Consider the following 57,671-nt stretch of genomic DNA (forward strand, 5'->3'; position numbering starts at 1 on the left):
CAGATTTGGATCATAAAAATCCGGGAGAAGTTTCTGCTATTTTATCTGGTACACTCAGCGACTTTGGAATAACAGGACCTGAAAAATTGTGTCTTTATCAAGGAAGTATAATAGGGGAATTTTTTGGTGGAGGTTTAGTTTCAGATGTATTTCGATGGAAAATTATCAAAACTGACGGAAGTGTTCTGATTGAAAGGGAAGGTGGATTTCAATCTTTCAGTCATACCTTTTCAGAACAAGGCGAATTTGAAATCCAACTGACCATAAGAAGAGGGGTAGAACAAGTATATTCCGGAACAAAAAAAATCATCATAAACAAAGAGGCAGATTTAGTCATACAAAATTCATATCTGTTATGTAACGATGGTACAGCCACACTGACATTATTGGATCCAAACACACCTAACCTCAGTTCTTTTCAAATAGAATGGTATGATGGAAACGGCCAACTTATTGGAACAGGTAACAGTATCCAAGTCAATAAAGAGGATAAGTATAATGTTGAATTTTTTACCCTGAATGAAATAGGAGGGCAAGTTTGTCCATTTTCAATTACTACCTACGTTTATAAACCTAAGGAGTACCAATTGACAATTAGTACAGATCAGGTCTGTGAAGGATCTCAATCTACAATTGTTTCTGCAGGAAATTCGGTTTTCGGATCTTGGTTTTTTCAAAAAGAAGGTACTGATGACAAAGTATTTCTTGGAAAAGGCAATAAATGGCAGATTGTTGGGGGTAGGGATTTGCAGGGCCCCGGCTTGTATAAGATAATTTTTGAAGTAGATAACAGTGCTTCCGAATATTGTAAAACTGAAGATTTTGTAAATTTCACTGTAAACCAGCATAGCAATTTCAATATTAGCTTTGAAAAGGGTTCAGAAAATTGTGGTTCCAACGATGGGATTTTGGAAATCGTTGCTTTGACTGACTTGGATATCTTGAGGGTAAGAAGAGATGGGATTGTTTTTGCCACGTTCCGAAACCTTACCGAAGGTGAAGTAATAAAAATCCCAGGATTGTCACCGGGATTATATGCTGCTTCAGGTGCTTTGAATGGATGTTCACGATCAAAAGGAGCTATTTTGCCACTAACCAACCCCCCATCCAACCTTGAATACACCATAAAGGAAGTGGTCGGAGAATCCTGTAATATTTCCGGAAAAATTGATGGTCAAATCCACATCAAAATGCTTGAAGCAAATTTCTCGGGGACCTACAGACTTTTGACAACAACAGGTGGAGTAGTGAAAAAAGGAGATTTAATTGATGTTGAAGAATTTTCGATTTTAGCTCCTGCAGGGAATTATTTTGTCGAAATCAGTGAAACTACAGGCTGCGTCAATCCAAAAACTGAGAGAATTGTAATCGGTAGCAAACCTCAGGTTAGCTATTCAATAACTGATAGATTGAATGTTTGCGGGTATTTTGATTTAACCCCAACTACAAATCAAAATCTGTCATTTACTTTGACTTACCCAAACAATTCTAAGGTGACAAAATCCAAAGACGATGCTTTTAGAATTGACCAATCCGGGGAATACATTTTATTGGGATTTGAAAGCGATTCTCAGGGAGGATTGTGTCCAAAAGAAACAACGCTATTTGTGACTGTTTCCAATCCTATCGATTATCAACCTGAATTGATTTCAAGTGATTGTTTTGGTAATAAGCAGTATGTTGCTAATCTCTTTGGGGCCGATCCAAGCAGGTTTAATATTACTTGGTTCAATGAAAAAAATGAAATAGTCGGAACAGAAGAGTTTTTATTCCCAACTACTTTTGGAGAATTTAAACTTGAAGTGCAGCCTAAAAACTCGGAGGCATGCCCAACACCTCCAAAATCCTTTAAAATCGATCGTGAAGTTCTAGAGGTAGAGTTATCTCTTCAATCTTCAGCACTTTGTCCGGGAGGGATTTCCGAGATTACTCTTTCAACAGATCAAGAGTCAGTTAAAACCATTTCTTGGTTGTACATAGATTTATTGGGGAAAATATCGTTTTTGGAACAATTCGAAAATGAAACCCGGATTTCTGTCAGCAGGCCGGGTAGCTATGAGGCGGTTGTATTCAATGATTTATCCTGTGAGATCGGCAGAGCACTTGTCAGCATAAAAGAAAGTGAGGATTTGGCATTCTTTGAAGTGCCTGAACAGTTGGTTGTCTGCGAAACTTATGAACTTATTCCTACTACGGATTTGGATTTGAAATTCACAGTTATCAATCCGGATGGAACCTCAAATACTTATGGGAAAGGTGAAAGTTTCTTAATATCAGAAAATGGGGAGTATTCCATAACAGGTGAAAGTGCCGACAGCAATATTGCCTTGTGTACTGTTACAAAAAAATTACAGGTAATAAAAAATATTTCAGTGGATTTTGAACCCGAAATTTTTGAACAAAACTGTGAAGGAAAACTTGTTTATTCAGCAAACTTGTTTGGCAAACCTGTTGCAGAAGTTGATTTTTTTTGGTACAATGAAGTCGGGGAGTTGGTCGGAACTGAAGAATTCATGAGCCCACAGAGTTTCGGTATTTTTGAGTTGGAAGTAAGACCAAAAGGAAGTTTTCCATGTCCTGGACCAAACAAAAAGAAGTTTGAAATAAGTAAGCCTGTACTTGAATTGGAAGGTAAACTTGTATCCTCGCCATACTGTCCGGATACAGAAAGCGTTTCTATTATATTAGAGGCCAATCTTTCCCCTTCAATCATTATCAATTGGTTTTTTACAGATTTCAATGGGAATAGAGTCTCAATAGTAAATTTTTCAAATCAGAAAGAAATCGTGGTTTCTCAAGAAGGTACATACGAGGTGGAGATGAGAAACCATCTGGGTTGTCTTTTAGGAAGTGACTTAATCCTCCTCATGAAAAGTATGGATGAAAATAGGCCTCAGGTCGAAGAAAGTTATATCATCTGTAATTCATTGGGAAATGCTGTATCTATCGATCCGGGTTCTTTCTTAAAGTATGAATGGTTTTTGAACGGAGTTTTGGTGAATGACAAACCTACATTTTCACCATCAGAGAAAGGAAGTTACAGATTGACCGTGACGAGTTTTGAAGGCTGTTTATTCACGACTTTCTTTGAAGTAAAGGAAGAATGCGTTTTTCAAGTCAGACATACCACCGGAATGAGCACAAAGGATGTTTCAAGACCATTTAAGGTGTATTCCAATTCTTTGGTTGATCAAATTGAGGTTTATATCTTCAACAATTGGGGTCAGATGGTTTTCCATTGTACCAAGCAAAATTTTGATTCTGGAATGGACTCTTGCGAATGGAATGGAGAATTTAATGGACAGTCAATTCAGCCTGGGAATTATTCCGTCAAGATCATTTATAAAAATAATTTTGAAAATATTTCTAAATCCATAATAAGCTCAGTTACAGTTGTTGATTGACCCATTCAGGATTTTGGGTATTTGATTTTGAAGGTTGGATGGTTTTTTTTGTCATACAAACAATTTTAATTTTAAAAGTGTAGTTGCACCATATTTTCCATTGATAATAAGAACGTTAGACCGATAATTTTGAGTTGTAATTTTTTGCAGAAGGATATTAATGGTATTGTTTTTGTGTTGTACATTGGGATGTTGGTTTTTGGATTTTTGGTCTTGAATCACACTATCTCGCTGATATACCACCTATGTAATGATTGTTTTATGAAAAAATGCTCCTACTTTTTAAGGCTGCGATTTATCTTGGGTCTGCTCTTTTTCTTTTCAGGAATTGAACAAATTTTTGGAAATGAGCCTGATCTTCCTGTAAATATGGCAGGCTTTTTTGTAGACCCTGTATTGTCAGGTCCCGATAATTTGTGTGTCATTTTCGGCAGTGCCATAGCTGATTTTTCAGGAGGTGGTGAACCCACCACAGATGTGTATGATTGGGTGATTACAAATCCCTCAGGAGGAGAACATTTCACAAGAAATGGAGGCGCAACTTTCCAAAATATCAGTGTTCAGTTTTCCCAACTTGGGGTTTATACAGTCTCTTTAAGGGTAAGAAGGGGTAATGATATCATTTACAGCGCATCAAAAACTCTTTCTGTAATCCAAGGCCCCCAAATTGTCCTCCAGCCTGATTATTTATTATGCGGAAGCGCACCAAGATTACTCACAGCCATCAATCCTGCCACTCCGAATATCAATCAATACACTTTTGAGTGGACAAATTCCTCTGGAGATATTATTGGAAATCAAAATGAATTGAGTGTAGAGGATGAAGGGTTTTATTTTATATCACTGTTTTTGACAAATTCATTAGGAGGTACCGATTGTCAAATAAACGGTGGGACATACGTGGGGCAGCCAAGGGATTTTCGTTTGTTGATCAATAGTCCGGAGGTCTGTATGGGCGAAACCGTTGAGCTTGCGTTAGATACTCCTATCTCGGGCCAATGGTTGATTCAGAAAATCGGAGAAACGGATTTGATTGAACTTGGGAATGCATTCTCTCTGAGTTTGGATTCAGAGGAGGATCTTTTTGGGCCGGGAAATTACAGGGCTGTTTTTAGAGCGCTTGATAGCCAATACCCTGATTGTGTATCGGAAAGAGATATCAGTTTTTCTTTAAAAAACCAAGCTGAATTTACATATTCCAATATAGTGGCTGCTTCTGGTTGCAATATGCAGGATGGAGGCTTTTTGTTTACAGCCCAATCGGACTTGGATTTTCTGAGAATCAATGAGCTTTCATTGTTGGAAGCGGATCTTTCTGCTGGAGAAACTCGGTCTTTTTCTAACCTTTACCCGGGAATTTATGTCGTAGAAACCCAATTAGATGGTTGTAACAGATCTGAAGTTATAATTATTCCGAATAATAATCCTGTTCCCGACATGATGTTTGAGGTAGTCGAAATCGGAGAGTCATGTTCAGAAACAGGAAAAATAAATGGAATTATCAGGGTAAATTTACTGAATGGACCCTATACAGGAGAATATAGAGTAGTAGAAGCATCCGGGGCTATATTTTTTTCAGGGGTAATATCCAATGTCAGTTCCTTTGATGTTTCTGTTCCGGGAAATAATTATGCTATAGAAATAATTTCTCCTTCGGGATGCAAATTTCCTGAAAACAGAATTCTGGATATTCCGGTGAAAGAATTCGTGCCATTTACTATTCCTGAACAACTTACAATTTGTGGAGATTTTGATTTTATTCCTTCTACTGATCAGAATTTAGCATTTACCTTGATCAGCCCATCGGGTCAGACAGAGACCAAAAACGCAGGTGAAGTGTTTGTTTTGAACCAATCAGGAAATTATACCTTGACAGGGACTAGCTTAGATCTAAATCCAGAATTTTGCCCCCGGACGATTCCTTTCTCTGTGGTGAATGTAGCTGTTCCTAATTTTGAACCTGTTTTGGAGAGTGAGGATTGCTTCGGTAATAAACTATACAAGGCAGAATTGTTTGGTGCAGATCTTTCCACAGTGTCGATAAGGTGGTATGATGAAAATCTAAAGATCGTTGGAAGGGGAGAAATGTGGTATCCGACAGCTTATGGTAATTTTTCTTTGGATGTACAGCCTAGGGCTTCAAGTCTTTGTGGTTTCAATCCAAAACCTTTTGAAGTGAGACCCCCGGTTTTTGAAGTTGATATGACATTGACTGCGGGATTGATCTGTGGCGAAGGACAATTGGCCACCGTTTTATTAGAATCAGATTTTGAAGAAGTCGATAGGATAGAGTGGATATTCATTGCAGCTGATGGGACGCAAGCTATTTTGACACAGTTTGCAGACGAAAGAGAAATAGAAGTTGCTGAAGAAGGAACATATGAGGCTGTGGTTTACAATCGTATTGGCTGTGAGATAGGACGAGATTTGATCCTCGTGTTGAAAAGTTATGATGAAACAAGACCTGACATAAAACCTTTTTATTCGATTTGCACGGAGTCCAACTATGGTGAGATTGTAAACCCCGGGATTTTTGACTCGTATGAGTGGTTTCTCGATGGTGAGTTTGTTTCGGATGAGCCAAAATTGAATCTCAGAAACGAAGGCAATTATACCTTATTCGTAACCAATGCAGATGGTTGTGTTTTTGAGTCCTCTTTTTCTACTTTCGAAGATTGTACTTTCGAGGCCATCCTTACCACAGGGATGAACCTGAATGATGTCAATAAGCATTTTGAAGTGTATGTAAATGATGCAGTTGAGAAAGCACAAATATGGATTCACAACCGAAATGGAGAACTGATCCATTTCTGTGAAAATAACGAAATACAATCAAGAGTGGCTTTTTGTCAGTGGGATGGTTTGGTAAGAGGTAAAGAAATACCAGTAGGTTCATATACAGTAACCTTGAGAATCATCAGCACGAGGTTTGGATTAGCACAGAAAATCACACAAAATCTTGTTGTGTTTGATTGATAATTTCAGATTTTTTCTAGTATCAAATCCTTGGATCCATAATTTTTTATGAAAGGGCATCGCTATACCTGAAATTTTTTATATTTTCCGTCTTTATTAAAATCAACCCAATTTAAAAGTCAATTCCAACCTTTTAAACCCAATTAATATGAACGAAAATATCAACAAGACAGCATTATTCAATGCAAGTTGCTTTGCACTCATTACGACTGCATTTACTTTCGCAATCCGAGCGGGTATTTTGCCTCAGCTCGGAGATCAGTTTGGCCTGACTGCCGAACAGCTCGGATTTATTAACTCCATGTGGTTTCTTGGATTTCCGATTTCCATGATCTTAGGGGGGCTATTTTACCATACTATTGGTCCCAAAATCATCATGCAAATTGCATTTATCACACATACCTTGGGTATTGTGTTGACGATTTATGCAGGAGGCTATACAGGGCTTTTGATTTCTACGCTTTTTATTGGTTTTGGTAATGGCTGTACCGAAGCTGCCTGTAACCCGATGATTGCGGATATGTATTCCGGGGTCAAAATGAACAAAATGCTCAACAGATTCCATATGTGGTTTCCCGGCGGTATAGTTTTGGGAAGTTTGATATCCAAATTCATGACAGATTTTGGAATGGGATGGCAAATGCAAATGTGGGTATTGATGATTCCTACTTTGATCTATGCATTCCTGTTTTTTGGAAAAGCATTTCCAAAGCCAACAGTGGAGGGAGTTACTTCCATCTCGAGTAACATCAAAGCAATGTTTTCTCCTGTATTCATTTTCTTATTTTTCTGTATGGCACTTACAGCCATTTCGGAGTTTGGACCTCAGCAGTGGGTAAACGTTGTCATGAGCGCAAGTGGCGCAAGTGGAATGCTAATACTCGCTTTGACTACCGGAATTATGGCTGTCGGCAGGTTCTTTGCAGGACCGGTTGTGAAATCTCTAGGTCAGACAGGTGTCCTACTTGGCGGTGCTATTTTTGCTACTTTAGGTATCTATATGTTTAGCACCGTCACAGGTTCTATGTCCTATTTTGCAGCGGTAATTTTCGCCATAGGCGTTTGTTATTTCTGGCCTGTCATGGTAGGTGCTGTTGCCCAAAGAGTACCTCTCAGTGGTGCATTGGGGATGTCAATTATCGGTGGTGTGGGTATGTTCTCCACTGCCATCTTCCAACCTATCATCGGTAGATGGATAGATGACTCAAGGGCTGATCAAACCGCTTTGGGCTTGGCAGGTGATGCACTTGAATTGGCTGCAGGCCAGGCAACTTTGCTCAAAATGGTAACATTCCCGGCAATCCTGGTAGTTTTGTTTGCGATTTTCTTTATTTGGCAGAAAAACTCAAAAGTCGCTGCAGGTGCTGCAGCACACTAAATACCTTAAAGCAGTCCGAAAGGGCTGCTTTTTTTTGTCTTTTGTTTTGTAAATTCCATCATGAAAAAGATGGTATTTATTTTCCTCTTTTTGGGTTATCTGGTTCCCGGTTTTGCTCAGGTAAGTGGCCCAATCAAAATATCAGAAAACAAAAGGTTCTTTGCCCAATCTGACGGCTCTCCTTTTTTTTGGATGGCGGATACTGCCTGGGAATTGTTTCATAGAACTGATAGGGCAGAAGCTGAATTCTATCTTGATACAAGGGTATCTCAGGGATTCAATATTGTTCAGGCCGTGGCCTTGGCAGAATTGGATGGGTTAAATTCACCAAATTCCTATGGGGAAATCCCTTTTAGCTCGATTACACCTTTGGTCTTCAATGAAAAATACTGGGAGCATGTGGATTATATCATTGATTTAGCTGCGCAAAAGGGAATCCATATAGCCCTTCTACCTACTTGGGGTGACAAGCTGTATAAAGACAGTTGGGGAATGGGCCCGGAAATATTCAATGAAGAGAATGCCTACACTTATGGAAAATGGATCGGAGCAAGGTATGCAGGAAAGAAAAACCTGATTTGGGTTTTGGGAGGTGACCGCAATCCTCGAAAAGACGCTGATGATGTGTCAGTCTGGAATCAGATGGCAAAAGGAATCCAAGCTTCAGCCAATACGGATAATCCGATTTTGATGACTTTTCATTCACAGCCACACCGTCCGGCAGGTTCTTCGACATGGTTCCATCAAGAAGATTGGCTGGATTTCAACATGCACCAAACGGGACATTGCCCCAATCAACCCACCTACCGAATCATCAGTCACGATTATGGACTGAATCCTACCAAACCGACTCTTGACGGCGAACCGCTCTACGAAGAACATCCCAACTGCTTCAATGCCAAAGAGCTTGGCTACAGCAACCCGGATGATATCCGAAGAATCATGTATTGGAATGTTTTTGCAGGCGGTGCCGGACAGACTTATGGATGCCATGCTGTATGGCAGATGTTTACTTTGGACCGACAGCCTGTCAATGCACCCTTAAGACCCTGGAAAGTTTCTCTGGATCTCCCAATGGCCAATCAGGTCAAGCATCTCAAAAACCTGATACTCTCCAAGGCCTATTTTAACCGAATTCCTGATGATGACATGGTGGTGAGCAAACAGGAGGATGATGAACATTTTGTCATTGCCACAAGGGATACAGAAGGATCTAATGCGATGATATATTTCCCTACCGGAAAAAGCGTGGAAGTAGATTTCTCCAAAATGAAAAATAAAACTCTGAAAGCCAATTGGTACGACCCGAGAACAGGTGTTAGTTTCCCTTTTTCAGGAACCGAATTGACAAAAGGAAAAAATTCAGTAAAAGCTCCTTCCAGTGGAAAAGGGCAGGATTGGGTCTTGGTGGTGGAGTGAGTAAAACCTAAATAAAAAAACTAATAAATTGTCAAATTCCTTTCAATTTATTAGAATTCCTCGAGGTATGGAAAATTCTGGATATAGTTATTTGGTCTTTTGAAAATCTATAAATGATCTTAAAGCTCCAGACTATTAAAAATCTATATTCAGTTTTTTTATGGGATAATAATTGTTCTAATGTTCCCATTTCAGGAGAAGATTCAAGAAGCGTTATTTTTCCTAAAATTTTATTTTATACTATTTCAGCATAAGAAAGGCCTTGTTCTTTTCGGATATAATTAATGGCTCTTTCTAATTGACCAAATGCTTTATTTGTTCAGATTATTTTAGCAATTCCCGTGATTTATTGATTACCTCTTCATGACTTAATACTTTACCCTTTTCCTCCTCCAATTCGGATTCATCGATGTCCGCAAGTAAAGAAAGTTGGTCATAAACGTCTTCTAGTGTTGATTCAGGCGTCAATCGCTCGGCTATTTGAATCAGATATTTTTTTAAAACAGGATATTTCATACCTAAATTTATCACAAAAAGATGAAATTAACATTAACAAGAAATGATAATAAGAAAGATCATAACAACCCAGTCCCATCTTCCAAGCTCACTTCATAAAACTTTGGAGTCACATTAAATTGGGCTTCAAAAGCAGGTTGGATATTTTCTTTGAGGGTTTTGACTTTTGCTTTTTCGACAATATTGATGGTGCAGCCACCAAATCCGCCTCCCATCATGCGGCTGCCCAATACATAATCAAGTTCCTTGGTGAAATCAACCAGAAAATCAAGTTCCTCACATGACACTTCATACAGCTTAGAAAGACCTTCGTGGGAGCCATACATTTTTTTTCCAAAACCATTCAGGTCATTTTGGTCTAATAATTCAGAACCCGCCACAACCCTGTCGTTTTCTTCAATGATGTATTTACACCTGTCGTAAACTGTTGGGCTGATGTAAGCTTGGACAGTATCCAAGAGTGCCAAATCCATGTCCCGTAAAGATTTTATTTCCGGATTATTTTTTTTGGCCGCTAGGACACCTTCCTGACATTCCTGTCTTCTTTTGTTATAGGCAGAATCTGCCAAGGAATGCTTCACACGTGTATCAATCAGCAAAATGCTGTGATCAGGCAAGTTCAGAGGAAAATATTGGGAATCCATTGACCTGCAATCCAAGCGGATGACATGGCCTTTTTTGCCCATCACTGAGGCAAACTGGTCCATAATGCCGCATTGAACACCTGCAAAAACATGTTCTGCCTTTTGTGCATAATGGATCAATGAGCGGTTTGGAATATGAAAGCCAAACAAAGTATTCAAAGCAAATCCGACAGCGGCTTCCAATGCTGCAGAAGAAGAAAGTCCTGCACCCACTGGAATATCCCCGCCAAAAACCATATCATAACCCTGAACAGCATATCCGGCTTGTTGCAATTGGGCAGTGACTCCCATGATGTAAGTCGCCCAATGACCCTTCTTTGGACCAAAAGAATCAAGATTAAAGGCGAATTCCTCCTCAAAATCGACTGAATAAACCTTCGCTTGTCGGGTACGGTTGGCAGCGATGGCGACAATCATTTTTTTATCTATGGCTGCCGGCATCACAAAACCCTCATTGTAATCTGTATGCTCGCCGATCAGGTTGATCCTTCCTGGAGAATAAACGGTCAAAGGTTCTTTTTGGAACAAATCCTTGAAGGTGGACTCGATTAGTTTCTTCATTTTTAAAATATTCACTCTGCCGTAAATACAAACTGTGTTCTCGATTGGAATATTTCTTCCGGCATCAGGAGTATGGATGGAAACTCGGGATGGTTGCAGGAGTCCGGGAAATGTTGCGTCTCCAGACAGATCGCTGTTCTTTTGCCATAAGTAAGGCCATTTTTCCCTTTGAAATCATTTCCAAGATAATTACCGGTATACACTTGAAGTCCGAGTTCGGTGGTGGAAAGGGTCAATTTTCTCCCTGATTCTGGGTCATAAAGTACGGCGCAATCCTCAGGTTGGTTGAGGACAAAGCAATGGTCGATTCCTCCGGCAATTTCTATTTGGGGGTGTTCCCGGTGAATAGGTTCGCTGATTGGTTTTAGGTTTCTAAAGTCAAAAGGGGTCCCTCCGACGTTTGCGATTTCGCCTGTGGGCAAGCTGTTTTGGTTCATTGGAAGATATTTCTCAGCGTCTACAAAGAATCCGTGACCCTCGATTGTTTTGGAGAAATCACCCGATAAATTAAAATAGGTGTGATTGGTGGGATTGAGGATGGTTTTTTCATCAGAACTTGCTTTATAGCTGATTTCCATCCGCCCTGTTTCATCCAAAGTATAAGTCACCCATACATCAATGGTACCAGGATAATTTTCCTCACCATCTTGGCTTTGGTAATAAAAAGTGACTCCCACCGAATTATGGGTTTCAAATGGTTCTGATTTCCAGACTTTCTTATCCCACCCTTCCATTCCGCCATGGAGGTGAATGTCGTTTAAGTTGGACGGAAGTTCATATATTTTTCCATCTAGATGAAAGCGGTTGTCTGTAATGCGGCCTGCAACCCTTCCAACAGTCGACCCGATATAGCAATAATGATCTTGATAATCTTTTTGAAGGTAGCCTTCCAAAGTATCAAACCCCAACACCACGTCCTCCATTTTCCCATTTCTATCAGGAACCAAAAGATGCGTCCAAGTCGCGCCATAGTTCATTACGGAAACCTCAATTTGATCGGGAATGCTGAGCGTAAATAGATGGATTTCATCTCCTTTGGGAGTAAATCCAAATGTTTTGGAGGTTAAGACAGGTTGCATAGGCTGGTTTGGGTATAAAAAAAGCCTTTTGAGGCTTTAAGTTTTTTTCTTAGATGAATTGCGGGGAACTAAGGTGGTCAACAACACAAATGACTGCGGATCGTCAGGTACGATTTCTTCCAACTGGTCAAGTAAATGATTGGCAGCGAGTTGCCCCATTTCATATCCGGGCTGCGAAACCGTCGTGAGTGAAGGTTCTACCACTGCCGAGGTAGGGTTATTTGTAAACCCGGCAAGTGCGATTTGCTCAGGAATTTTGATGCCCTTTTCTTTTAACACTATCATGACATCGACTGCCACAGGATCAATCATTGCAAATATTGCATCCGGTAGATCTCCGCTTTCCATCATTTCCAAGGTTACTTTGCGGTTCATCTCAGGGGTCAGGTCAGTAAAATAAACCATGCTTTCTTTTTCCGAAATACCGTATTCCGCCAAGGCTTCAAGGTAACCTTCTTTTCTCTTTTTGCTGATATATAAGTCCTCGGGTCCCGAGAAATAAGCTATTTTTCTACATCCTTGATCCAAAAGATGCTTTACTACCAAGTAGGCGCCATGTGCATCGTCCACCGTGATTTTGGAAACAGGAATTTCTTCGGTCACCCTGTCAAACATGATGAAAGGAATTCCTCGGTCATAAATGTCCTGCAGGTGTTCGTACGTTTTGGTTTCGCGGCTAAGGGAAATCAATAGACCGTCAACCTGCGAAGACACCAAAGTCCGGATGTTGGCCTTTTCCTGTTCGAAGGATTCGTTGGACTGGCATATCATAATATTATAGCCACGCTTATAAGCGGTATCCTGTATACCGCTGATATTGCTTGAGAAAAAATGGGAAGTCAATTCAGGAACTATAACACCCAAAACCTTGCTTCGGCTGATCCTGAGACTTTGTGCCAAAAGGTTATACTGGTAATTCATACTTTTGGCCATCTCCACAATACGTTTTTTGGTATCGGGATGGAGCTCTGGCGAGTCTTTCATCGCCCGGGAAACAGTAGAGACCGACACGCCAAGTTTTTTGGCGATCTCTTTCATTGTAACCTGATGGCCTTTTTTCATGATTTGGTGGTGGTTTTTAGGATTCTTATTCTTGGAATACAGTGAATAAAACTGTCTGGCCTACTGCCTTAAGCGTTCTTTTATCGATTATTTCCATATTGTCCATATGGGTATGATGGTAATGTCCAAATCCTGCCCTAGGGGAAAATTCAATAATATCTATCATTGGAATCCCCGCATCTCTATTGACAAAAACATGGTCATCGATGATTTCGGGAGCATTTTCCATGATAAAGAAGTCTGAATATCCCAATTCTGAGGCAAAATTCCATACTTTATTGACAATGTTTTTGGCATAGCGCATGGAGTTTCCCTCTTTATAGAACCTTGCCCCCTTGGCACCGACAAGGTCTACCAGTATGCCGTAGTAGGCTGAATAGCCTGCCTGATGAGGATTTTTAGACCAATGCTGAGAACCGAGACACCACCAAATCTGGGAATTGTTTGGCCTGTTTGTATGCTCAGGCTCTCCGTCATCTTCCCCATCAAAAAGTATAAAATCTATCCCTATTTGAGGTTTTTGCTCCGAAATGCTGATAATCCTAGCTATCTCCAATAGTACACCTACACCCGACCCCCCATCATTGGCACCATCTATTGGTTCGTCAATTCTTTCGGTGTCCTTGTCGGCGATTCTTCTTGTATCCCAATGGGCAGCCAATAAAACCCGTTTCTTTGCTGAGGGATTATATGAAGCGATGACATTGGTCAAATTCCACAATTGGTTATCGTAAGTTTTGGCCTGAAAATCTTGTGTCTGAACGTCCAACCCAAAGCTTTCGAATTTTTGGACAAACCACTCTTTTGTTTTTTTATGCGGTTCCGTATTGGGAACTCTTGGGCCAAAATCCACTTGTTTTTGAATGTAGGCATAAGCAGAGTCGGCCACAAAATCAGGTACAGGTTTGTATACAATAGGCACTTGAACAGTGTCTGTTGTTTTGTCTCCGCTACAAGACCAAAGTAAGATGAATGCAAGAATGTATATTCCCCAACTACTCCTCATATGCCCAATCGATTTTGTCTTTCATGTCTTTAACCACTATTCCCAAATCTTTCAATCCATTCCGGATCTCATCCACTTTATCATAGTTGCGGGCTGTTTTTGATTCGGAGTAAAGCTTCAATAGAACATCCAAAAACCCTTCTTGGTTATTGGCTACCTCTTCTTTTAGACCCAATATTTTTTCAACAAAAATTACATAGGTCTGGATCATTTGGTCAAAAATATCCTTACCAAATACAGCTACATGCAACTGACCGGTATAGATAGAATTGATTTTTTTCAGCAAATTGAAAATATGACCAATGGCCTGAGCTGTATTGAAGTCATCATCCATCGCACGGTAAGCGTTGCTGATGCTGCTTAGGACCTGCTTGATCTGATCTGTATCCAATGCCATGGTATCCGCGGCTACAAATTCGAGTTTCTTCGCAATCCGTAAACCATTGATGATTTTTTTATATCCTTTTTGGGCGGCTTTCAGGGCATCATTGGAGAAATCCAAGGTGGACCGATAATGTGCCGTCAGTATGAAATAACGAATGGTCATCGGGCTGTAGGCCTGCTCCAAAAGTTTGTGGTCTCCTTTGAAAAGCTCCTGAAGGGTAATGAAATTACCCAATGATTTGCCCATCTTCTGCCCGTTGATGGTGATCATATTGTTATGCATCCAATACTTGGCCGGATCCTGATGATTACAGGCATTGCCTTGCGCTATTTCACATTCATGGTGCGGAAACATCAAATCCATCCCGCCTCCGTGGATGTCAAACAGCTTTCCAAGGTACTTCGAACTCATGGCCGTACACTCGAGGTGCCAACCCGGGAAGCCCATGCCCCAAGGAGATTCCCATTTCATCAGATGCTCGGGAGAAGCATTTTTCCACAAAGCAAAATCAACAGAATTTCTTTTCTCACCCTGTCCGTCAAGGTCACGGCTTCCGCTGATCAGCTCATCCAAAACCCGACCTGAAAGCTTTCCATATTCGTACGTTTCATTGTATTTCAATACATCAAAATATACCGAACCATTGACCACATACGCCAAACCTTCTTTCAAAATGTTCTCGACCAAAGTGATCTGCTCAGGAATATGCCCGGTCGCCCGAGGTTCAATGCTCGGTTTCCATGTATTGAGCGCCTCCATATCCCTGTGGTAAGTGTCAGTATATTGCTGTGCCACTTCCATCGGTTCCAATTGCTCCAATTTGGCTTTTTTGGCAATCTTGTCCTCGCCCTCATCTGCATCACCCTGCAAATGTCCTACATCTGTGATGTTGCGGACATAGCGTACACGATAGCCAAGATGTGTAAGGTATCTATTGACAGTATCAAAGGTGATTGCCGGTCTCGCATGGCCAAGGTGCGCATCTCCGTATACGGTAGGACCGCATACATACATACCAACAAAAGGCGGGTTGATCGGTTCAAAATCTTCTTTCTTGCGGGAAAGAGTGTTGTAGATTTTTAGATTATGAGTCATATTATAAGGGTACGGAATACCAAAGAATAAAGGTATTTAAAATGAAGACGCAAAATAGAAAATAGAAATCGGGAATGAAAAGAAATGGGTTGAGATGAAGGATTTAATAGAACTCTGATTCTATGTCAGTAATCCAAAATTCTACTTCAAACGGGTCGGAAGACGGAAGTACCGGATATTTTAGTCTCTTGTCATGAAATTGATTAAATCATCATTTTTACTAGTGTCTCGGGAAATGAAAATAATGGTTTTTTGAGGAATGGATATTCTCTCAAATTATTTATCGGGTTTTGTTGGTTTTACTTTGAGTTTCTAAATTTTTCGAGGTTGTAAAAAGAAAAGACCGTCTGAAATATTTTCAAACGGTCTCCTCTCTCGCTTCTAATCTCTCGCTTCTTAATGCTTGAAATGCCTCACACCCGTCATCACCATACTCATTCCATGTGCATCGCAAAAGGCGATACTGTCTTGGTCCTTGATGGATCCGCCAGGTTGGACGACAGCTGTGATGCCTGCTTCATGTGCGATTTCCACACAATCAGGGAAAGGGAAAAATGCATCTGAAGCCATGACGGCACCTTTCAGCTCAAAGCCAAAAGATTTTGCCTTCTCGATCGCTTGTCTCAGTGCGTCCACCCTTGATGTCTGTCCAACTCCCGAAGCAAACAATTGGTTGCTGTTGCTCAGGATGATGGTGTTGGATTTGGTATGCTTGCAGACTTTGGCAGCAAATACCAATGCGTCCTGTTCTTCGTCAGTTGGCGTGATTTTGGTCATCACTTTGAAGTCGGCTTTGGTTTCGGTCTTAAGATCTTTGTCCTGTTCGATGATGCCATTGAGCAAAGTTTTGATTTGCTTGGTGCCCTCGATCTGTATTTTTTGCCTGAGAAGGATTCTGTTTTTCTTCCCTTTGAGCAATGTCAAAGCCTCTTCGTCAAAAGATGGGGCGATCAAGACTTCAAAGAAAAGACTGTGCATTTCCTCGGCTGCCGCGAGGTCTACATTTTGGTTGGTGATCAAAACACCCCCAAAGGCGGAAGTGGTATCCGCTTCAAATGCTTTTTTGTAAGCTTCCTGAACAGTTTTGGCAGTAGCCACCCCGCAGGCATTGGTATGTTTTAGGATTGCAAATGCCGTTTCTCCTTCAAATTCCGCAATCAAAGCCACTGCAGCATCTACGTCCACCAAGTTGTTGTAGGAAAGTTCTTTTCCATTCAATTGGTCAAACAATGCCTCCATATCTCCATAAAAATGGGCTCCTTGATGCGGGTTTTCTCCGTAGCGCAAAGCCTTGGCTTTTGTTTCGGAGATTTTGAGGGCAGGGATACTTTCAGATTGGTTGAAAAAGTTGAAAATATGGGTGTCATAATTGGAGGAAACCTGAAAAGCCTGCGCCGCAAAATAGCGACGGTCATCCAAAGTCGTTGCGCCATCTTGTTTCGACAGCCTTTCTTCCAATTCGCCATATTGTGCTTTGGAAGCAATGATGACTACATCCTTGAAGTTTTTGGCTGCTGCACGGATGAGGGAAATGCCTCCGATGTCTATTTTTTCGATGATATCAGTTTCGGATGCTCCTGAGGCGACCGTTTCTTCAAATGGATACAAGTCAACAATCACCAGGTCAATGGCAGGAATATCAAACTCAGCAGCTTGGGAAATATCCCCGGAATGGTCTCTTCGGTGGAGGATTCCTCCAAATATTTTTGGGTGAAGTGTTTTTACCCTGCCTCCAAAGATGGAAGGATAACCCGTCAGTTCCTCCACGGGGATGACTTCAGCACCTTGTTGTTCGATAAAAGCCTGGGTGCCGCCGGTGGAGTATATGGTTACTCCTTGTGCTTTCAGTTGGGCAATGATAGGTTCAAGATTGTCTTTGTAATAGACCGAAATGAGGGCGGATTGTATTTTTTTGGTAGCCATGTTTAATTGAATCCCACAAAGGCACTAAGTCACAAAGAAAATAGTGTGCAGAGAGGATGAGTTATATGGAGAATTTTTTGAAGTCGCAAAGGTAGGAAAACCAAGGGATTATAGCAGGCTTTCAATCACATTTGGGAAGTATTTGTGCTCGAGTTGGTGGACTTTGTGAGCGATATCGTCGGGGCTATCTGTAGGACTTACCGATACAGCGGCTTGAAAGATGATTTTTCCTTCGTCATAATGTTCATTGACCAAGTGTATCGTGATTCCTGTTTCAGCATCCCCTGCATCTTTCACAGCTTGGTGGACATGGGCACCATACATTCCTTTTCCTCCGTAGTTTGGCAATAGGGCAGGGTGGATGTTAACGATTTGATTTGGGAAAGTTTGAATGAGATTGTCGGGAATTTTGAGAAGGAAGCCCGCCAATACTACCAAATCGACTCCTAAGGTCTGGAGTTGGTCTGTTAGTATTCCGGATTCAAGTTCTGATTTTGAAAAACTGTGTGTAGGAACTTGGAATTTCTTAGCCCTTTCCAATACAAATGCATCTTTTTTGTTAGAAGCCACAAGGACCACTTGGCCTTTTGAGGAGCTTTGGAAATACTCCATGATCTTTTCGGCATTGGTACCGCTACCGGAAGCTAGGATGGCTATTTTTTTCAAGATTGCTTGGTTTTTTTTGAAGCTGTAAAAATATAGGATTGAAATAGAAAACTTGACCTTATCATTTGAAATTTACAAGGTCCTTATAGATTTAGCCCTGAGCAGGGTGCTCTTTTTCAAGATTATGGTGGAAAAGAGTATTTGGGAAGGAATCAACCATCCCAAATCTCTAAATTTAAATCAATACAAAAACCCAAATAGCCACAAGGGGATTTTTTTACCAAAGCCGATTTCAATTTCGTCTAATGCAAGGTGGCTGTTTTCCAGGTCCTTGATTTGCTCAAAGCCTTTGTTTTTACCACCTACTTCGAAAATGTATTTTCCTTCAACCAAGAAATCCCCGTCCTTACTCAGGCTGATATCGCTCCCCGAGTTAGAGATTTGGTTGATAAAAAACGTTTCCCTGACTGCCCCAACATTGACTTCTGCCTGTAACGCATAAGTGAAATTTGGATTCTCAAAATAGATCTTATCAGGTTTTTGCAGACTCCCCATACTCTTGCCTGTCATATTGATCATCCTGATGATTTTGGCATCTTGGAGATGGTGTAGAAATAGATAAACCGTATTTCTTCCCAAGCCCAATTTCTCAGCAATTTTAGAAATATTGGGTTCGAAAGGTGCAGATGCTGCAATTACCCCCAATAGCCTTTTAATCTTTGCTACATTGCCGGCACTGTAATCTTGTGCAAAAGAAAGATCAGTTTCCAACACGGTATTGAGAATCTGGATAATGCGTGATGGGAAGCTTTCTGGCGATAAATTAGCCGCAAACGGGAAATAGCCATTTTTCAAGTAGGTCTTGAAATAAGGCAAAGGATGGATTTTTTTTGAAATCTCAGCCGCAATCTCTTGGTGATTAATCAAAACATCTTCCAGACTAATCTTCTCAAACCCAAATTTTTGGGTAAAATTTAGGTATTCCCTAAATGACATCCCTTCAAGATCTTGAACTGCTAATCTCCTGCTCAGGTCCGATTCACCACGGTACAGATCTAATGCTGACGAACTGGTGAAGAAAACCTGAAGACTCGGAAACCCATCGTAAATTAACTTCAATTCCCTAGACCAATTTGGGTATTTGTGTACTTCATCTATCAGCAATAGCTTTCCCTCATTCGCATACCAAATACCCGCCAAGTTAAATAAACTGTTGGTATAGAAATAGGGATGATCAGCAGTAACATACAATGCCTTAGGTTTTTCGGGATACTGGTATGCCATGTATTGCAGCAGGATTGTTGTTTTTCCAACGCCTCTCAATCCCTTCAGACCTAACAATCTTTCATTGACCATAAGATCCTTCAATAGATACCTTGACCAATTATCAGATATTTGGTTAAGGATATTTGCTTGAAAATTGAGTAACTCTTCCATTATTGTTTCAGGTTCAAAACAAAATTAATGAATAAATGTATTGAATTCAAAACAAATTAATAAAATTAATGTTTTGAATACAATACAATTTTATACCACAATTGTTTTGAAATCAAAACAATATTCAATGTCTCGTCTCTCGTCTCTCGCTTCTGATATCTCATTCCGATAGCGGAACTCAAGTCTCATTCCGATAGCTATCGGAACTCACATCTCACATCTCTTTCACAAAAAAGCCATACTCAAAATCCCTGTGAACATCAGCATTTTGGAAAGAATACTCAGTTGGGTGAAATGAGCTTTGCGGTCAGCCATGTATATTTTGTACATAAAAATGAAAAAGAGGATGCTCAAGCCCCCAAAGTAAAAATAAAGCTGGGTATTATTGATCTTGAAAGTAACTATCAAAATAGCGCTGATAAAACAAAAGGCGATCGTAAAAATGATCCTTTTGGTATTGCGGAAGCCAAAAACAATCGGAAGCGTGCGGCAACCGTGTTTTCTATCGCCTTGCCGGTCTTCGATGTCTTTGATGATTTCTCGGATCAGGTTGATAAAAAATGCGAAAATGGCGTAAGTGAGTACCAATAATTCTGATTTTTGATAATAATAACCGATAATCCAAATAGCTGTTCCTGTCAGTAAGGCTACGGTGAAATTCCCTATAAAAGGCAGCCGTTTCAGGGAATTGCTGTAAAGCCAAAGTAAAAAAGAGGCAATAAAGTTGATCACTGCAATCCTTGGACTGACAATCAGCCCAATCCCAACCCCACTGATGTTAAGGATAGTATGGAGAAAAATAGCGACTCGCCTTTTCATCCCTTTGCCGATAATGACTTCATCAGGTTTGTTGACATAGTCTATTTTGACATCATAATAGTCATTGATCATGTAGCCGGCGGCCGTCAGGATGACTGTTGAAATAATGATCAGATAAAGGTTGATGTCTTGTAGGACAGGAAGTCCCTTTCGGGTGGTCTCCACCAAAAAATACGCCGTCATCAGCTGTGCAAAAGCCACAATCACCAGATTGAGTGGTCTGCTGATTTTGAGAAGACTCCAAAAAGAAAGTCTTTTGGCTTTGGTTGTGGCGCTCATAGTTCAAAATTAAGAGAAAAAGATCAGGAACTTGGATATGATCCCGTCCTCTTTCAACTTTATTTTAAAGCATTAGGTTTTGAATGTCAGGGTTATTTTTTATCCAAATTTGGTAGTCCTGTTTTTTGGAGAAGACCTTCCTCTTTCATCAGTTTTTCAATGTCTGCTATTTTTCTTGGTACAAATTCACTTAGGTTTTCATTACCATCCTCGGTGATTAGGATATTGTCTTCAATCCGGATGCCTATTTTCCACCACTTGGGATCTACCGGACTGCCTTCAGGAATGTATATTCCCGGTTCTACAGTCAAGATCATTCCGGCTTCCAAAGTGCCATAAGCACCCCTGTCATGTACATCCAAACCAAGATGATGACCTACGCCGTGGGGGAAATACCGGTGACGTTCACCTGCTTTGACCAATCCCAACTTCATAAGTCCTTCGTCAATAACTTCGCGGGCGGCAGCATCGACGTCCCTGAAATCAGCACCTACGGTACAAGCTTTGGTGCCTGCTTCCAAGGCTTTCAGGACAATTTCATAAATGGCTTTTTCTTCAGAAGAAAAAACACCCTTTACCGGCGCTGTTCGTGTAATGTCACCGGAATAGCCCCTGTATTCTGCACCCACATCCATCAGGACAAGGCCCTCTTGCAGATTCACTACACCATTATCCACATAGTGAAGGATTGTGGAGTTGTTGCCCGAACCGACAATCGAACCATATCCGACGTATTCTGCCCCCATGGCCTTATGGACAAATTCATGTGCGCCCTGGATTGCCCTTTCAGTAGTGCCGGGTTGAATGGATCGGAAAGCTTCCATATGTCCGTAACCTGAGATCGCTACTGCTTTCTTGATAATTTCAATCTCTTCTTCAGTTTTGATTACCCTCATCCTTTCCAGGATATTGTTAAGTGCCATGTCAGCAGGTTTCAAAGGTGTGGAATGGGCTGATTTCAAAGCCGCAATCATTGCCTTTAGAGGATTGTTGTAGCTATTTCTTTCAATTTCTCCAAGGTCAAAGGAAAGCACGCTTTTCAAAAGCTTAGGGTCTATGGCTGGGGATTTTAGAAAATCAGAATAAAAAAATACATGCTCAAATCCTAGCTTTTCCCTGACACCTTCCACACCGAGTCTTTCGCCATCCCATTGTTCTTTGGCAGGATCTTTGGGTTGAACATAAATGATTTCACTGACTGATTTGCCATCTATAGCCATTGGTGTTTTGAAGACGATCAAGGCAGAATTTGGCTCCCTAAAACCGGTGAAATAATAAAAATCTGAATTTGGTCTATAGGTGAAATCAGTGTCGTTGGACCTGTTTTTGACCGGATTGTTGAAAAAAACTGCTGCTGAGTTATCCGGCAAAAGATTTCTTAAAGCCTCCCTGCGGCCTTTATGGAATTCAGGACTCAAACCGTCATCGAAAAAGGATTGGGCAAGAAGGTTGTTTTCAGATAAAATGAAAGTAATAAAAGCAAAAAGGAAAATGCCGGTGAATTTGAATTTCATTTTGAATTATAGTTTGATTAAGTGGGAAATATAGTGCCCCTTTTACAAAAATAAGGTAAACCGACCATGAAAAATTGAATTCCCTTCTGGACAATTACCCACCGATTGACAAATGGGTAAAATGCTGCCAAAATTGAAATCCCTATATTTGCCAAAATTTAAACACCTATTAAGAATGAAAAAATTGATGATCGTTTTCATGTTTGTGCTTTTTAACTTCATGGCTTTTGCCCAAAACCAAAAGAACGAACCTACTTCAAAACCCAAGATTGTGGTAGGAATTGTAGTTGATCAGATGCGGCAGGAATATTTTTATAAGTTTCAGGACAGGTATACCGAAGGAGGATTCAAGAGGTTAATGAAAGACGGCTTCATGATGAAGAATGCCCATTACAACTATATCCCAACCTATACTGGTCCCGGTCATGCTTCTGTCTACACCGGAACGACACCGGCTACCCATGGCATTATCGCCAATGATTGGTATGTGCGAAGCCTTGGCAGGACGATGTATTGTGCGGAAGACAGCACGGTCACTGCGGTAGGAGGGGATGCTGATAACGGGAAAATCTCTCCGCGAAATATGTATTCGACCACTATCTCTGATGAAATTAGATTTGCATCAAACAAAAGGTCCAAAGTCGTGGCTATTGCCCTCAAAGATAGAGGAGCTTCACTTCCGGCAGGGCATTTGGGAGATGCCTATTGGTTTGACAACATCACAGGCAATTTCATGACCTCAACCTATTATTATGACTCTTTGCCCACTTGGGTACAAAAGTTCAATGAAAAGAAATTAGCAGAGAAATACAGTTCTCAAAAATGGGTGCCGCTTTTTCCGATAGATACTTACAAGCAAAGCATTGAGGATGACAACTCATTTGAGGGGCCATTTATCGGACAGGAAAAGACAGTTTTCCCCTATGACCTGCCAAGTCTGATGGAAAACAATCGAGGGCTTGGCATAATTGCCGGGACGCCTTTTGGGAATACCCTCACCTTGGACATGGCTTATGCAGCTATTGAAGGAGAGAAGTTGGGCAAAAGAGGAGAGACCGATTTGTTGGCGGTAAGCTTCTCTTCACCCGATTATATCGGACACCGGTTTGGGCCGACGTCCGTAGAATTGGAAGACAACTACCTGAGACTGGACAGGGAGTTGGAGCAATTTTTCAATTTCCTCGACAAGGAATATGGGAAAGATGAGTATTTGGTTTTCCTCACTGCAGACCATGCAGTGGCTGACATTGTGGATTATATGTTGAGCGAAAATGTGCCTGCCGGCAACTTTAATACCCGCTATATCTTAACCCAAATGCGGGGGTTTTCAATTTTGAAATATGGTGAGGGTAACTGGATTTCAAGCTTTACCAACGAGCAGGTTTTTCTGAACTATGATCTCGCTAAAGAAAAAGGGGTCAATATCGAGCAGATGCAAAGGGAACTAGCGGAATTTCTGTTAAAATTTCCCGGGATCAAAGAAGTATATACCGGAACAGATATGAGAAGAATGGATTATCTGACAGGAAAAAAGTCACTTCTCCAAATGGGGTATAACCACAAAGCCTCAGGAGACTTATTGTTGATATTAGAACCGGCTTGGCTAAGCAGTTCTTTCAAAGGAACAACCCACGGGACAGGCTATACTTACGACACCCATGTTCCAATAGTATTTATGGGATGGAATGTTCCACAAGGTGAAAGTTCAAGGTACGCGACGGTTACTGATATTGCGCCGACACTTTCTATGATGCTTGATATCAGACTCCCTAACGGTGCTACGGGACAGCCGATATTGGAAATTGTGGATAAGAAATGATTCGGATCAAACAGATAATGGACATTTGGATAATATCTGTCCATAGACCACAGTCGACAGTCCATAGCCACTTCAATTGAACCTCACTCCGAGTTTTAAATGGTTAAGGAAAGAAAGTGTAAATACATAACTAGGATATTTAGAGTTAATCATTTTCAAAAAAAACAGCTTCCCATTTTTAATGAGAAGCTGTTTTGATTTCAAAACCTGCTCAATTAACCAATAATCAATTAACCAATAACCAATAACCCAATAACCGATCACCTACTCCTTCCAGGACATAGGATAATTAGGGTCAACAAATTCAAGACCTTGCGTAGTGACCTGCAAAGGTTTGAATGTATCAAGCATCACGGCGATCTCTTCGGTGGATTTTGCCCCGATGGATTTCTCGACAGTTCCCGGATGCGGGCCATGCGGAAGTCCGCCCATATGAATGGTGAAGGAACCCCGGTCAATACCTTTTCTGCTCATAAATTCCCCCTCGGCATAATAGAGTACTTCATCAGAATCGATATTGCTGTGGTTGTAGGGGGCAGGAATGGCCAAGGGATGGTAATCAAACAGCCTTGGCACAAAAGAACAGATGACAAATCCCCATGCCTGAAAAGTCTGATGCACCGGAGGCGGCTGGTGGATTCTTCCCGTAATCGGCTCAAAATCATGGATGGAAAGTGCATAAGGATACAAATAACCGTCCCATCCGACAATGTCCAAGGGACTGTGCCCATAATGATAAGGATAAAGCATTCCTCCTTTTTTGATCTGGACAAGGTAATCGCCCTTTTCTGATTCGATGACCAATTCACGTGGCGTGCGGATGTCTCTTTCGCAGTAGGGAGAATGTTCAAGCAATTGCCCGACTTCATTTCTATACCTTTTGACAGTCTCGATCGGACCTTGAGATTCGATCACCAATAGTCGCAGTGGTCCTTCTTCTTTCCATTCAAACCTGTAAATCGTCGTCCTCGGAATCACAATATAATCCCCTTGTCTCACTTCTAATTTCCCAAATTGGGAATACATCACTCCTTCGCCGTCATGCACATAAATCAGTTCATCCCCGTCGGCATTCTTGAAGAAAAAGTCCATTTTACGCTGTTCGGGTGTGCAAATGCCCATCATGACATCATTGTTCATCATGAGCATTTTGCGGGCGGAAAGATAATCCTTGCCGGTAATGCCTACACCTGAAGTTTTGAGATGCGTCTGTTGCAGTCCATGGGCTTTGGCCGGTTCCCATGAATAGGGGGTAGGCTTGCCGATGGATTTGACATCATTGGGATTGTGAATATGGTAGAGGATGGAATAGATGCCGGAGAATCCCTTAGAGGTAACGAGTTCTTCTTTGTAAAGGCTCCCGTCAGGCTGTCTAAACTGGATATGTCTTTTCGGGGGAATATTCCCCAATCTGTGGTAGTAAGCCATTTGTATTTGGGTTTATGTATCCAACAAATTTAGAAAAAATGGAATACCATTCTTTGGGTAATGGAATTAAAGTAAGGCAAAAAAAAGAGCGGCATGTGCCGCTCCATAATTGTGGTTTAGTAATTTCAATCTTTTCCAAAGAGGAATTTGGTAAGTTCATCTTTTGCAGCGCCAGTTTTCTTTTGAAGCCTACCGAGAAGTTGGTCTTCCTGACCTTCTGCATAAACAAGGTCGTCGTCTGTGAGTTCCCCGTATTTTTCCTTTAATTTACCTTTCAACTCGTTCCAGTTTCCTTTGATCTTTAAGTCTAATGCCATGGTAGTTTTGGTTTAGGTTTAACATAAAATATACATTGAATTAAACAAATACTATTCCAAACATAAAATATTAGATATTTATTATGAAAAATATTGTAAAAACAATCCCATTGATTCTCTTATTGGCTTGTGGAGGAAATGATCAGGAACCAAATCTCGTTTGGTCGGATGAATTTGAAGTTGAAGGTCTTCCCGACCCCGGTAAATGGAGCTATGATGTCGGTGATCACGGTTGGGGCAACAATGAATTGCAATACTACACCAAAGAAACCCTTGCCAATGCAAGGGTTGAAAATGGAAACCTGATCATAGAAGCCCATCAGGACAGTACATTTTCTAAGGCATATACCTCGGCCCGGTTGGTCACCAAAGGCAATGCCTCGTGGCAATATGGCTACATAGAAGTTAGGGCAAAGTTACCATCCGGCTTGGGAACCTGGCCTGCTATATGGATGCTTCCCGAAGAAAACAAATATGGAGGATGGCCCAAAAGCGGCGAAATCGACATCATGGAGCATGTAGGCTATGACCAGGGGACTGTCCACGGGACAGTGCATACCGAAGCATTCAACCATACGATCGGAACCCAAATGGGAGCGACCAAATCAGTGCATACCTGTTCCGAGGAATTTCATACCTATGCCATCGATTGGCAGGAAAAGAAAATAGATTTCTATATCGACGGAGAGCTTTACCACACTTTTTTGAATACAGAAAAGAATACCGCCGAATGGCCTTTTGATATGCCATTTCACCTGATCATGAATATCGCTGTTGGAGGAAATTGGGGAGGTAGCAAAGGTGTTGCCGCTGATATTTGGCCCCAAAGGATGGAAGTGGATTACGTGAGGGTTTATCGAGAAAAGCCGGAGGAAGTTAAATAGAGGTTATAAAAAGCATCACTTTTTTAAATGGAAACGGGCAGGATCAATTCATCCAATTTGGACCTAATCCACTTTTAAACATATAATTTTTCGGTTACGATCGAAGAATTACATGTTTATTTTCGGTTACGATCGAAGAAATACATGTTTATTTTCGGTTAGGTCGATAATATGCATTATTTTTACTCAAAATATTTTCTGAGATGGTAAGAAGAAAATTGGAGAGTCAAATCTTGGAAATGACGCATAATGGAAAGATTCTTTTGATATCTGGCCCGAGGCAGGTTGGTAAAACAACATTGTTGAGGCAATTGGTGGATCAAAGAAATGAAAAGACATTGTGGCTGAATTGTGACAATCCGGACGATAGGTCAGATTTGACAGAAGCGACGGTCACCTCTCTTACCAATCTGATCGGTTCAAATACACTGGTAATCGTCGATGAAGCACAGAGAGTAAAAAATATTGGGTTGACATTGAAATTGATAGTGGACAACATTCCCAATACACAAGTAATCGCGTCCGGTTCTTCGGCCTTGGAATTAGCAAATGAAATCAATGAACCATTGACTGGGAGAAAGAGAGAATTTCACCTTTATCCATTCTCGACACAGGAAATGGCGGAATACAGCTCTGAAAGGGAGGAGAAAAGGCTGTTGGAGGCGAGGATGATATATGGTTTTTATCCGGAGGTTGTCAAGAATCCCAATGATGCCAGGGATATTTTGGAGGAAATTACTTCAAGTTATTTATATAAGGATATCTTGACTTTGGATCAGGTGAGGAAACCTGTGATCCTTCAGAAATTATTATTGGCATTGGCCCTTCAGGTAGGTTCCGAAATTACATTTAATGAGTTGGGCAACACGATAGGTATAGACAAGGAAACTGCTGAAAAATACCTGGATTTGTTAGAAAAAAGTTTTGTTGTTTTCAGGCTCAATTCCTTCAACAGGAATATGAGAAGGGAAATCAAAAAAGGAAAAAAAGTCTATTTCTGGGACAACGGGATCAGGAATGCCATTGTCAATAATTTTAATTCCCTATCCTTGAGAAATGATGTCGGTGGCCTCTGGGAAAATTTCATTATCAGCGAGCGGATGAAGTTTCTCCATTACAACAAAATCAGGAGCAATGTATTCTTTTGGAGAACCACTACGGGCAAAGAGATAGATTGGATAGAAGAAAGAGATGGGAAAATATATGCCTTTGAAGCAAAATGGAATCCCAAAAGAAGCTCATTTCTGCCTCAGGGATTTGAGGAAGCGTATCCTGAATCTACTTTTCAAATCGTCAATTCCGAGAATTACATGTCAGTGTTGGTGTGAAAATATTCGGAGGTTGAAATGATGAATAGATATCATCAAATACTTATGTTGTTTAATATCAGCATAAGTATTTATATTGTGGATATTAAACAACAAAAATGAAATCCAAGAAAGCGATTTTACTGCCAAGGTTTCAGAAAATGCTGGAACAAATGGGTGAAAACATCAAACTCGCAAGAAAGAGAAGGAAGTTTAGCACCATTCAGGTATCGGAAAGGGCAGGAATCAACAGGACTACTTTATACCAGATAGAAAAGGGAAATCCCAGTGTGGCATTGGGGTCATACTTTAATGTCCTCCGGGTTTTAAACTTGGAAGAGGATTTTTTAAAACTTGCCGCCGATGATGAATTCGGGAGAAAGCTTCAGGATCTGGAATTGATGGGTAAATCCAAAAAGTAGCCAATGAAATAGGTATTCCACGAAATGAGCAGCGTCTTATGAGTGCTGCATTTAGAGTATAGTTTTTTGGGTGGAAACAGTTTCTTCCTTTTCTCCCTCACATCGTTACTCCATTAAAAGGGTTAAACCTCCTTTTGCCTATAGACATAATGTTCTGGTATTTATTGACGTTACCGATAATCAAAAAAAAGCAAGTTCCATTTTTGAAACTTGCTTTTTCTAGATTTAGCACATCGTTCATGAGTCATTTTCTGTTGCAGAAACTGTCAAGTTAAATTTTTCAGGAGGCATTTTTGCTTCTGCTTCAAATTGCGGAAAAAGACCAAATGCATAAATATAACTTACAAATAAAATTACCGCCCCATGGGTTTTGAGTGAAAAATTTTGGATAAGATACGTAAATGAAAACACTATGAACCCAAATAGAATCGGACTTTTGAGGAAAAAAATCGGATGCAAAGGTATAAATTGTATAGCGGCAGAAACTAAATAGATTACCGGTCCAATGAACAGATACACCCACGGTTTTGCTGAATTCACATAAGCGTTCGAGTTTTTTACCAGATAAAGAGTGTAAACTGTAAAAGCTGTTCCTATAATTACTGAAATGGAAGAGCTAAACTCAATATCCAGAAAGCAGATCCCCCATACAAGCATCATGGATAATGAGTATAATGTGAGAAGAAGATTATTCTTGTTAATTTTCATAATAGGATTCAATTTAACGAAAATAATAATTTATTTCAAATCATCTCTTTTTTCACACGACTGTAGAAGTAAAAAACCACATCCTAACGATGTTTTTGTACAATCTGTCGTTGTAACAACATCAGATTGCCTCCAAATCAGTTTAGCCTCACATCGCCACACCATTAAATGGATTGAATCTTCTTCTGCCTATGGACATGCCGATGGCACGGCAGACGGTTTTGTCGCCATATCTGGTATTGAGCCGGTCGAGGGCCTGGTAAAGCCGGATCTGCTCCTGCGTATCTTCGAAGAGGTTGATCTGGTAATTGCCATGAACGAGGTGGCTGAAGCGCACCCCGATCAGGCGGATCAGCATACGGCGGTTGTACAGTTTTTTGAACAATTCCTTCACGATCGGGATCAGCGTATGGTCCGCAGAAGTGTAAGGGACACGCTGCTGCACGGTATGTGTGTCAAAATCCGAATAGCGGATCTTCACGCTCACGCAGGCTGTAAGCTGTTGCTTTTGGCGCAGTTTGGTGGAGATCTGCTCCGTCATGGCGATGAGGTTGGCTTCGAGCATCTTGACATCGATGGTGTCTTGCTCGAAGGTGTTTTCGGTCGAAATGGACTTCGCTTCTGAATAAGGCGTCACGAGCGAGCGGTCTATGCCGTTTGCTTTTTCCCAGATCATGGTGCCGTTTTTCCCAAAAGTAGCTTCAAGCAGTTCTGCGGGCATGACCTGTAGGGTCTGTACCTTTTTGACGCCCATATTGTATAAGGTGTGCGAAGTTTTTTCCCCGATCATGGGAATCTTGCGGACGGATAGGGGAGCGAGAAAGGGTTTTTCCATCCCGTAGGGAATTTCCTTTTCATTGTTGGGTTTGGCTTCTCCAGTGGCTACTTTGGAGACGGTTTTGTTTTCCGAAAGCCCCAAGGAAATCGGTAGCCCGCTTTCTTTGATGATCCTTTGGCGGAGTTCATGTGCCATCTTGAAGCAACCAAAAAACCTGTCCATGCCGGTGTAATCGATGTAAAACTCATCGATGGAGGACTTTTCAAACAGCGGCACATCCTCCCGGATGATCTCGGTGACCTCGTGGGATTTTTGGCTGTACTTCTCAAAATCCCCACGGATGATCAGCGCCTCGGGGCAAAGTTGCCGTGCCGTACGCATGGGCATGGCAGAGTGCACACCAAACTTCCTTGCCTCGTAGCTGCAGGAAGCCACGACTCCCCGGTCTCCCGAACCGCCGATGAGAATGGGTTTTCCATTCAGCCTACTGTCATACAGCCGCTCCACCGATACAAAAAACGAATCCAGGTCCATGTGGACAATACTCCTCTTCCTTTCCATAATATGTCAATTTAATAAACATTTTAATGTTTATAATTTAAACATATTTTCAATACCAAAAAGGAAGAAAAATGAAGGTTTCCCAGAAATTCAAAAATACTGTGACAATTGCCTGTAGCATCCTTCTAAGTTTCAGAAATGGAATGACGGTTGTTCCTCCGTCATTCTGAACCGCAGCCTGCGTAGGTGAAGAATCTCTCTTAACTGAGACATTTCTCCGCCGCGGCGGATCATTGTGACGGGCGCAAACAAGTCATTGGAAGAAAGGAATAAAAAAACACCCCAAGCCTATGGTTATGGTTGGGGTGTTTTGATAAAGATCATTTATCAGCGATATGTTCCAAAATAAGCCTTAGAATTCACCTCATAATATCCATCAATATCCAATATCTATTAATATCAAATTGATCTATGGATTCGAGAAACCTTATTCTGCAATCCTAAACGTTTTGGTTCCGGTATGTTTTTGACCAAACATGTCAGTGGCCTCGACCTCGATGGTGTGCTCTCCCAACTCTAAGCCTGAAGATATGGGAGCCCTCCAAAGGTGGTCCGTGCGTGCGGCATTGGAAGGCCTTCTTCCGTCAAGGAGTGTTTCGGTGGTATCCCATTCGAAGATTTTGAGCAAATATGAAGGGTCGTAATCTGTGAGGTTGGTCATTTTTCTCCATTCGCCATTGTCGATCCTGTAGCGGACTTCATCATTGGCAGTGCCCATAAAGAAGTTGACAATAATCCCCGTGGAGGTTCTTTTTCCCTTCTCCAATACTTTCGGGGCAAAGATTTCCATCTGATAGGTAGCGGGTTTTCCGGCGGCTTTGTACCTCGCTTTGTATTGGTTGCCTTCAAAATCCATAAATACATAACCGTTTGGCGAACCGTCACGCATGGTGGATTCGGGCACGCCGCTTTCTCTCATCCTTCCGCTGTACCAATCACCCGAAGGAGTGCCGATGTTATAATGGTGATGGGCTTTGCTTTGGTTATACCCTTCCTCTTTTCCGAAGAAAGTCTGCTTCTGATAATGCGTATGTGCGGAGAGCGACACGGTATTTGGGAAATCCGACAGCAGCTCCAACAGTTTTTCTCTGTCTTCGTCTCGGTAGCTTTCTCCCTCTTCAAACAACGGGATATGCATGAATACGACGACCAATTTGTCTTTTGGGACTAATTTGAGGTTGTTTTCAACAAACTGTAACTGATCGGCCCTCAGTCCTCCCCAATATCCCTGACCGTCTCTTGGATCCGGATAAAGGATATTTTCCAACACCACAAAGTGAACATCGCCTTCATTGAAAGCATAAGTGGCCGGGCCAAAAAAGGATTCAAAAGTCTCATCTGTAAGCTCGTCTGTCGGTGCGTCAAGGTTCATGTCGTGATTTCCCATAACCGAAAACCAAGGCACACCGACTTTTCCGATCGCATTTGCATAGGCCGGGTACAAGGACAGGTCATCTCCGGCGATATCGCCCACCGAAATCCCAAAGCGGATTCCTTGAATGCCGGCGACTTCATTGACTACCCCTTTTTCAAAATACCCCATCTCAGTCATGTTGTAGGGCTGCGGGTCTCCGAATACCAAAGCAGTAAAGTTGCTTTCGGACGTGGAGGGCAAAAGTCCAAAATCCACTGATTTGGGCAATGCTCCAGTCGGACTGACTCCTGCATATTTCAGGTTGGTGGGAGAACCTTTTGGCTTGTGGCTATAAAAGAACTTGGGAAGGTTGTTTTCGTTTTTTGGCAGGGCGTAATCCGATGGCTTGATCACAAAAATAGTCTGATCCTCTTGGATCGGAAGTACATATTGGCCCTTGTCATCTGTTTTGACTACTTCTAACCCATTGGATACGGATACATTTGAGAGTCCTTTTTCACGTCTATCCTTTTTTCCGTTTGCATTGAGGTCCTCATATACATAGCCTGTGACTGTATTTTGGCCATATCCAGACAAACTCAACAAAGAGAGTCCGATGAGTAGTATGTATTTTTTCATGGTTGTATTGGATGTTTATTTTTCAAGTTATGAAATTAAGCCAATCATGCGAGGAGTATATTATTTGGAGGTTATCGTTTTATTATCAAAGGTATTAATCAGGATTTTTCTGTTTTCGGATTGAGCTTATTAAACTGGTTTTTTCTTATTTGTATACACGCAATGATGCCGGTGAATTGTAAATTCAAAATAATTTACGGCAGGATTCAGACATGTCCGTTACATCAGTCTTCCGACTTCGGTCTCCCTACCCGATTGTAGGAGAATATTAAGTTACTGGCAGAGAAGCGTATCCATATTTTCTTATTATATTTTTGTAATGTGCTGATAATAAATAAAATATGCAGAAAGTTTGAAATTACTCAATGTAATGAGTAAAATAACTCAATGAGTTGAGTAAATTATTTTTAACGGATTTTTTTGACAAAACAAACCTTCTCCCAAGCAGTCTGAAGACTGCATTTTGACGGTTCAAGTCTGGAGACTTGAACCAATTGGGACTTGAACCAATAGGTCTGAAGAGATTTAAACCCTCTGGGAATCTTGTCTCAAATCTCACTTCTCGTCTTTGCGTCCCCTTGCGAAACCTTTGAGTCCTTTGCGGTAAAATAATATAGCTCACGCAGTTATTTAAAGGAAGCAGTCTGAAGACTGCATTTTGGTGGTCCAAGTCTGGAGACTTGAACCAATGGGAGCCCTTTGCAAAACCTTCTTTTCCCTTGCGGAAAAAAATATACCTCACGCAGAGTCGCAGAGACGGGGGGGAAACGGAGGAAAAATTAATGAAAATGTTTGTTGGGAGACAAACATTGGCGACGAATGATCCCATAGGGATCAAATATGGGTAGCCCCGAGTAAGGAACGCAACTCGGGGTAAAAAACGAGAACAGCGATTCCGGTTTTTGGCCGAGGAAATGCAAATGGGGAAATAGGGTCTCCGCCAAAAATAGGGAAGGTTCAAAATCCTTTGCGTCCCCTTGCGAAACCTTTGAGTCCTTTGCGGTAAATAAATATACCTCACTCAGTAATGTAGAGGAAGCAGTCTGAAGACTGCATTTTGGTGGTCCAAGTCTGGAGACTTGAACCAAAGGAGTAAAAGGAATTGATTCTTGTGAAAATTCTATGTCTCCTTCAATTTCTCAGATATAAAAACCTTGATAAGACTTTGTCGGGTAATCCCTAATCGTTGTGCTGACTTATCCAACTCCTGAACCATCCATTCTGGAAAATCGACACTTACTCGTTTGGGCTTTAATCCTGGTCTGCTTGCCTTTTCTAGATTCAAAAAACCTGATAAATCCTCATTATCCTCAAACTTTTTGTCAAATTCAGCTGCTGTAATAGATTGCTCTTTCATTTTCTCTGGATTTTCTTACTGAAATTATTCTTGTCATATCTTTCCTGATGGTGAATATAGCCGACCAAATACTTTGATTGAATTTGGCTATTAATAAATAGCGTTTTTCATCTACTGTTTTTGCCGGTATAACTATCCTGTTTGGATCATCCCATAATAGCTGCGCTTGATTAAAATCAATGCCATGTTTAATTCTATTTAATTCACTCTTATAATGGTCGAATTCAAACATTACTTTAATTAAATCAAGTTAAAGTTGATAGCTTATCAAAAATAGTAAAAACAGCTTAATTACCGTTACTTTTTTGATCATTCTTAACCATTTCCAAATTTCTATATTCATCATGTAAACAAACACTCAAGCTGAAAATTTGAATCCAACTCTGAAGAAGATGAAAGGGTCTATTTACCTTTCTTATATGTTGAGGTTGGCAGTTTTAAAAATTCATTGTTGAGGTCAAAGCCTCCTACCGGTAGTTAGGTTGAACAATTGGAGCCGTACGGTCCAAGTCTGGAGACTTGAATCAATGGGGAATTTTTGTTGTGTCACAAACATTGGCGTCTAGTGATCCCATCGGGATCAAATATGGGTAGCCCCGAGTAAGGAACGCAACTCGGGGTAAAAAACGAGAACAGCGATTCCGGTTTTTGGCCGAGGAAATGCAAATGGGGAAATAGGGTCTCCGCCAAAAATAGGGAAGGTTCAAAATCCTTTGCGTCCCCTTGCGAAACCTTTGAGTCCTTTGCGGTAAATAAATATACCTCACTCAGTAATGTAGAGTAAGCAGTCTGAAGACTGCATTTTGACGGTCCAAGTCAGGAGACTTGAACCAATGGGAGCTCTTTGCAAAACCTTCTTTTCCCTTGCGGAAAAAAATATACCTCACGCAGAGTCGCAGAGACGGGGAGGAAACGGAGGAAAAATTAATGAAAATGTTTGTTGGGAGACAAACATTGGCGACGAATGATCCCATCGGGATCAAATATGGGTAGCCCCGAGTAAGGAACGCAACTCGGGGTAAAAAACGAGAACAGCGATTCCGGTTTTTGGCCGAGGAAATGCAAATGGGGAAATAGGGTCTCCGCCAAAAATAGGGAAGGTTCAAAATCCTTTGCGTCCCCTTGCGAAACCTTTGAGTCCTTTGCGGTAAATAAATATACCTCACTCAGTAATGTAGAGTAAGCAGTCTGAAGACTGCATTTTGACGGTCCAAGTCAGGAGACTTGAACCAATGGAGACTTGAACCAATGGGAAACTTGAACCATTTGGCCTTCCACTTAATTTTCCAATTTTCCAATCTTCCAATCAAAAAGAATACCCCACCTGACTTCCCTTCTCAGGATCGAGCTCGATCTTGGCATAGACACCGATTTCCTGTTGGAGTTCTTCCACATGGGAAATGATGCCGACGATCCGGTTTTCGTGGCGGAGTGACTTGAGGGTTTCGAAGACCACCCGAAGGGCGTTTCTGTCCAAAGCCCCAAAACCTTCATCCAAGAAAAAGAAACTCTGATCGGCCTGATTGAGGGATTTGACTTTTTCTGCCAAAGCCAAAGCAAGACATAATGAAGCCTGAAAAGTCTGTCCTCCGGAAAGGGTCTTGAGTAATCGCTTCTTACCGCCGTTGAGGTAATCCACTACCCAAAAAGTGTTGTTGTCGTCAATTTCCAAACTGAGGCTGTTTTTGGTAAGCTTTATAAACCGCAGGTTGGCTGTATTGCAGAGTTCTTTGAGGTAAATCGTGCTCACATATTTAACAAATCCGCTGCCCCGGAACAGGTTGTCCAATTCCTTGAGGTTGGATTCCCTGTTTTCCAATATGCTGAATTCTTTTGCCAATTCTTGTTTTCTGTTCAGCTTGGTTTTGCTGTCTTCGATATTCTGAATCAATAAAGTCAGTTCTTTTCTGAATCCTTCCAAGCCTGACTTTTTCTCCTGCAAATCCCCCGAAAGGCGCTCAAACGCTTCTTGGCTGAAGCCCAAAACACCGTCTTCTGCTTTGAGTTTGTCCAGATTGCTTTGGACCAAAAGCCTCCTGTCTTCATATTGGCGGATCTCTGCATCGGTTTTGTCGGCATCCAAGGAATGATGGTACAAAGCCTGCAGATCGGACTCACTTTCAAATCCATATGTCTTTTTCAGGGCTTCATATTGGCTTTCCAACTCGACAATTTTGACAATGGTCTCCTGAACCAAGTTTTCAAAAGTTTTGAGATTTGCCAGGTTGGTGGATTGCTTCGCCCGGGTTTCTTGGAGGACTTTCCGCTTGCCATCCAAGTCTTGAATGGTTTTTTCGATGTCCTTTTCCACAGTGGAAATGGCGTTTTCGATGTAATCAGTTGATTTTTCAAAAAACGGTTTGGTGAATATTGGGTCTTTGATTTCATCCTTTTTGGCGGCAACAGTACTGTGCAAGGCTACCTGTTTTTGTTCGGCGGCGCGGAGCTGCTGTTCTTCTTTTTCCAAAAGGATTTTTCCTTCCTCCTGGCTTTTTCTCAAATCCCTGACTTCCTGTGCGAGTTGGTCTTTTTGCTTCAAAGCCAAATCGGTATCTCCGATCAACTTGGACAGACTCTCTTTGGAAAGGATATTTTTTGACTTCAGATTCCCCATCAGGGAAGTCAATTGAAGCTTGGAATCTGCAAGTTCCTTTTCCTTTGCAGCAAGGTTTTGAAGGTGATTTTCCTGACGGATTTGTTGCCCGGAAAGCTGTTGGGATAGGGTTACGGTTTTTTCCAAAAGCGCCTTTGCCCCCTCTATTTGCTTGGAGACGTCATTCCATTCACTTTCTTCCTGACTAGCTGTGATTGGGTCGGGATGCTCAATTGCGCCACAAAGCGGACACGCTTCTTCGTCCTGCAAAAGATGGACGTGGGCGGCAAGCCCTTTTTTACTGAGCAGTTTTTCCTTGGCGTTTTCAAGGTTTTGGATTTGCTTTTTTTGGTTTTCGATCCAACTTCCAAAGCTGTCAAATCCTGATGGAATCTGCTTTTTGATCTCTAAAATGGCTGTATCCAAACTTGTTGACGTCTGCCTGAGGGAATTGAAGTCTTCTGTCAACTTTGCCAATTGGCTTTCCAAGTTGGTCCAATCTTTTGCTGCGCTTTTCAGGTTTGAGATTTCGTCTGTATCCAGAAGCTGGATAGCTTCGATTTTCGATTCTTTTTCTTTGATCAGATTTTCGATATCCTTTTGGGATTTTTTCAGGGTTTCGATATGCGGGCTAAACGTTTCTACCTGTTTTTCCGCATCCTTCAAACCCGCCAATAAGCCTTGGATATCAATCACCTTATTGAGGTCACGGATTTTTGCTTCTCTATTAGGACGGTCGTCTGCTTTTATTTTGAGTTCTGCTTCCTGTTTTACCAGATCAGCAACTTCCACTTCATATGTTATTTTGAAATCAGAGCAGTTTTTCACACTGACTTGGTATTTTTCCAATTCGATCTTGGCCTCTTTGATTTGATCCCAAACAGGCTTCAGGTGGGTTTTGGCTTTGAGAAAATCCTTCCAAATGGCTTTTTTGGTTTCTATTTCAGGTCTTTGGATTTCCAGATTATTCCATTCCTTCTGTCGTTCTATCAATTGCAGGTTTTTAGCTTGGATTGCTTCCTGTTTTTTAGATTCGGCTTCTAAGGTTTGGAAGGTTTTTTCTTCCATTTCGAGTAAAATGGTTTTTTCAGAGCGCAGATTTTCTTTGTCCTTCAATGCCTCCGAAGAATATTCGGCCAAAGCCAAAAGCTGGGTTTCCAATCTGATTTTCTCTTCCCTGACAGCTTTTAGCAGGCTTCCGGTTTTTTGGGAAAGGTCAAATCTTTCCAAACCAAATAGCTCTTTCATCATCTCCGCCCGTGGTCCGGGAGTCAGGTCGATAAATTCCCTGAATTTGCCTTGAGGAATGATGACAGTCTGCTTGAAATGCTCTTTTTTCATCCCGATGATTTCCTCACCGTTTTGGGTAATCGGAATCAGCTGATCTCCTTCTTTCTCATAAAATGTATGCTCGGCCGGCCGGACCTCTTCAAAGTTTTTGGGATTTCTTTTGGCAGCATAGCGGGCGAGGTAGGATTTGGAATTGTTTTTCCCTGATCGGAATTCAAAATTGATCAACAGTGTTTCGCTCTGTAGGTTGAGCATGCTGTTCTTTTCTCCCCGGTCAGAAAGCCGCTCGGTACTGCCATACAGCGCCAAGAGAATGGCTTCCAAAATGGAGGATTTGCCGCTTCCCACTGCGCCAAAGATCCCAAAAAGACCCGCTCCGGTGAGCTGTTCAAACTCTACTGTCTGTTTTTCTTTGTAGGAATAAAGGCCTTCTATTTCGAGTTTTACCGGGATCATGGGTAGTTTTGGTTTTTTGGTAAAACCCTCCAAGGGTTTTGAACCCTTGGAGGGTTGGATTATTCTTGGCTGATGACTTCTTTAAAAATCCCAATCAGTTCCGCATTGGGTTCCTGACCTTTTTCACTTTTGTAATACATGTTGAAAAGCGTGACCATGTCCTTTCCGAGGTCTTCGACTTTCAGGCTGAGGCTTTCCTGTCCTTTGGGATTTTTGATTTGGGGAATTAGGCTGACAATCCCATCGTGGGCTTTCATGATGGCTTTGCGCGTGGCGGCATCTATGGAATGCTCCGTGACAAAGGTAATTTCAACAAAGCAATAGGGGTTTTGCTCTAACCATTGCAGCGTCGCAGCAAGATCATCAAAGGTTTTTCTATACAGTGGCCTTCCTTTTTCCAAACCCACAGCCCGGTAATCGACAGCTTTTCCCGGTTCAGCTTCAATGATAATGACCTGTTTTTGTTGGTCGGCTTCGCTGAAGGAGTAGGCGAGGGGAGAACTTGAATAGACCACCGGAAAGGGATCTTTTCCCACGGCATGGTACCGGTGGAGATGTCCCAAAGCCGCATATTGAACCTGATTTGGGATATTGTGGGTGAAGACTGCCTGCGTGCCACCGACATGGAGGATGGGCCGCTCGGATTCCGGTTCCGGTTCGACAGGACCACCTTCTTTCATAAAAAAGAAATGTCCCATAAAGAGATTCACTCCTTTGTCATCGCAGTAAGTGTCAGCAATTTTCCCCCATTTATTGGCCAAAACTTCCCTAAACTCCGCTTCCCTGTCTCCCTCTCCCAAGTAGGTTTTGAGAAGGACTTCATTGGCATAGGGAGCAAGGATTATCCTGATGGGGAAATTGTATTTTGGGAGACAGATTTCTACAAATCCCGGCTCGCTGCGGGTAACTTCGATGCCATTGTCTAATTTTCCTGTGGGAATGATGCTGTCATACCTGCTGTAGAAAAAGATACCCATTTCTCTCGCCAATGGATCCGGTGCTTCGACAAACTGCGTGCTGTCATGGTTGCCAGAGATGGCGATCACCGGTCTTTGGCCGTCTTTGGAGAGTTTTTTGAGGGTTTTGTACAGGAGCTCAACCGCCTCATGATTGGGATTGAACGTGTCAAAAATATCTCCTGCAAGCAGGACCAAATCGACTTTTTCCCGATCGGCGATCTGGATGATTTCTTCCAAGACGAGTTTTTGCTCCTCCAACCTGGAAAATTCCTGAAGTCTTTTTCCCAAATGCCAATCCGCTGTATGGAGTATTTTCATAGTTTAAAAATAAGAAGACTTTTTTAATTGGGCTTATTTTTTTAGTCTCTTGATCATTTCCACCATTTCGTCCGGAGCAATGGCGGGAATAGGGGATTTTTTGAAGTCCCTGAGATTTCGGGTGACGATGTAATCCAGGCCGCCTGTGGACTCAGCATTAAAAATCTGAAGCGCATCCTCAAAATCACTAAAATCAGATAAAAGCGCTTTTTTTAACTGTGCCTTGGTGACATCAATCACCTCTACCAACTCTGTCAATTCCAAGAGTTTTGCCCTCAATTCTTTTTCCTCTGAATATTTTTTGAGTATGTAGTAGGTGGTAGCAAATGCATGGGTGGAACTGTAGAGCAGTATTTTATCTGTCCCCAAAAGGAAAATTTCGGTTGCATGCTTTGTAAATGCGCCTCTATCGGTCAAAAAATCAACAAGGATATTGGTGTCTAAAAATATTTTCATTTGAGATGTTTTTCTTCAAAGTATTCTCTCAAGATTTTTTCCTCATCAAAATCACCCTGTATCTGGATTTTACCTGCGAGCTTATTTATTTTCTCCTTTTGGGTATTCTCAGGATGATGCTCTTCTACAAGATTTTTCAGGTAATTTTCGACCAAACCGGATAGACTTCTGCCCGTCTCTGAAGCATAGACCTTTGCCTTTTCGATGATGTTTTCGTCTACATTGAGTGTGAGTTTTTTGGCCATGTACGTAAGGTTTTTTTAAATGTACGTAAATTTTTAAATCATTCAGTTTTCTGTTAAGTAATTAATGTGTTTAAGCATTGTTGTACTTACAAAACACACCACAAAATTTTCTTTTTAAAAACTGATCTCTATACATTCGACGTGGGGAGGAATGACTGCGGACCGGGCCGGCTCAGGCCTTGTGCGCGGATAGGATTCCGCCGTCTTGACTTTTTTGGCTACTTTTTTTGTCAAGAAAAAAAGTAGCTGTAAAATAAATAACCGATTTGCTGAGGCACTAAGAATATCAATAGAGTTAATTTTAGCCTATTTATTTTTTATCACAAATAATTCCTATTTTGGGTTGCTGTTTTTGTGCCGGTTTTGAATCTATCGTGTCCTTTGTTTTCAACGGAACGACAATTGGCACATTAATTGTAAAATGCGAGCTAATGAAAATGAAAAACATCCTATTCGTTTTGCTGATGCTGATGGGTCCGATGCCGCTTTTGGCGGGAGGTCCTAAGGCCAATGTAGGCGATTCCCTGAAGATTCAGGAAGGTGTCGCAAGTTATTATGGCCACAAATTCCACTTAAGAAAGACCGCTAGCGGAGAGATTTTTGACATGGAGCGAATGACTGCTGCCCACAAAAACCTTCCTTTCGGTACCATGCTGAAAGTGACCAACCTCAAAAACGACAAAGTGGTGTGGGTGCGTGTCAATGACCGACTTCCACAAAATTCCAAAAGAATCATAGATTTGTCCCGTGCTGCTGCCACGGAAATCGGGATGGTCAAAGATGGCCTTGCCAAAGTAAAAATCGAGGTGCCGGATCAGGGAGCAATATTTTTTTTACTGCAACATTATCAGAACAACAAGCCTGACGATATCAGGCTGAGGATTTATGAAGAACCCATTTTATTTGATAAAATGGACCTGTGTATGATAGGATTTGAGATGGATCTCGGCGAGAAAGTGGAAGTTTCGATTTGATTTTTTTTGAGTGGTTGATCAAGATTTCCAACTTTTTCTTTTTCAGATTTTTTCCAAATGAAACTTGATTAGGATTGGATTATCCTCCCTGCTAATTTTTTTTAAATCGATAGTTTTTAAAATCGGGTTGTTTTCAAAAGTATTGCCCTCTTCGATATATTTTATTAAAGCAGCAGGCAAAACATAACAATAAAAATATTTCGAATCCGATGAAATCATTTCAGGCATTAAGTTTTTTGATCTACCTATAGAAATAATTTCTTTTAAGGTTTTATCAAATAGGACATAATATAATACCGAACTGCCAAGAAACTGAAAAAACAAATGCCTTTCAGTTTCCATGATATTGTTTAGAAATTTATAATAATCTGTAGCCAAAAATTCCCTTTCGCGGTCATAAAAATTCATAAGCTCTATTTTTGGGATACCATTGGAGGCAAATGGAAAATTATATTTGGTGAAAATCCCTTCTTTATTTATCCCGATTATTTCATTATTGCCCAAGATGGGAGTAAGGTTATATTCACCTAGAATATGGGATTGACGAAAAATGGGATCGCCTTCCATCCCGAGTATTCCATACTTTTTTGGTATAAAAAAATCGTGTTGATCGCCGGCCTTTCTTAATAAATGAAATTCTTGGGAGTTTGCTCTCGCAGAAGGGATCATCCTGTGCGCAGGAGGTAATGACGTGTATAAGTAATAGACACCGTCAATATTTAAAAAATTACCGAAAATATTATTTCCTTTAATTCCAGCAAGGGAAACACTTTCCAAGTATTCAAAATCAGTTAGGCTATATTTTTTTATTTCATCATAGTCCAAAATTTCAAATTGATTTTTACCAAAATCTATCTGGACATCCTTTATTTCTCTGTATTCGCCCGGACCGGCACCTATTTTATTGAAAACGGAAATATTTTTTCCCTTCGCATCAAACCCAAACATTTTGGATTGTTGGCTATCCAAGATATAATATTTGTCGCCCGACGAGGAGATCATCAGCTTGGATATTGACACGATCAACAGTTCTTCTTTGGTATCCAGATAGATAATATCATCCACAACCAGACCCTCCGGCCAACTGAAGCCAAATTCGTCCTTTACCGTAAGAGGAAATGTGTTTTCTGCCAAATTCTCAATAACAACTGATTCTTCATTCCTTTTTTCTGAACAGGAAAAAATGTATATGGCGTTAATGCATACAAAGAAATTAATCAGAGAGTTTTTTAACATGGTTTTGGAAAATAATATAGTTGAATTATGTTATTAATAAAAATCTCAATATTATTGGAAATCTTGTTAGATTGATATTCACTATTTAGTCTTGGTTACAGCATAATTTATTTTAAATATGGAAAGTATGAAATTAAGAATACTTAAAATATTTGCTTTTGTATTTACTTTTTATGCTTGTGAAAAACCAATCAAATCAAATGGAGTCATAGGCGATGAAGGGAGTTTAACATTTGTTTTTGACAAAATTCAAATGAATTCAAATTCATTTGAGGTTTATACATTAATTCCTTTAGAAACCACCCCAAACAACTTTCTTTCAGATAATTTAACGGTCAAAACTTCAGAAGATTTCATTTTCGTTTTTGATGAACAAATCAGGGATGGGATTCATAAATTTGATCAGAAAGGAAGGTATGTTTCCCAAATTATAAGTGTTGGTGAAGGTCCTGAGCGGGTGAATAGCATAGCCGATTTTATTATTTCTGGTGACAATATTGAGATTTTAAGTGGAAAAGGAGCCTATTCAGAAATTATCTATTTTTCCATAGTAGATGAAAAAATAGTGAATAAGCTTAAATTAGAAATTATCGGGTTTTCATTTGAAAAAATTGGAGAGACATATTATTTATACTCCAGTTACAACTTTCCCTTTGCTGAATATCGTGTTTCTAAAATAGATCTTCAGGGAAATATCATTTCAGGCCTCCTTAAGAATGATTATTCAGGGAAAATGATGCCTGTTGTGGAACGTAATTTTTTCACCAACAATGGTAGTACATTTTTAACTGAATCATTTAGCAATAAAATATATGAGTTAACAGAGCACGCATTTAAAACAAAATATATTATTGATTTTGGCAGAAATAATATTCAACAGGATTTTTTTGAAAATGATATGATGATGGCCTTTGAAAAATTAAACGATAATGGGTTTTACAGCATAAGGAATCACTTTGAAACCACTGACCATGCCTTTACTAATTTGGTTTTTCAAAAAGAGAATGCGTATGAACAATATCAAATATTTTTTGATAAAAAATCAAATGAAATTTTTAAAAATAAGCTACAGGGACCTTGGATAGAACTGTTGCAATACCCAATCGGCATTACAGATACAAACCTTCTTATATTTTCAATTCCTCCTCAAGTTTTATTACAGAATGCTGAATTACTGAATTTAAAATTGAATTCAGGTATTGAAATAGATGACAATCCTGTTCTGGTTTACTTGAAACTCAAAAAATAAGAAAAATGCTAAGAGATAATTTCAAATTTGTCCTTGTTTTAAGCTTTGCACTAAGTGCGGCTATTACAGGATGTAACAATAAGAAAAGAGAAAGTGAATTTCGAGAAATTGTACTGCCCAAAAACCTAGAATTTATTGAAATAGATAAATCACAAAAGTTTGATAAAAGCTGGTTTGACAGAAAAATCAAGGTGGTGGTTTTTGCAAAACATGCTGATACAAATTCGCCATTCAAGTTGGATTGGCAAAGTGCTATTTCAGAATTTGAAGATATAGCATTTTTATTTTACGTGTCAGAAAAGGATACAGCGAAATTAATCAGTAATCTAAAGAAAGTTAACTTTACCCACCCTATTATTCATGATCCAAGTGATGAGTTTAGGGAATTAAACGTAAAAGAAAAGGAGTGGACTTTTATTTCCTATTTGGTTAAAGACAATGAGATAGTTGGAATGGGCAATCCATCCCTTCCTGATTTTAAAGAAAAATTGAGCGAGCTAAAAAATGAATCAAAATAGGATTGGAAAATGAAACTACGTAGATATTTGACTATGATAAGAATGACCAACCCTAAAAGTCAACTTAGAGGTTGGTCATCTTGCTTTTTCTGGTTTCTCTTCTCTTTTGTTTTTTTTACGGCATGTTCCGATCAAAAAAAGGATGAATTATTCCCGGTTATCTTCTTTGACTTGGATGACTTTACATCTATTCCGGATAGTTCTTTGTCTATTGACCATTGGATTCCTTTGGAAACTGTGGCTACTAATTTGATGGGAATGGATCTTCGAGTCAAATTTGCAGATACACTTATTTATGTAATGGACGAGTCCGTCAAAGATGGGATTCATGTATTTGGAATTTCTGGCGCATATATTAAATCTATTGCAAATGTGGGTGAAGGACCAGGTAGTTTACCTTCATTGGACGACTTTGAGGCAAAAAATAACGGTTTAATTTCTGTATTATCCACTATAGGTGATCGATCGGATGTTTACACAATCTCTTTGGACGGAGTCCTTACCAAACGATTTGAATTGAATTATATAGCGACTTCATTTGCTGACCTTGACGATCAGGGTTTTTTGTTTTACGGAGGCTTTAACCTTCCTTTTGTAACTCATCGAGTTATCAAAACAGATACCAATGGGCTAATCCTGAATCAGTATCTTGAAAATGAATATCAGAATTCAATGTTACCGATGAGCGAACGAAATTTTTTTGCCAGCGATTCTGGAGTTTATATGTAAGAAACCTTCAATTCTCAAATCTATGTGTATAAAGGAGATAGTTTGACAGCTATGTTAAGAGCGGATTTTGGGAGTTACTCTCTGCCTCCGTCATTTTGGGAAATGGATCTGATGGAAAGCTTTGGCTTGATCAATGAAAATGGTTTTGCCAATTTTCGATCCTTCTTCAAAAATGGAGACGATTTTATCTTGAATGTGATGGTTCAAAAAGGATCCGAAGTATTTAAATATATTTTGATTAAGCAGGGAACAAAGAAGCTTAAGTTAATGGCTGACCTCGAGGAAGACATTCTGTATTACTACCCTGTCGGCATCACTTCGGATGGCTTATTTGCGTTTGTTACCTACAAGTCTATTTTAGAAAAGGCAAAAGCGGGATCTTTGCAAATCTATCCAGAAAAAGCACTGCCTGATAGTGAATATGACTATCCGGTTATTATTTATTTGAAAGTAAAATAAGGATTTATGAAAAGAGTTGAAAGTTCGCTTTTTCTGATTTTGTTAGTGACACTACTTTCCTGCAAGTCAGAAGATCAAAAGATGATTCTTCCTAAAGATTTGGAACTTGTCAACCTTCAAACTGGGAAGGACTCTGTTTGTTTTTCATGTGCTAATCAAGTAATTGTATTCTCCAATTCTTCTTTTTTCCCATTTTCTGAAGCATTTCTTTGGACTGAAATAAGGGAACAATTTCCCGAAATAGGATTTATTTTTTATTTTTCAGGAGAGGATAAAGATTCCCTAACGCAAAAACTTGCCGAATTAAAATTCCCATTCCCTGTATTCCATGACCCGGAATTTCGCTTTTATCAGGAAAATCTTTTGGATACCATCAATACCACCTATGATGTCCTCTATGCTTTTCATGTCAAAAATGGTTTTTATAAAAAGCCAGCTCAAATAGGAATGCAAAAGAAATTTGTAGGGCAATTAGAAGAAATATTGGTAGAAAAATAGGATTAAGATTTAAGAAATTTGCTTTAAATTAAATCAGATATGAAGAGGATCCATTTTGTATTTTATATGCTAATAGCTTTCCAGTTTTTCTATTGTACACCCAAAACTGAAAATGTTCAAATCCATTCCTATCCTCTGATTGTCATAGACGATATAAGTGAAAGGAAAGAAATGCTGTTTTCAGAAATTGGAAAGAATATTGACATCATTCAGCTTGACAATGACTGTTTGATGGGACACATCAACAAATTGGTTTATTCAGATAATAGATATTTTGCATTAGATATTGACCAATATTCCTTGCCATTTTCTTAATGTTTGAGATGAAATAATAAATATTATGCACAACCAAATTATTTCGCTGTTTAGGCTTTTACCGCTTTTAATTTACACGTGTTCTCTTTTCTTTGGCTGTGCAGAAAAGGATGTTGAACGTCATGTCTTTTCATTGGATGATCTTCCTGAACCGAGTAAGCTAAACGGGACTAAACATTTATATGATGAACTTTTAATTCCATACAAAATTCACTACACCGGGAATTATTTGATCGTTGCAGAGAGTAAAAAAGTCGAGAATGACAAAATTCATATCCTAGACCCCAGCAATAAGAAATATCTTTCAAGCAAAGGAATAGATGGGTTGGGACCAGGTGAGATCACACAAGTACAACAAATCGAGAATATTTCAGAAAATGACGAGTTTTGGATCTATGATTTTGAGCAAATTCTATTCTCAAAATTTGATATATCAGATTCATCCAAATTAGCGTCAGAACAGGTAAGTCCTAGGAGAAGTACGATTTTTATGACAGAAGCAACTTTGGCATCAACAAATTCAATATTTGGAAATGGGGTAGATGGATGGACAAAATACATCGAAATGTCGTTTGGTGGGGATACCTTAGCATTTTTTGGGAATTGGAAGGATGTTTTGGTTGACAGACCATTACCCAACGGACACAAAGCTGAAAACTTCGATGCCAATTTGGTAAGTAATATTCATCAAGGTGTTTTGAAAGGAAACCTCGAAAAAAGAATGTTTGTGAAAGCAGGTATGCAAGTAGATTATTTTGAAATAATCGATCTGGACAACCGTTCTTCGAAAATCTTTTTCGGGCCTTTAGACCAATTTCCTGAATTTACAATTACTTACAGCATGGGTTATCAAATGCCTGGATTTAATTTTGACGACATGAAACTATATTACAGAGATGTATATGTAGGGAAAGACAGTTTTTTCCTTTTGTATATCGGCAAACTCGATGGAAAATTAGATGACCTGTCAATTCCTGACAGAATTTTTGAATTCGATTTTGAAGGAAAACCAATTAACCATTTTATCCTAAGCAACTTCAACCTTTCAAGCTTTACTGTAGATGAAGTTGCAAGGAAATTTTATGGGATATCAGAGGATGATAATCCAAATGTGGTTGAATTTGATTATTGAATCTTGAAGAAATTTTCAAAAAGTAGCAAAATTAACCTATACGCTTATTTAGTTGAATGATTAAAAAATCTTACTGTATTTTCTAATAAAAATGAATCCTTATATGAAAAAGCCAACTTTTCTAATTTGTTTGATAGTAATTGCACTATTTATTAAATGCACTCCAAAAACCGAAACGCAACAATTTCAATCCACTCCGCTCATTGTGATAGAGGATATCAACGAAAGGAAAGAAATGCTGTTTTCAGAAATAGGAAAGAATATTGACATCATTCAGCTTGACAATGACTGTTTGATGGGACAAATCAACAAATTGGTCTATTCAGATAATAAATTTTTTGCATTAGATATTGACCAATGTGGATGTCTATGCTCTTTTGACGAAACAGGAAAATTAATCAATAAGCTTGATCTGAAGGTCGATACCAAATTTCAATTTGACGGCATTACCGAAATGTTCATGGTTGAGGGAAACTTGGTTGTTCATGACGCATCGAGAAAAACAAACTTCCATTTAAACGAAAATCTGGAAGTGTTGAAAACTGAGAAATTACCTTTTCAAGCAAATGCCATATTTCCATTTAACAGCAGTTGGTTGGTGTTTTTGAATTATATACAGCCGGAATACAAATATGATGTGCTGGTATATAACCCGGACAAAGAGGAAATAACAAATAATTTTCTTCCCATCCGGCAAGATGATTATGTGTATATCTATGAAGATCGATCTACTTTTAGTTTAAATAGAGATGGAAAAGTGTATTTTTCGAGGGCATTTAATGATACCATTTATTCCATAGATCAGGATTTTAATTTCTCGCCTGTGTACTATTTAGATTTTGGCAGTTCAAAAACCCCTCCTGATTATCTATCTAAAATTGGAGATGCCATGGATTTGATGCGGGATTTTAGGGAAGCAAAATATACTTTTCTCTACGGGAATCCACATTTTACACGAAAAGGAGATATTCTAGCCCAAGTACAAAAAGGAAATTCGGGACAAAACATTTTGATAGACACCAAAAAAAATGAAGCATTTCTGTTTGATAATTTCAAAGACGATTATATCACCGGATTGCCATTTCATTCTCCAATTTTTTCAAATGAGAAACATTTCATTTTTGAGGTTTCATCTGAAATCTTGTCTAATTCGGGGAGTTTGAGTGAAGATATCATCATGAGGTTTAATCCTTCACCAGAAAATAATTTTCTGCTTTTTTTGGTTGAAAAGTAAATCTACTGGTAAATCATGTTTTTCTAGAAGTACCGCACTGCTTGTGAGTGAGTGGAGATGTTTCGTTAAAACCGAATTTCTTATGAAAAAGAATAAATTATTAATTACTATGTTTGCAAGTGTTGTCTTGTTTTTTGTCGTTACAAAATCTAAAAGCCAAGGAATAAATTACGAAGTAGAATATTCTATTTCAACAACAAGTAATGGGATTTATCTGGTAACTACCTGCAATTCAAACTCAGGAGATGCATGTAATATGCCTGGGTCTATTCACAGAAGTAATATTTCAGCAATCTTGGCAGCAATCACATAAAGTTTCCATTTAAAGATAGGGAGGCATATTTATGCTTCCCTATTTTCAAAATTATGAAAAAACACTTCGCTTTTTTAATATTTTTTGGGTGTACGGCAACTTCACCCGATCTCCCCCAATTGGCTTTGGGGGATTCTCTTGAAATTGATTTTCAAGATACCCCGATGTTCAATGGAAGTTATTCCTGGGGATATTTTGAGGATTCCTTTTATTACACTTCTGACCATTTGGATTCTTTGGGATTACATGTTTTTTCCTTTGCTGAGTCAGATTGGGAATCAACTTATCTTCCATATGAAGGTCCAAATGGATTGAAAAGGCATGATTCTTTTGTCATTTTGAATGATACTTTGGCTTTTCATGGGTTAAGTGGGAATTTTGGTTTTCAAATTGTAAATCTCAAAACCAAGCAGGTGAAGGATTATTATTTCATAGATAAAATGATAAATCCGGGCAAGGTAATTTTCCATTCTGTCTATTTTGATGGCGAAGTCATTGGATTCCCCATCACGGAATACAAGGGCACCGATAATCCCGATTATACAAAGGAATCAATGATTTATGGTCTTTATTCCCTTGTAGATAAAGAATTTAGACATTTCATCCCCTTTCCTGAAGAGTTTCATGGGGATACATTCAGTACCAATTTTCTGAACCATACATTTTATGTAAAGGCAGATTCTATCCTTGTCAATTTCGCCAAATCAGATTATTTATATGGTTATGACTTGGAAGGAGATTTGATTTTACAAAAGCTTGCTAAGACTAAGGGTGTCAAAACGCAGAATCCCGGAAGAAAATCAGACCCGATGGAAAATATGGTCTTGAGTGAATTGGGAGGGAAGTATTCAGGATTGCTTTACGATGGCAGGGATTTTTATAGAATCGCCTTGACCTTTCCAGATGGATTGAAAAAAAACAATTCAGATTTCTTATCCATCCAAGAAGCCTTTGCATCCTCCATCTTTCAAATCCTAAAGCTTGATAGTGATTTCAAGATAGTAGCGGAGGGTTCTTTTTCTGGTGCGCCTGGGCATGGAGGAATTGGGGATGGGCTTTATTTTGTAAAGAAGGGAATGGTTTATTTTTGGGATTTGAATAAAGGAGGGGTAGAAAATATTGAGAGATTCAAGCCTGTTGAATTAGAGAAGGAGTAAGATTTTGGCTTTAGAAAAAGAGCAAACGTTTTTCCCTGTTATCTTCAAAATGAGTTTATTTAATTAAAAGTCATCGTGCTATACGATAAGTTTTTTCTTCAATATTTCATTTTGAACTGACTTTTTCAAACTTTTTAACATCTATCCTTTTGAATTTGTTTAATAACTTAGTTTATTGTAAGCCTATTCAATAACCCCGAGTAATATGCGTTTTGTCCATCTGTTTTTATTTGCCCTTGTCTTGATAGTGAGCGCTTCCTGCAAGGAAGAAAAAGCCGAAAGTCAGGATCAGCCCTTGGAGGCCTTCCGGGGCGAAGTGGCTGCTACTCCTGTCCGGATAGCCACAGCTGAGAAGCGGACTTTTGATTACCTGATCAATGCCTCCGGAAAAATCGAAGCTGCAGAGCAGGTCAAAGTCATCGCCGAGCGACCGGGATACCTCATTGAACTTACCGTGAAGGAAGGTGACTTTGTCGAAAAAGGCAAAATCCTCGCCCGCCTCGATCAGACTGAAAGCCTGCTGAACCTCGAAAAAGCCAAAATAGAACTTAAGAATGCTGAAGTGAATTATAAGTCCGAGATCCTGAGCTTCGAAAGCATCATGAACAGCGGTGATACCGACAGAATCACGCAGGTGCAGGAGCAGCTTAAAGCCAAGAGCGGGCTTTTTTCGGCTGAAATCGCCGTCAAGGAAGCGCAAATGGACCTAGACAAAACAATCATCAAATCACCGATATCAGGCAGAGTTGCCGACCTCAAGACCAAGCGGGGAAGCCTCGTCAAGTCGGGCGACGAAATGCTCGAAGTCATCAATACGGCTGCGCTCGAACTCAAAGTGAAAGTGCTGGAATCCGACATCAACCTTATTTCCCTGGGCCAAAAAGCAGAAATCCTTCCCGTCGGTGGCGGGGAAGGAATCAGCGGTTCGGTCAGGAGTATCAATCCCAAAGTGGATGAAAACGGACTTGTCCAAGTCAATATCCTGATCAATGGAGGCAAAGGATTACTTCCCGGGATGAACGCCCGTGCCATCATCCGCGCACCACAAAACAACAGCATCGTCGTACCCAAACAGGCTTTGGTCTACCGCTCCGGCAGGCCTGTGGTCTTCACCATCGAGAAAGAAGAATCCAAATGGAACTATGTCGAGGTCGGCAAGGACAACGGACAGGAAGTTGAAATCCTCAGCGGCATTGAATCCGGCATGACCGTAATTACTTCCAACAACCTGCAGCTTGCACATCAGGCTCCTGTACAAATCCTCAAAGACTAAGCGCTATGGTAAGGTTTTTACTGGCAAGACCCATAGCTGTGTTGATGGTTTTTTTGGCCTTGATGGTCTTTTCGGTCATCGTGTTCAGGACGCTTCCGATTTCACTTTTGCCTCCGATCGATGTCCCGCAGATTGTCATCAAGGTCAATTATCCCAACGCTTCTCCTGAGGCCATAGAGCAAAATGTGCTTTCCCCGATCAGGGAAGGCCTGATGACGCTCAATGGTCTGGAAGATGTCGAAAGCAAAGCCGGAAGCGAAACAGGTACCATCCGCCTGACTTTTGACTATGGCACCAAGATGGAACTGGCCTATATCGATGTCAATGAGAAGATCGACCGGCTTACCAACAGTCTCCCGTCGGACCTTACCCGTCCCCAAGTCATCCGGATCAATACCAATGACATTCCTGTCGTGCGGGTGCAGGTCATTCCCAAACCTGGATTTGACTTTGCAGAAATCAGTCAGTTGACCGAAAATGTCCTGAAGAAAAGGATCGAACAGTTGGAAGGTGTTTCCCTTGTCGACATCAATGGCAAAAAGGAGCGCATCATCACCGTCACCCCTGACAAAGCTGCCCTCCGTGCCCTAGGCATGACGGAAGACAATGTGATCAATGCCATCCAATTTGGCAATGAAGAACTTCCCGGTATCAGTGTGGAGGACGGTCAGTTCAGGTATTACCTGCGGTTGGCGACGAGGGTGGATTCACCCGACGACATCATGAAGTTGCCCGTCACTTCCGACAAGGGAGTCACTGTAGATTTGGCAAGGGTGGCCACGGTGCAATACGAAACGAATGAGGTTTTGGGACACCACCTTTTTGGCGAAAAAGAGGGATTGGTCATCACCGTGCACAAGCAGGCTTCCGCCAAGATGAACGAACTCCTTCCCAAGGTATATGAAGCCATAGATTTGTTCAAAGCGGATTACAACCAAGTGGATTTTGAGCTGACGCAAGACCAATCTGTCCTGCTCAATGCCGGCATCAGCAACCTGCAGACAAGTTTGCTTTTTGGTGGTTTGTTTGCTTTTGGGGTATTGTTCCTCTTTATGGGAAATTACCGCATGCCGATCATTATCGGGATTTCCTTGCCGACTTCTTTGCTGATCAGTTTTCTGGTTTTTTACTTTTTCAAAATCTCGATCAATGTCATATCCCTATCAGGTCTCGCCTTGGGTTTGGGGATGTTGATAGACAATGCCATCATCGTATTGGACAATATCACCCGAAAGCGGCTTGACGGCTTACCGATATTTGAAGCCTGTGTACAGGGAGTCAATGAAGTCATGTCCGCTTTGGTCAGTTCGGTGCTGACGACCTTGGCGGTATTTATTCCTTTGGTGTTTTTGAGTGGGATATCGGGCGCTCTGTTTTTCGATCAGGCGGTTTCTGTGGCTGCGATTTTGGGGGTTTCCCTTTTGGTAGCGTTTATTTTCCTTCCGATGCTGTATCATTTTTTCTATAGAAAAAAGGCGGTTCAGGAAGAAAATGGAGACGACAGCAGGTTTTTTAAGATCATTTTAAAAGGCTATAAAAGCCTATTCAAAAAGGTTTTCAGTTATAAAAAACTCAGCTTTGGAATTTTCATTTTGCTGATCCCTGCTGGTTTGGCATTGGGCTATCTGCTCCAAGTCGAGGGCCTGCCACCGATAGAGAAGTTTGATGCGGTGGTGGAGATCGACTGGAACGAACCGATCGGCGTGGAGCAAAACAAAGACAGGGTATTGTCGATTTTGGAGGCCATGAAAGGCGCTTACCTGAAGTCGGAGACAGACCTTGGGGTAAGGCAGTTTTTGCTATTTGATGGGGAAAGTTCCCTGCAGGAAGCCAACCTCTATTTCCTATTTGAGTCTCAGGAATCCAAATCTGTGCAGATGCAAAGGTTGGAGGAATTGATTTTGGGCAATTATCCCAATGCCCAAATAGCTGTGTTGGATGCACCCAATGCTTTCGATCAGTTGTTTGCTTCCAACATCCCCTTTTACGAAGTGAGATGGAAAGACCTGGCGACCAAAAAGCCGATCGAGGAAGGCAGGATGGATGAATGGCTGTCAGCATTTCCTGTGAAGGAATTTAGCCGTGGACCGGGATTACAGAAAGAAGCCTCGGTGATATTCAGATTGGATGGTGGCAAACTCGCGCTCTATGGGATCAGTCCCCGTGCCTTGCAAGAGCAGGTGAAGCAGTTGTTTGGGGTGTACCCGATTACCGACATCAAGCGGTTTGGGGAAATCACGCCGATAAAGCTAAAGGCCGACAAGACCAATTTTGAGCAGATTCTCAACAATAATTTCCTTCGGGGAAAAGACGGGAATGAATACGCACTGAGCAATTTCATCAGTTTTGATTATGAAAACCATTACAAATTTGTCACTGCGGACAAAGGTGGTTTGTTCCAATCGGTGATACTAGATTCAAAAAACCCAACGGCCTACAATGCCGAAATCATCAATTGGGCGGCGGATAAGAATCTGGGTGTGTCGTTTTTTGGGCAGTATTTCAAAGATCAGGAGCGGATCAGAGAATTGGTTGGTATCCTTTTGATTTCGGTTTTGCTCCTTTATTTCATTCTTGCTGCGCAATTTGAGAGTTTTATTCAGCCATTGATCATCATCGCTACTTTGCCTTTGGGGATCGGGGGGGCGTTTATCATCCTCTTTCTTACCGGAACTTCCCTCAATGTCATGTCGGCGATTGGCTTGGTGGTCATGTTGGGAATCATGGTCAATGATGCCATCCTGAAAATCGATACAATCAATAGATTGAAGGTTCAGTACAGTCATCTTTCGGGGAGGGATGCTTTGGATAAAGCCTTGTATGAAGCAGGACAAATCAGGTTGAAACCTATTCTGATGACTTCGATCACGACCATTTTGGCTTTATTGCCGGTGGTTTTCTCCAGCGGATTGGGTGCGGACCTGCAGCGGCCACTGGTTTTTTCCGTCATCGGCGGTCTGACCATCGGGACATTTACGGCGCTGTATTTCGTGCCTTTGGCTTATTGGTTTATAGCGGGGGGCGTGCGTCATTCTGAGGGAGGAACGACCGAAGAATCTCTGTTCAAATAATGATAGAGACTCTTCACTGCGTTCAGAGTGACGGATAGCAACCGTCATTCTGAATCCGAGGTACGAAGATGAAGAATCTCTTTCTTGGAGGGTTTGAGACTCTTCGCTTCACTCAGAGTGACGGATAGCAACCGTCATTCTGAAGGAGGAACGACTGAAGAATCTCAGTTAAAATAATGATAGAGACTCTTCACTGCGTTCAGAGTGACGGATAGCAACCGTCATTCTGAATCCGAGGTACGAGGATGAAGAATCTCTTTCTTGGAGGGTTTGAGACTCTTCGCTTCACTCAGAGTGACGGATAGCGACCGTCATTCTGAGGGAGGAACGACTGAAGAATCTCATTAAAATTAAGGATTGAGACTCTTCGCTACACTCAGAGTGACGGTTGGGTCCGTCATTCTGAATCCGAGGTACGAGGATGAAGAATCTCTTATTATAAAAGTATAGAGACTCTTCACTGCGTTCAGAGTGACGGATAGCGACCGTCATTCTGAGGGAGGAACGACCGAAGTATCTCAATAAATATACAATCAGTAGTGAATGAATAGGGTTTTATGCAAAAAGGGGGAGCAGTTTATATTTTAACAAATAAAAATAAAACCACTTTGTATATAGGTGTTACTAATGACTTACAGAGAAGAATCTATGAACATCAAAACGGGCTTAATCCAAACTCATTTGTTGCTAAATACAACCTATTTCAGTTGGTTTATTATGAAGGTTTTCATTCAATTGAAGAAGCAATTATGAGAGAAAAACAATTAAAGGGTTGGACTAGGAAGAAAAAAGAGGTTTTGATTTTCAGCACTAATGAAAGTTGGAAAGATTTAACTGAAGAAATAATGAGTTGGTGAAATAGGGACTCTTCGCTTCACTCAGAGTGACGGTTGGGTCCGTCATTCTGAATCCGAGGTATGAGGATGAAGAATCTCTTGTTTGAAAAGGAAAGAGACTCTTCACTGCGTTCAGAGTGACGGTTGGGTCCGTCATTCTGAAGGAGGAACGACTGAAGAATCTCATTAAAATTAAGGATTGAGACTCTTCGCTTCACTCAGAGTGACGGATAGCAACCGTCATTCTGAAGGAGGAACGACTGAAGAATCCCATTAAAATTAAGGATTGAGACTCTTCGCTACACTCAGAGTGACGGTTGGGTCCGTCATTCTGAATCCGAGGTACGAGGATGAAGAATCTCTTATTATAAAAGTATAGAGACTCTTCACTGCGTTCAGAGTGACGGATAGCGACCGTCATTCTGAGGGAGGAACGACCGAAGTATCTCAATAAATATACAATCAGTAGTGAATGAATAGGGTTTTATGCAAAAAGGGGGAGCAGTTTATATTTTAACAAATAAAAATAAAACCACTTTGTATATAGGTGTTACTAATGACTTACAGAGAAGAATCTATGAACATCAAAACGGGCTTAATCCAAACTCATTTGTTGCTAAATACAACCTATTTCAGTTGGTTTATTATGAAGGTTTTCATTCAATTGAAGAAGCAATTATGAGAGAAAAACAATTAAAGGGTTGGACTAGGAAGAAAAAAGAGGTTTTGATTTTCAGCACTAATGAAAGTTGGAAAGATTTAACTGAAGAAATAATGAGTTGGTGAAATAGGGACTCTTCGCTACACTCAGAGTGACGGTTGGGTCCGTCATTCTGAATCCGAGGTACGAGGATGAAGAATCTCTTTCTTGGAGGGTTTGAGACTCTTCGCTTCACTCAGAGTGACGGATAGCAACCGTCATTCTGAAGGAGGAACGACTGAAGAATCTCATTAAAATTAAGGATTGAGACTCTTCGCTACACTCAGAGTGACGGACACCGCTTCTCGCTTCTCGTCTCTCGCTTCTCGTCTCTCGCTTCTAATATCTCATATCTCAAATCTAAAATCTAAAAATTGACTCCCTTCCGCATCATCATATCGTTCATCGTTCTTGCCATCATCGGCTTTGCCCTGGTGCCGAGGCTTTCTGTGGATCTGAATCCACGGGAGCGTGAACCGGTATTGACGGTGAGTTTTGGAGTACCGAGGTCTTCTCCTGACCTGGTCGAAAAGCTGGCCACTTCTCCTTTGGAAGGAGCACTTTCCCAATTGGCAGATCTCAAAAAGATCAATTCCGTGTCCAATTACGACAGGGGATCAGTCACCCTGCGCTTTGACAAGGAGACGGATATGGAATTCAAAAAATTTGAAGTCTCCTCCATCATCCGGCAGGTTTATCCGGGTTTGGATCAGAAGGTCTCTTATCCCTTGGTCACCCAAACTGCCGAGCGCAGGTCCGACCTCAAAACCCCGATTTTGACCTATTCTGTCAACGGTCCTTTTGCTTCTTTTGAGATCAAAAAAATCGCTGAAGATGTCATCAAAACTTCCCTCAACAGGTTTGCTGAAATAGAGGAAATTACCGTCCGCGGTGCAAACGACCTGCAGCTTTTTGTCACCTATGACATCAAAAAATTGCAGGCATTCAAACTTTCCAAATCAGATATCGAATCCGTCATAGCCGGTTCATTCGGAAGATCATTTCCGGGTTCACTTGTCAATAACAGGGGAGAGACACTCTTTATTCAGGTGGACCGCTCGCTGCAGGACCTCAGCCAACTCGAAAACCTCCTTGTAACAACAAAAGAAGGCAAGGAGATTTACCTAAAAGACCTGGCGGTTTTGACATTGGAGGAAGCCGAACCCAATTCCTTTTACAGAATCAATGGCAACAATTCGGTTACGCTGTCCATCATCAACCGCGACGGTGTCAACAAAGTCCTACTTGCCAAAAACATCAAAGCAGCCATTGAAAGTACGAAACCTTTGTTACCTGCTGGATTTGAAGTAAGGCTTGAAAATGACGACACAGAGTTTCTTGAAAAAGAACTGAGCAAAATCTACAAGCGCTCAGGACTGTCGATTTTAATATTGATTGTATTTATTTTCCTGATCAATAGAAACCTCAAGTACCTCAGCATTCTATTTTTGGGCATCATTGTCAACCTGAGTATTACAGGAATAATCTTGTATCTGTTGAAAGTGGATATCCATTTATATTCCCTTGCAGGCTTGACGATTTCCTTTGGATTGATAGTGGACAATGCGATCATCATGATCGATCACTTGCACAAGCATAAAAACAGGAAAGTATTTGTTGCCCTGCTTGCTGCTTCGCTGACGACGATTGTGGCATTGTTGATTGTGTTTTTCCTTCCTGAAGACGACCGAAAAAACCTGACCGAATTCTCCGTGGTAGTTACTGTGATGCTTGCAGTTTCCCTTTTGGTCGCTTTGCTTTTCACCCCGGCGATGTATGAGCTGTTATTCGGTCATCAGGCACAAAAAGGAAGGGTCCTCACTGTAGCCCAACTCAGGAAAAGGGTCAAGGCTTTCGGTGTTTTCAACAGGAGTATTGGTTTTGTGGCCAATTACCGCAAGACCTTTATCGTATTCTTGTTGCTACTTTTTGGTTTACCTGTTTTCTTCCTTCCTGCCAAATGGGAGGGTCAGGAATGGTACA

At 40.7% G+C, this 57,671-nt stretch carries 48 protein-coding genes (2 of these 48 only partly in view); 24 read left to right on the top strand and 24 right to left on the bottom strand.

Translation table 11 applies throughout. From position 1 onward, the window contains the following. The 4 genes from MMU07_RS11805 to MMU07_RS11820 all read left to right on the top strand — a co-directional run. Positions 1–3,404, top strand: partial view of a gliding motility-associated C-terminal domain-containing protein gene (locus MMU07_RS11805; RefSeq protein WP_241126078.1) — the 3' portion only. Its footprint begins 79 nt before the window's first position; only the last 3,404 of its 3,483 coding nucleotides appear in the window; its start codon lies beyond the left edge, outside the window; its stop codon occupies positions 3,402–3,404. A gap of 261 nt (positions 3,405–3,665) precedes the next feature. Then, positions 3,666–6,380 carry a hypothetical protein gene (locus MMU07_RS11810; protein WP_241126079.1) on the top strand — a complete coding sequence of 905 codons (2,715 nt, stop codon included), beginning with the start codon at positions 3,666–3,668 and terminating at the stop codon, positions 6,378–6,380. A gap of 148 nt (positions 6,381–6,528) precedes the next feature. After that, on the top strand, positions 6,529–7,758 hold the full coding sequence (locus MMU07_RS11815; protein WP_241126080.1) for an MFS transporter: 1,230 nt from the start codon (positions 6,529–6,531) through the stop codon (positions 7,756–7,758). 60 nt (positions 7,759–7,818) lie between these two features. Next, on the top strand, positions 7,819–9,177 hold the full coding sequence (locus MMU07_RS11820) for a glycoside hydrolase family 140 protein (RefSeq protein ID WP_241126081.1): 1,359 nt from the start codon (positions 7,819–7,821) through the stop codon (positions 9,175–9,177). A gap of 31 nt (positions 9,178–9,208) precedes the next feature. Here the strand turns inward: MMU07_RS11820 and MMU07_RS21850 are convergent, their stop codons facing one another. From MMU07_RS21850 to MMU07_RS11875, 12 genes are all read right to left on the bottom strand, one after another. Beyond that, positions 9,209–9,406: a type II toxin-antitoxin system RelE/ParE family toxin gene (locus MMU07_RS21850; protein ID WP_418884514.1), complete on the bottom strand. Its 198-nt coding sequence runs from the start codon at positions 9,404–9,406 to the stop codon at positions 9,209–9,211. 95 nt (positions 9,407–9,501) lie between these two features. Beyond that, complete coding sequence (locus MMU07_RS11825; RefSeq protein WP_241126082.1) at positions 9,502–9,693, bottom strand: hypothetical protein; 192 nt, start codon at positions 9,691–9,693, stop codon at positions 9,502–9,504. Between the two features lie 59 nt (positions 9,694–9,752). Then, the gene (galK, locus tag MMU07_RS11830) at positions 9,753–10,898 is read right to left on the bottom strand and encodes a galactokinase (RefSeq protein ID WP_241126083.1); all 1,146 of its coding nucleotides are present in this window, start codon (positions 10,896–10,898) and stop codon (positions 9,753–9,755) included. A gap of 11 nt (positions 10,899–10,909) precedes the next feature. After that, on the bottom strand, positions 10,910–11,977 hold the full coding sequence (locus MMU07_RS11835; protein WP_241126084.1) for an aldose epimerase family protein: 1,068 nt from the start codon (positions 11,975–11,977) through the stop codon (positions 10,910–10,912). A 36-nt stretch (positions 11,978–12,013) separates the two neighbouring features. Then, complete coding sequence (locus MMU07_RS11840; RefSeq protein WP_241126085.1) at positions 12,014–13,039, bottom strand: LacI family DNA-binding transcriptional regulator; 1,026 nt, start codon at positions 13,037–13,039, stop codon at positions 12,014–12,016. Positions 13,040–13,064: 25 nt separating this feature from the next. Continuing rightward, a complete protein-coding gene (locus MMU07_RS11845) occupies positions 13,065–14,045 on the bottom strand; it encodes a M28 family peptidase (RefSeq protein WP_241126086.1) in 981 nt (326 codons plus the stop codon). After that, on the bottom strand, positions 14,035–15,525 hold the full coding sequence (gene cysS / locus MMU07_RS11850) for a cysteine--tRNA ligase (protein ID WP_241126087.1): 1,491 nt from the start codon (positions 15,523–15,525) through the stop codon (positions 14,035–14,037). The genes MMU07_RS11845 and cysS overlap by 11 nt, the downstream gene beginning before the upstream one ends. A 396-nt stretch (positions 15,526–15,921) precedes the next feature. Beyond that, positions 15,922–17,448, bottom strand: a complete 1,527-nt coding sequence (gene purH, locus MMU07_RS11855; protein WP_241126088.1) for a bifunctional phosphoribosylaminoimidazolecarboxamide formyltransferase/IMP cyclohydrolase — start codon at positions 17,446–17,448, stop codon at positions 15,922–15,924. Between the two features lie 108 nt (positions 17,449–17,556). Next, on the bottom strand, positions 17,557–18,114 hold the full coding sequence (gene purN / locus MMU07_RS11860; RefSeq protein WP_241126089.1) for a phosphoribosylglycinamide formyltransferase: 558 nt from the start codon (positions 18,112–18,114) through the stop codon (positions 17,557–17,559). Between the two features lie 180 nt (positions 18,115–18,294). Further along, positions 18,295–19,491, bottom strand: a complete 1,197-nt coding sequence (locus tag MMU07_RS11865; RefSeq protein ID WP_241126090.1) for an ATP-binding protein — start codon at positions 19,489–19,491, stop codon at positions 18,295–18,297. Between the two features lie 225 nt (positions 19,492–19,716). Beyond that, a complete protein-coding gene (locus tag MMU07_RS11870; protein WP_241126091.1) occupies positions 19,717–20,589 on the bottom strand; it encodes a geranylgeranylglycerol-phosphate geranylgeranyltransferase in 873 nt (290 codons plus the stop codon). Positions 20,590–20,681: 92 nt separating this feature from the next. Further along, positions 20,682–22,103: an aminopeptidase P N-terminal domain-containing protein gene (locus tag MMU07_RS11875; RefSeq protein ID WP_241126092.1), complete on the bottom strand. Its 1,422-nt coding sequence runs from the start codon at positions 22,101–22,103 to the stop codon at positions 20,682–20,684. A gap of 175 nt (positions 22,104–22,278) precedes the next feature. On the opposite strand from MMU07_RS11875, the gene pafA reads away from it, so the two are divergent. Continuing rightward, positions 22,279–23,922, top strand: a complete 1,644-nt coding sequence (pafA, locus tag MMU07_RS11880; RefSeq protein WP_241126093.1) for an alkaline phosphatase PafA — start codon at positions 22,279–22,281, stop codon at positions 23,920–23,922. A 264-nt stretch (positions 23,923–24,186) separates the two neighbouring features. Here the strand turns inward: pafA and MMU07_RS11885 are convergent, their stop codons facing one another. Both MMU07_RS11885 and MMU07_RS11890 read right to left on the bottom strand, forming a co-directional pair. After that, complete coding sequence (locus MMU07_RS11885; RefSeq protein ID WP_241126094.1) at positions 24,187–25,350, bottom strand: homogentisate 1,2-dioxygenase; 1,164 nt, start codon at positions 25,348–25,350, stop codon at positions 24,187–24,189. A 125-nt stretch (positions 25,351–25,475) separates the two neighbouring features. Beyond that, on the bottom strand, positions 25,476–25,667 hold the full coding sequence (locus MMU07_RS11890; RefSeq protein WP_241126095.1) for a CsbD family protein: 192 nt from the start codon (positions 25,665–25,667) through the stop codon (positions 25,476–25,478). Positions 25,668–25,750: 83 nt separating this feature from the next. Between MMU07_RS11890 and MMU07_RS11895 the strand changes: the two genes are divergently transcribed. From MMU07_RS11895 to MMU07_RS11905, 3 genes are all read left to right on the top strand, one after another. After that, a complete protein-coding gene (locus tag MMU07_RS11895; RefSeq protein ID WP_241126096.1) occupies positions 25,751–26,551 on the top strand; it encodes a glycoside hydrolase family 16 protein in 801 nt (266 codons plus the stop codon). A gap of 203 nt (positions 26,552–26,754) precedes the next feature. Then, a complete protein-coding gene (locus tag MMU07_RS11900) occupies positions 26,755–27,879 on the top strand; it encodes an ATP-binding protein (RefSeq protein ID WP_241126097.1) in 1,125 nt (374 codons plus the stop codon). Between the two features lie 98 nt (positions 27,880–27,977). Further along, positions 27,978–28,280 (top strand): helix-turn-helix domain-containing protein, encoded by a 303-nt coding sequence (locus MMU07_RS11905; RefSeq protein WP_241126098.1) that lies wholly within the window; start codon positions 27,978–27,980, stop codon positions 28,278–28,280. Between the two features lie 237 nt (positions 28,281–28,517). On the opposite strand, the gene MMU07_RS11910 is transcribed toward MMU07_RS11905, so the two are convergent. The 9 genes from MMU07_RS11910 to MMU07_RS11950 all read right to left on the bottom strand — a co-directional run bounded on the left by MMU07_RS11910 (position 28,518) and on the right by MMU07_RS11950 (position 39,994). Beyond that, positions 28,518–28,988 (bottom strand): hypothetical protein, encoded by a 471-nt coding sequence (locus MMU07_RS11910; RefSeq protein ID WP_241126099.1) that lies wholly within the window; start codon positions 28,986–28,988, stop codon positions 28,518–28,520. A gap of 148 nt (positions 28,989–29,136) precedes the next feature. After that, entirely contained in the window at positions 29,137–30,327 is a 1,191-nt protein-coding gene (gene dinB, locus MMU07_RS11915; RefSeq protein ID WP_241126100.1) for a DNA polymerase IV, read from the bottom strand. A 427-nt stretch (positions 30,328–30,754) separates the two neighbouring features. Then, positions 30,755–32,320, bottom strand: coding sequence for a calcineurin-like phosphoesterase C-terminal domain-containing protein (locus MMU07_RS11920; protein WP_241126101.1), 1,566 nt, complete (start codon positions 32,318–32,320; stop codon positions 30,755–30,757). Positions 32,321–33,440: 1,120 nt separating this feature from the next. Next, positions 33,441–33,677: a type II toxin-antitoxin system BrnA family antitoxin gene (gene brnA, locus MMU07_RS11925; RefSeq protein WP_241126102.1), complete on the bottom strand. Its 237-nt coding sequence runs from the start codon at positions 33,675–33,677 to the stop codon at positions 33,441–33,443. Further along, positions 33,649–33,909, bottom strand: coding sequence for a BrnT family toxin (locus tag MMU07_RS11930; RefSeq protein ID WP_241126103.1), 261 nt, complete (start codon positions 33,907–33,909; stop codon positions 33,649–33,651). The genes brnA and MMU07_RS11930 overlap by 29 nt, the downstream gene beginning before the upstream one ends. Before the next feature lie 1,074 nt (positions 33,910–34,983). Next, complete coding sequence (locus tag MMU07_RS11935) at positions 34,984–38,016, bottom strand: SMC family ATPase (RefSeq protein WP_241126104.1); 3,033 nt, start codon at positions 38,014–38,016, stop codon at positions 34,984–34,986. 59 nt (positions 38,017–38,075) lie between these two features. Further along, positions 38,076–39,293: a metallophosphoesterase family protein gene (locus MMU07_RS11940; protein ID WP_241126105.1), complete on the bottom strand. Its 1,218-nt coding sequence runs from the start codon at positions 39,291–39,293 to the stop codon at positions 38,076–38,078. 33 nt (positions 39,294–39,326) lie between these two features. Beyond that, positions 39,327–39,749: a type II toxin-antitoxin system VapC family toxin gene (locus MMU07_RS11945; RefSeq protein WP_241126106.1), complete on the bottom strand. Its 423-nt coding sequence runs from the start codon at positions 39,747–39,749 to the stop codon at positions 39,327–39,329. Continuing rightward, the gene (locus MMU07_RS11950; RefSeq protein ID WP_241126107.1) at positions 39,746–39,994 is read right to left on the bottom strand and encodes a DUF6364 family protein; all 249 of its coding nucleotides are present in this window, start codon (positions 39,992–39,994) and stop codon (positions 39,746–39,748) included. The genes MMU07_RS11945 and MMU07_RS11950 overlap by 4 nt, the downstream gene beginning before the upstream one ends. A 437-nt stretch (positions 39,995–40,431) precedes the next feature. Here MMU07_RS11950 and MMU07_RS11955 point away from each other — a divergent pair, with 437 nt between their 5' ends. Then, positions 40,432–40,968 carry a septal ring lytic transglycosylase RlpA family protein gene (locus MMU07_RS11955; RefSeq protein WP_241126108.1) on the top strand — a complete coding sequence of 179 codons (537 nt, stop codon included), beginning with the start codon at positions 40,432–40,434 and terminating at the stop codon, positions 40,966–40,968. Between the two features lie 42 nt (positions 40,969–41,010). On the opposite strand, the gene MMU07_RS11960 is transcribed toward MMU07_RS11955, so the two are convergent. Then, positions 41,011–42,204, bottom strand: a complete 1,194-nt coding sequence (locus MMU07_RS11960) for a 6-bladed beta-propeller (protein ID WP_241126109.1) — start codon at positions 42,202–42,204, stop codon at positions 41,011–41,013. A gap of 127 nt (positions 42,205–42,331) precedes the next feature. Here MMU07_RS11960 and MMU07_RS11965 point away from each other — a divergent pair, with 127 nt between their 5' ends. The 15 genes from MMU07_RS11965 to MMU07_RS12035 form a co-directional block, all read left to right on the top strand. Continuing rightward, positions 42,332–43,453, top strand: coding sequence for a 6-bladed beta-propeller (locus tag MMU07_RS11965; RefSeq protein WP_241126110.1), 1,122 nt, complete (start codon positions 42,332–42,334; stop codon positions 43,451–43,453). Positions 43,454–43,458: 5 nt separating this feature from the next. Continuing rightward, complete coding sequence (locus MMU07_RS11970) at positions 43,459–43,971, top strand: hypothetical protein (RefSeq protein ID WP_241126111.1); 513 nt, start codon at positions 43,459–43,461, stop codon at positions 43,969–43,971. Between the two features lie 9 nt (positions 43,972–43,980). After that, positions 43,981–44,700: a 6-bladed beta-propeller gene (locus MMU07_RS11975; RefSeq protein WP_241126112.1), complete on the top strand. Its 720-nt coding sequence runs from the start codon at positions 43,981–43,983 to the stop codon at positions 44,698–44,700. 24 nt (positions 44,701–44,724) lie between these two features. Continuing rightward, a complete protein-coding gene (locus MMU07_RS11980) occupies positions 44,725–45,159 on the top strand; it encodes a hypothetical protein (RefSeq protein ID WP_241126113.1) in 435 nt (144 codons plus the stop codon). A 6-nt stretch (positions 45,160–45,165) separates the two neighbouring features. After that, on the top strand, positions 45,166–45,657 hold the full coding sequence (locus MMU07_RS11985; protein ID WP_241126114.1) for a hypothetical protein: 492 nt from the start codon (positions 45,166–45,168) through the stop codon (positions 45,655–45,657). Between the two features lie 39 nt (positions 45,658–45,696). Beyond that, on the top strand, positions 45,697–45,972 hold the full coding sequence (locus MMU07_RS11990) for a hypothetical protein (RefSeq protein WP_241126115.1): 276 nt from the start codon (positions 45,697–45,699) through the stop codon (positions 45,970–45,972). Positions 45,973–45,997: 25 nt separating this feature from the next. Further along, complete coding sequence (locus tag MMU07_RS11995) at positions 45,998–47,104, top strand: BF3164 family lipoprotein (RefSeq protein ID WP_241126116.1); 1,107 nt, start codon at positions 45,998–46,000, stop codon at positions 47,102–47,104. A 103-nt stretch (positions 47,105–47,207) separates the two neighbouring features. Next, on the top strand, positions 47,208–48,338 hold the full coding sequence (locus MMU07_RS12000; protein ID WP_241126117.1) for a 6-bladed beta-propeller: 1,131 nt from the start codon (positions 47,208–47,210) through the stop codon (positions 48,336–48,338). An 82-nt stretch (positions 48,339–48,420) separates the two neighbouring features. Further along, positions 48,421–48,651 (top strand): hypothetical protein, encoded by a 231-nt coding sequence (locus MMU07_RS12005; protein ID WP_241126118.1) that lies wholly within the window; start codon positions 48,421–48,423, stop codon positions 48,649–48,651. Positions 48,652–48,704: 53 nt separating this feature from the next. Further along, a complete protein-coding gene (locus tag MMU07_RS12010) occupies positions 48,705–49,808 on the top strand; it encodes a DUF4221 domain-containing protein (RefSeq protein WP_241126119.1) in 1,104 nt (367 codons plus the stop codon). A gap of 205 nt (positions 49,809–50,013) precedes the next feature. Further along, positions 50,014–51,081, top strand: a complete 1,068-nt coding sequence (locus tag MMU07_RS12015; RefSeq protein WP_241126120.1) for an efflux RND transporter periplasmic adaptor subunit — start codon at positions 50,014–50,016, stop codon at positions 51,079–51,081. A 5-nt stretch (positions 51,082–51,086) separates the two neighbouring features. Continuing rightward, positions 51,087–54,152: an efflux RND transporter permease subunit gene (locus MMU07_RS12020; protein ID WP_241126121.1), complete on the top strand. Its 3,066-nt coding sequence runs from the start codon at positions 51,087–51,089 to the stop codon at positions 54,150–54,152. 557 nt (positions 54,153–54,709) lie between these two features. Further along, positions 54,710–55,009: a GIY-YIG nuclease family protein gene (locus tag MMU07_RS12025; RefSeq protein WP_241126122.1), complete on the top strand. Its 300-nt coding sequence runs from the start codon at positions 54,710–54,712 to the stop codon at positions 55,007–55,009. Between the two features lie 465 nt (positions 55,010–55,474). Then, on the top strand, positions 55,475–55,774 hold the full coding sequence (locus tag MMU07_RS12030; protein WP_241126122.1) for a GIY-YIG nuclease family protein: 300 nt from the start codon (positions 55,475–55,477) through the stop codon (positions 55,772–55,774). Positions 55,775–56,062: 288 nt separating this feature from the next. Then, positions 56,063–57,671: the 5' portion of an efflux RND transporter permease subunit gene (locus MMU07_RS12035; RefSeq protein ID WP_241126123.1), read on the top strand. The gene runs 1,493 nt beyond the window's last position; only the first 1,609 of its 3,102 coding nucleotides appear in the window; the start codon lies at positions 56,063–56,065; the stop codon falls past the right edge of the window.

The sequence above is a fragment of the Cognataquiflexum nitidum genome, assembly GCF_022538055.1.
Lineage (GTDB): Bacteria > Bacteroidota > Bacteroidia > Cytophagales > Cyclobacteriaceae > Cognataquiflexum > Cognataquiflexum nitidum.

What these genes read in the sequence shown, in the direction of transcription:
- MMU07_RS11825 (WP_241126082.1), bottom strand. Translation starts at nt 9,693, where the DNA reads ATGAAATATCCTGTTTTAAAAAAATATCTGATTCAAATAGCCGAGCGA.
- MMU07_RS11835 (WP_241126084.1), bottom strand. Translation starts at nt 11,977, where the DNA reads ATGCAACCTGTCTTAACCTCCAAAACATTTGGATTTACTCCCAAAGGA.
- purH (WP_241126088.1), bottom strand. Translation starts at nt 17,448, where the DNA reads ATGGCTACCAAAAAAATACAATCCGCCCTCATTTCGGTCTATTACAAA.
- MMU07_RS11870 (WP_241126091.1), bottom strand. Translation starts at nt 20,589, where the DNA reads ATGAGCGCCACAACCAAAGCCAAAAGACTTTCTTTTTGGAGTCTTCTC.
- galK (WP_241126083.1), bottom strand. Translation starts at nt 10,898, where the DNA reads ATGAAGAAACTAATCGAGTCCACCTTCAAGGATTTGTTCCAAAAAGAA.
- MMU07_RS11955 (WP_241126108.1), top strand. Translation starts at nt 40,432, where the DNA reads ATGAAAAACATCCTATTCGTTTTGCTGATGCTGATGGGTCCGATGCCG.
- MMU07_RS12010 (WP_241126119.1), top strand. Translation starts at nt 48,705, where the DNA reads ATGAAAAAACACTTCGCTTTTTTAATATTTTTTGGGTGTACGGCAACT.
- MMU07_RS11865 (WP_241126090.1), bottom strand. Translation starts at nt 19,491, where the DNA reads ATGGAAGAGTTACTCAATTTTCAAGCAAATATCCTTAACCAAATATCT.
- MMU07_RS11890 (WP_241126095.1), bottom strand. Translation starts at nt 25,667, where the DNA reads ATGGCATTAGACTTAAAGATCAAAGGAAACTGGAACGAGTTGAAAGGT.
- pafA (WP_241126093.1), top strand. Translation starts at nt 22,279, where the DNA reads ATGAAAAAATTGATGATCGTTTTCATGTTTGTGCTTTTTAACTTCATG.
- MMU07_RS11875 (WP_241126092.1), bottom strand. Translation starts at nt 22,103, where the DNA reads ATGAAATTCAAATTCACCGGCATTTTCCTTTTTGCTTTTATTACTTTC.
- MMU07_RS11960 (WP_241126109.1), bottom strand. Translation starts at nt 42,204, where the DNA reads ATGTTAAAAAACTCTCTGATTAATTTCTTTGTATGCATTAACGCCATA.
- MMU07_RS12000 (WP_241126117.1), top strand. Translation starts at nt 47,208, where the DNA reads ATGAAAAAGCCAACTTTTCTAATTTGTTTGATAGTAATTGCACTATTT.
- MMU07_RS11815 (WP_241126080.1), top strand. Translation starts at nt 6,529, where the DNA reads ATGAACGAAAATATCAACAAGACAGCATTATTCAATGCAAGTTGCTTT.
- MMU07_RS11895 (WP_241126096.1), top strand. Translation starts at nt 25,751, where the DNA reads ATGAAAAATATTGTAAAAACAATCCCATTGATTCTCTTATTGGCTTGT.
- MMU07_RS12025 (WP_241126122.1), top strand. Translation starts at nt 54,710, where the DNA reads ATGCAAAAAGGGGGAGCAGTTTATATTTTAACAAATAAAAATAAAACC.
- MMU07_RS11840 (WP_241126085.1), bottom strand. Translation starts at nt 13,039, where the DNA reads ATGAAAAAAGGCCATCAGGTTACAATGAAAGAGATCGCCAAAAAACTT.
- dinB (WP_241126100.1), bottom strand. Translation starts at nt 30,327, where the DNA reads ATGGAAAGGAAGAGGAGTATTGTCCACATGGACCTGGATTCGTTTTTT.
- MMU07_RS11985 (WP_241126114.1), top strand. Translation starts at nt 45,166, where the DNA reads ATGAAAAGAGTTGAAAGTTCGCTTTTTCTGATTTTGTTAGTGACACTA.
- MMU07_RS11810 (WP_241126079.1), top strand. Translation starts at nt 3,666, where the DNA reads ATGAAAAAATGCTCCTACTTTTTAAGGCTGCGATTTATCTTGGGTCTG.
- MMU07_RS11970 (WP_241126111.1), top strand. Translation starts at nt 43,459, where the DNA reads ATGCTAAGAGATAATTTCAAATTTGTCCTTGTTTTAAGCTTTGCACTA.
- MMU07_RS11845 (WP_241126086.1), bottom strand. Translation starts at nt 14,045, where the DNA reads ATGAGGAGTAGTTGGGGAATATACATTCTTGCATTCATCTTACTTTGG.
- cysS (WP_241126087.1), bottom strand. Translation starts at nt 15,525, where the DNA reads ATGACTCATAATCTAAAAATCTACAACACTCTTTCCCGCAAGAAAGAA.
- MMU07_RS11965 (WP_241126110.1), top strand. Translation starts at nt 42,332, where the DNA reads ATGAAATTAAGAATACTTAAAATATTTGCTTTTGTATTTACTTTTTAT.
- MMU07_RS11935 (WP_241126104.1), bottom strand. Translation starts at nt 38,016, where the DNA reads ATGATCCCGGTAAAACTCGAAATAGAAGGCCTTTATTCCTACAAAGAA.
- MMU07_RS11905 (WP_241126098.1), top strand. Translation starts at nt 27,978, where the DNA reads ATGAAATCCAAGAAAGCGATTTTACTGCCAAGGTTTCAGAAAATGCTG.
- MMU07_RS11975 (WP_241126112.1), top strand. Translation starts at nt 43,981, where the DNA reads ATGAAACTACGTAGATATTTGACTATGATAAGAATGACCAACCCTAAA.
- MMU07_RS11900 (WP_241126097.1), top strand. Translation starts at nt 26,755, where the DNA reads ATGGTAAGAAGAAAATTGGAGAGTCAAATCTTGGAAATGACGCATAAT.
- MMU07_RS11910 (WP_241126099.1), bottom strand. Translation starts at nt 28,988, where the DNA reads ATGAAAATTAACAAGAATAATCTTCTTCTCACATTATACTCATTATCC.
- brnA (WP_241126102.1), bottom strand. Translation starts at nt 33,677, where the DNA reads ATGAAAGAGCAATCTATTACAGCAGCTGAATTTGACAAAAAGTTTGAG.
- MMU07_RS12015 (WP_241126120.1), top strand. Translation starts at nt 50,014, where the DNA reads ATGCGTTTTGTCCATCTGTTTTTATTTGCCCTTGTCTTGATAGTGAGC.
- MMU07_RS11995 (WP_241126116.1), top strand. Translation starts at nt 45,998, where the DNA reads ATGCACAACCAAATTATTTCGCTGTTTAGGCTTTTACCGCTTTTAATT.
- MMU07_RS11885 (WP_241126094.1), bottom strand. Translation starts at nt 25,350, where the DNA reads ATGGCTTACTACCACAGATTGGGGAATATTCCCCCGAAAAGACATATC.
- MMU07_RS11990 (WP_241126115.1), top strand. Translation starts at nt 45,697, where the DNA reads ATGAAGAGGATCCATTTTGTATTTTATATGCTAATAGCTTTCCAGTTT.
- MMU07_RS11950 (WP_241126107.1), bottom strand. Translation starts at nt 39,994, where the DNA reads ATGGCCAAAAAACTCACACTCAATGTAGACGAAAACATCATCGAAAAG.
- MMU07_RS11920 (WP_241126101.1), bottom strand. Translation starts at nt 32,320, where the DNA reads ATGAAAAAATACATACTACTCATCGGACTCTCTTTGTTGAGTTTGTCT.
- MMU07_RS12030 (WP_241126122.1), top strand. Translation starts at nt 55,475, where the DNA reads ATGCAAAAAGGGGGAGCAGTTTATATTTTAACAAATAAAAATAAAACC.
- MMU07_RS11930 (WP_241126103.1), bottom strand. Translation starts at nt 33,909, where the DNA reads ATGTTTGAATTCGACCATTATAAGAGTGAATTAAATAGAATTAAACAT.
- MMU07_RS12005 (WP_241126118.1), top strand. Translation starts at nt 48,421, where the DNA reads ATGAAAAAGAATAAATTATTAATTACTATGTTTGCAAGTGTTGTCTTG.
- MMU07_RS11945 (WP_241126106.1), bottom strand. Translation starts at nt 39,749, where the DNA reads ATGAAAATATTTTTAGACACCAATATCCTTGTTGATTTTTTGACCGAT.
- MMU07_RS11940 (WP_241126105.1), bottom strand. Translation starts at nt 39,293, where the DNA reads ATGAAAATACTCCATACAGCGGATTGGCATTTGGGAAAAAGACTTCAG.
- MMU07_RS11820 (WP_241126081.1), top strand. Translation starts at nt 7,819, where the DNA reads ATGAAAAAGATGGTATTTATTTTCCTCTTTTTGGGTTATCTGGTTCCC.
- MMU07_RS12020 (WP_241126121.1), top strand. Translation starts at nt 51,087, where the DNA reads ATGGTAAGGTTTTTACTGGCAAGACCCATAGCTGTGTTGATGGTTTTT.